54 protein-coding genes, 1 tRNA gene, 3 rRNA genes and 1 pseudogene (1 of these 59 cut by a window edge) are annotated in these 56,067 nt (G+C 66.4%); 31 read left to right on the top strand and 28 right to left on the bottom strand.

Features of this window, described 5'->3' with window-relative positions; all coding sequences use genetic code 11:
- Window positions 1–50: 50 nt before the first annotated feature.
- The 5 genes from G9465_RS05675 to G9465_RS05655 all read right to left on the bottom strand — a co-directional run bounded on the left by G9465_RS05675 (window position 51) and on the right by G9465_RS05655 (window position 5,747).
- Window positions 51–1,088, bottom strand: a complete 1,038-nt coding sequence (locus G9465_RS05675) for a PAS domain S-box protein (RefSeq protein WP_166968236.1) — start codon at window positions 1,086–1,088, stop codon at window positions 51–53.
- 55 nt (window positions 1,089–1,143) lie between these two features.
- Entirely contained in the window at window positions 1,144–2,226 is a 1,083-nt protein-coding gene (locus tag G9465_RS05670; RefSeq protein ID WP_166968235.1) for an aminomethyltransferase family protein, read from the bottom strand.
- A 38-nt stretch (window positions 2,227–2,264) separates the two neighbouring features.
- Window positions 2,265–3,509 (bottom strand): carboxypeptidase-like regulatory domain-containing protein, encoded by a 1,245-nt coding sequence (locus G9465_RS05665; protein ID WP_166968234.1) that lies wholly within the window; start codon window positions 3,507–3,509, stop codon window positions 2,265–2,267.
- A gap of 78 nt (window positions 3,510–3,587) precedes the next feature.
- A complete protein-coding gene (locus G9465_RS05660; RefSeq protein WP_166968233.1) occupies window positions 3,588–4,532 on the bottom strand; it encodes a sugar kinase in 945 nt (314 codons plus the stop codon).
- A gap of 87 nt (window positions 4,533–4,619) precedes the next feature.
- On the bottom strand, window positions 4,620–5,747 hold the full coding sequence (locus tag G9465_RS05655) for an ATP-grasp domain-containing protein (protein WP_166968232.1): 1,128 nt from the start codon (window positions 5,745–5,747) through the stop codon (window positions 4,620–4,622).
- Between the two features lie 231 nt (window positions 5,748–5,978).
- Between G9465_RS05655 and G9465_RS05650 the strand changes: the two genes are divergently transcribed.
- Window positions 5,979–6,917, top strand: a complete 939-nt coding sequence (locus G9465_RS05650) for a glycosyltransferase (protein WP_166968231.1) — start codon at window positions 5,979–5,981, stop codon at window positions 6,915–6,917.
- A 23-nt stretch (window positions 6,918–6,940) separates the two neighbouring features.
- On the opposite strand, the gene mutL is transcribed toward G9465_RS05650, so the two are convergent.
- The gene (gene mutL / locus G9465_RS05645) at window positions 6,941–9,076 is read right to left on the bottom strand and encodes a DNA mismatch repair endonuclease MutL (RefSeq protein ID WP_166968230.1); all 2,136 of its coding nucleotides are present in this window, start codon (window positions 9,074–9,076) and stop codon (window positions 6,941–6,943) included.
- A 129-nt stretch (window positions 9,077–9,205) separates the two neighbouring features.
- Between mutL and G9465_RS05640 the strand changes: the two genes are divergently transcribed.
- On the top strand, window positions 9,206–9,370 hold the full coding sequence (locus tag G9465_RS05640) for a hypothetical protein (RefSeq protein ID WP_166968229.1): 165 nt from the start codon (window positions 9,206–9,208) through the stop codon (window positions 9,368–9,370).
- 75 nt (window positions 9,371–9,445) lie between these two features.
- Window positions 9,446–10,702 (top strand): HAD hydrolase family protein, encoded by a 1,257-nt coding sequence (locus G9465_RS05635; RefSeq protein WP_166968228.1) that lies wholly within the window; start codon window positions 9,446–9,448, stop codon window positions 10,700–10,702.
- A gap of 6 nt (window positions 10,703–10,708) precedes the next feature.
- Here the strand turns inward: G9465_RS05635 and G9465_RS05630 are convergent, their stop codons facing one another.
- Window positions 10,709–11,317, bottom strand: coding sequence for a DUF4397 domain-containing protein (locus tag G9465_RS05630; protein ID WP_166968227.1), 609 nt, complete (start codon window positions 11,315–11,317; stop codon window positions 10,709–10,711).
- Window positions 11,318–11,468: 151 nt separating this feature from the next.
- Between G9465_RS05630 and G9465_RS05625 the strand changes: the two genes are divergently transcribed.
- From G9465_RS05625 to G9465_RS05560, 14 genes are all read left to right on the top strand, one after another.
- The gene (locus G9465_RS05625; RefSeq protein ID WP_166968226.1) at window positions 11,469–11,978 is read left to right on the top strand and encodes a hypothetical protein; all 510 of its coding nucleotides are present in this window, start codon (window positions 11,469–11,471) and stop codon (window positions 11,976–11,978) included.
- An 86-nt stretch (window positions 11,979–12,064) separates the two neighbouring features.
- Window positions 12,065–12,664 carry a class I SAM-dependent methyltransferase gene (locus G9465_RS05620; RefSeq protein ID WP_166968225.1) on the top strand — a complete coding sequence of 200 codons (600 nt, stop codon included), beginning with the start codon at window positions 12,065–12,067 and terminating at the stop codon, window positions 12,662–12,664.
- 61 nt (window positions 12,665–12,725) lie between these two features.
- The gene (locus G9465_RS05615) at window positions 12,726–12,911 is read left to right on the top strand and encodes a hypothetical protein (RefSeq protein WP_166968224.1); all 186 of its coding nucleotides are present in this window, start codon (window positions 12,726–12,728) and stop codon (window positions 12,909–12,911) included.
- Between the two features lie 38 nt (window positions 12,912–12,949).
- On the top strand, window positions 12,950–13,120 hold the full coding sequence (locus G9465_RS05610) for a hypothetical protein (RefSeq protein ID WP_166968223.1): 171 nt from the start codon (window positions 12,950–12,952) through the stop codon (window positions 13,118–13,120).
- Window positions 13,121–13,197: 77 nt separating this feature from the next.
- Window positions 13,198–13,695: a hypothetical protein gene (locus tag G9465_RS05605; protein WP_166968222.1), complete on the top strand. Its 498-nt coding sequence runs from the start codon at window positions 13,198–13,200 to the stop codon at window positions 13,693–13,695.
- 97 nt (window positions 13,696–13,792) lie between these two features.
- Window positions 13,793–14,653, top strand: coding sequence for a ribonucleoside-diphosphate reductase (locus tag G9465_RS05600; protein WP_166968221.1), 861 nt, complete (start codon window positions 13,793–13,795; stop codon window positions 14,651–14,653).
- Window positions 14,654–14,655: 2 nt separating this feature from the next.
- Entirely contained in the window at window positions 14,656–15,633 is a 978-nt protein-coding gene (locus G9465_RS05595) for an NADPH:quinone oxidoreductase family protein (protein WP_166972916.1), read from the top strand.
- Between the two features lie 259 nt (window positions 15,634–15,892).
- Window positions 15,893–16,138, top strand: a complete 246-nt coding sequence (locus tag G9465_RS05590) for an acyl carrier protein (protein ID WP_166968220.1) — start codon at window positions 15,893–15,895, stop codon at window positions 16,136–16,138.
- Window position 16,139: 1 nt separating this feature from the next.
- Entirely contained in the window at window positions 16,140–17,357 is a 1,218-nt protein-coding gene (locus tag G9465_RS05585) for a beta-ketoacyl synthase (protein ID WP_166968219.1), read from the top strand.
- A gap of 1 nt (window position 17,358) precedes the next feature.
- Window positions 17,359–17,820, top strand: coding sequence for a holo-ACP synthase (locus G9465_RS05580; RefSeq protein WP_166968218.1), 462 nt, complete (start codon window positions 17,359–17,361; stop codon window positions 17,818–17,820).
- A 27-nt stretch (window positions 17,821–17,847) separates the two neighbouring features.
- The gene (locus G9465_RS05575; protein ID WP_166968217.1) at window positions 17,848–18,795 is read left to right on the top strand and encodes an ACP S-malonyltransferase; all 948 of its coding nucleotides are present in this window, start codon (window positions 17,848–17,850) and stop codon (window positions 18,793–18,795) included.
- A complete protein-coding gene (locus G9465_RS05570; RefSeq protein ID WP_166968216.1) occupies window positions 18,795–19,538 on the top strand; it encodes a 3-oxoacyl-ACP reductase family protein in 744 nt (247 codons plus the stop codon). The genes G9465_RS05575 and G9465_RS05570 overlap by 1 nt, the downstream gene beginning before the upstream one ends.
- Window positions 19,539–19,712: 174 nt before the next feature.
- Entirely contained in the window at window positions 19,713–20,105 is a 393-nt protein-coding gene (locus G9465_RS05565) for a hypothetical protein (protein WP_166968215.1), read from the top strand.
- Between the two features lie 78 nt (window positions 20,106–20,183).
- On the top strand, window positions 20,184–20,600 hold the full coding sequence (locus tag G9465_RS05560) for a hypothetical protein (protein ID WP_166968214.1): 417 nt from the start codon (window positions 20,184–20,186) through the stop codon (window positions 20,598–20,600).
- 66 nt (window positions 20,601–20,666) lie between these two features.
- Here the strand turns inward: G9465_RS05560 and mutS (G9465_RS05555) are convergent, their stop codons facing one another.
- The 3 genes from mutS (G9465_RS05555) to G9465_RS25545 form a co-directional block, all read right to left on the bottom strand.
- Window positions 20,667–23,366 carry a DNA mismatch repair protein MutS gene (mutS, locus tag G9465_RS05555; RefSeq protein WP_166968213.1) on the bottom strand — a complete coding sequence of 900 codons (2,700 nt, stop codon included), beginning with the start codon at window positions 23,364–23,366 and terminating at the stop codon, window positions 20,667–20,669.
- Window positions 23,367–23,439: 73 nt separating this feature from the next.
- Window positions 23,440–26,463 (bottom strand): multicopper oxidase domain-containing protein, encoded by a 3,024-nt coding sequence (locus tag G9465_RS05550; protein WP_227015768.1) that lies wholly within the window; start codon window positions 26,461–26,463, stop codon window positions 23,440–23,442.
- 134 nt (window positions 26,464–26,597) lie between these two features.
- Window positions 26,598–28,121, bottom strand: a complete 1,524-nt coding sequence (locus G9465_RS25545; RefSeq protein ID WP_227015724.1) for a multicopper oxidase domain-containing protein — start codon at window positions 28,119–28,121, stop codon at window positions 26,598–26,600.
- Window positions 28,122–28,427: 306 nt separating this feature from the next.
- Here G9465_RS25545 and G9465_RS05545 point away from each other — a divergent pair, with 306 nt between their 5' ends.
- From G9465_RS05545 to G9465_RS05535, 3 genes are all read left to right on the top strand, one after another.
- Window positions 28,428–28,856: a low molecular weight phosphatase family protein gene (locus tag G9465_RS05545; protein WP_166968211.1), complete on the top strand. Its 429-nt coding sequence runs from the start codon at window positions 28,428–28,430 to the stop codon at window positions 28,854–28,856.
- Between the two features lie 40 nt (window positions 28,857–28,896).
- Entirely contained in the window at window positions 28,897–31,032 is a 2,136-nt protein-coding gene (locus G9465_RS05540; RefSeq protein WP_166968210.1) for a peptidase, read from the top strand.
- Between the two features lie 64 nt (window positions 31,033–31,096).
- On the top strand, window positions 31,097–32,119 hold the full coding sequence (locus tag G9465_RS05535; protein WP_166968209.1) for an AIR synthase family protein: 1,023 nt from the start codon (window positions 31,097–31,099) through the stop codon (window positions 32,117–32,119).
- Here the strand turns inward: G9465_RS05535 and G9465_RS05530 are convergent, their stop codons facing one another.
- Entirely contained in the window at window positions 32,120–32,284 is a 165-nt protein-coding gene (locus G9465_RS05530) for a hypothetical protein (protein ID WP_166968208.1), read from the bottom strand.
- 171 nt (window positions 32,285–32,455) lie between these two features.
- Here G9465_RS05530 and thiD point away from each other — a divergent pair, with 171 nt between their 5' ends.
- Window positions 32,456–33,808 carry a bifunctional hydroxymethylpyrimidine kinase/phosphomethylpyrimidine kinase gene (gene thiD / locus G9465_RS05525; RefSeq protein ID WP_166968207.1) on the top strand — a complete coding sequence of 451 codons (1,353 nt, stop codon included), beginning with the start codon at window positions 32,456–32,458 and terminating at the stop codon, window positions 33,806–33,808.
- A 71-nt stretch (window positions 33,809–33,879) separates the two neighbouring features.
- Here thiD and G9465_RS05520 read toward each other — a convergent pair whose 3' ends face one another.
- Window positions 33,880–34,125 (bottom strand): PRC-barrel domain containing protein, encoded by a 246-nt coding sequence (locus G9465_RS05520; RefSeq protein WP_166968206.1) that lies wholly within the window; start codon window positions 34,123–34,125, stop codon window positions 33,880–33,882.
- Between the two features lie 100 nt (window positions 34,126–34,225).
- A complete protein-coding gene (locus tag G9465_RS05515; protein ID WP_166968205.1) occupies window positions 34,226–34,681 on the bottom strand; it encodes a ferritin-like domain-containing protein in 456 nt (151 codons plus the stop codon).
- Window positions 34,682–34,879: 198 nt separating this feature from the next.
- Between G9465_RS05515 and G9465_RS05510 the strand changes: the two genes are divergently transcribed.
- Together G9465_RS05510 and G9465_RS05505 are read left to right on the top strand one after the other, a co-directional pair.
- Window positions 34,880–35,590 carry a hypothetical protein gene (locus tag G9465_RS05510; protein ID WP_166968204.1) on the top strand — a complete coding sequence of 237 codons (711 nt, stop codon included), beginning with the start codon at window positions 34,880–34,882 and terminating at the stop codon, window positions 35,588–35,590.
- An 81-nt stretch (window positions 35,591–35,671) separates the two neighbouring features.
- Window positions 35,672–36,307 (top strand): DsbA family protein, encoded by a 636-nt coding sequence (locus G9465_RS05505; protein ID WP_166968203.1) that lies wholly within the window; start codon window positions 35,672–35,674, stop codon window positions 36,305–36,307.
- On the opposite strand, the gene ddh is transcribed toward G9465_RS05505, so the two are convergent.
- The 3 genes from ddh to G9465_RS05490 form a co-directional block, all read right to left on the bottom strand.
- Window positions 36,308–37,234: a D-2-hydroxyacid dehydrogenase gene (gene ddh / locus G9465_RS05500; protein WP_166968202.1), complete on the bottom strand. Its 927-nt coding sequence runs from the start codon at window positions 37,232–37,234 to the stop codon at window positions 36,308–36,310.
- Between the two features lie 110 nt (window positions 37,235–37,344).
- Window positions 37,345–38,289, bottom strand: coding sequence for a DUF3179 domain-containing (seleno)protein (locus G9465_RS05495; RefSeq protein ID WP_166968201.1), 945 nt, complete (start codon window positions 38,287–38,289; stop codon window positions 37,345–37,347).
- Between the two features lie 109 nt (window positions 38,290–38,398).
- On the bottom strand, window positions 38,399–38,581 hold the full coding sequence (locus G9465_RS05490) for a hypothetical protein (protein WP_166968200.1): 183 nt from the start codon (window positions 38,579–38,581) through the stop codon (window positions 38,399–38,401).
- A 42-nt stretch (window positions 38,582–38,623) separates the two neighbouring features.
- On the opposite strand from G9465_RS05490, the gene G9465_RS05485 reads away from it, so the two are divergent.
- The gene (locus tag G9465_RS05485) at window positions 38,624–38,914 is read left to right on the top strand and encodes a universal stress protein (RefSeq protein ID WP_166972914.1); all 291 of its coding nucleotides are present in this window, start codon (window positions 38,624–38,626) and stop codon (window positions 38,912–38,914) included.
- On the opposite strand, the gene G9465_RS05480 is transcribed toward G9465_RS05485, so the two are convergent.
- On the bottom strand, window positions 38,911–39,666 hold the full coding sequence (locus tag G9465_RS05480) for a hypothetical protein (RefSeq protein ID WP_166968199.1): 756 nt from the start codon (window positions 39,664–39,666) through the stop codon (window positions 38,911–38,913). The genes G9465_RS05485 and G9465_RS05480 overlap by 4 nt on opposite strands.
- A 38-nt stretch (window positions 39,667–39,704) precedes the next feature.
- Window positions 39,705–40,037: a thioredoxin family protein gene (locus tag G9465_RS05475; protein ID WP_166968198.1), complete on the bottom strand. Its 333-nt coding sequence runs from the start codon at window positions 40,035–40,037 to the stop codon at window positions 39,705–39,707.
- 89 nt (window positions 40,038–40,126) lie between these two features.
- Between G9465_RS05475 and mutS (G9465_RS05470) the strand changes: the two genes are divergently transcribed.
- On the top strand, window positions 40,127–42,841 hold the full coding sequence (gene mutS / locus G9465_RS05470; RefSeq protein WP_166968197.1) for a DNA mismatch repair protein MutS: 2,715 nt from the start codon (window positions 40,127–40,129) through the stop codon (window positions 42,839–42,841).
- Window positions 42,842–42,914: 73 nt separating this feature from the next.
- Entirely contained in the window at window positions 42,915–43,178 is a 264-nt protein-coding gene (locus G9465_RS05465) for a HalOD1 output domain-containing protein (protein ID WP_166968196.1), read from the top strand.
- Here G9465_RS05465 and nucS read toward each other — a convergent pair.
- Window positions 43,175–43,903 (bottom strand): endonuclease NucS, encoded by a 729-nt coding sequence (gene nucS, locus G9465_RS05460; protein WP_166968195.1) that lies wholly within the window; start codon window positions 43,901–43,903, stop codon window positions 43,175–43,177. The two genes, G9465_RS05465 and nucS, sit on opposite strands and share 4 nt — an antisense overlap.
- A gap of 9 nt (window positions 43,904–43,912) precedes the next feature.
- The gene (locus G9465_RS05455) at window positions 43,913–44,344 is read right to left on the bottom strand and encodes a hypothetical protein (protein ID WP_166968194.1); all 432 of its coding nucleotides are present in this window, start codon (window positions 44,342–44,344) and stop codon (window positions 43,913–43,915) included.
- A 164-nt stretch (window positions 44,345–44,508) separates the two neighbouring features.
- Between G9465_RS05455 and G9465_RS05450 the strand changes: the two genes are divergently transcribed.
- From G9465_RS05450 to G9465_RS05435, 4 genes are all read left to right on the top strand, one after another.
- Window positions 44,509–44,796, top strand: coding sequence for a zinc ribbon domain-containing protein (locus tag G9465_RS05450; RefSeq protein ID WP_166968193.1), 288 nt, complete (start codon window positions 44,509–44,511; stop codon window positions 44,794–44,796).
- Between the two features lie 300 nt (window positions 44,797–45,096).
- Window positions 45,097–45,936, top strand: a complete 840-nt coding sequence (locus G9465_RS05445) for an aldo/keto reductase (RefSeq protein WP_166968192.1) — start codon at window positions 45,097–45,099, stop codon at window positions 45,934–45,936.
- Window positions 45,937–45,945: 9 nt separating this feature from the next.
- Window positions 45,946–46,131: a hypothetical protein gene (locus G9465_RS05440; protein ID WP_166968191.1), complete on the top strand. Its 186-nt coding sequence runs from the start codon at window positions 45,946–45,948 to the stop codon at window positions 46,129–46,131.
- 94 nt (window positions 46,132–46,225) lie between these two features.
- Window positions 46,226–46,363 carry a hypothetical protein gene (locus G9465_RS05435; protein ID WP_166968190.1) on the top strand — a complete coding sequence of 46 codons (138 nt, stop codon included), beginning with the start codon at window positions 46,226–46,228 and terminating at the stop codon, window positions 46,361–46,363.
- A gap of 181 nt (window positions 46,364–46,544) precedes the next feature.
- Here G9465_RS05435 and rrf read toward each other — a convergent pair.
- From rrf to G9465_RS25540, 5 genes and pseudogenes are all read right to left on the bottom strand, one after another.
- Window positions 46,545–46,666, bottom strand: a 5S ribosomal RNA gene (gene rrf / locus G9465_RS05430).
- A gap of 127 nt (window positions 46,667–46,793) precedes the next feature.
- Window positions 46,794–49,718, bottom strand: a 23S ribosomal RNA gene (locus G9465_RS05425).
- A 373-nt stretch (window positions 49,719–50,091) separates the two neighbouring features.
- Window positions 50,092–51,560, bottom strand: a 16S ribosomal RNA gene (locus tag G9465_RS05420).
- The 16S, 23S and 5S rRNA genes sit together here, the layout of an rRNA operon.
- Window positions 51,561–51,962: 402 nt before the next feature.
- Window positions 51,963–52,235, bottom strand: a pseudogene (locus tag G9465_RS26250) (type II toxin-antitoxin system RelE/ParE family toxin).
- Window positions 52,236–52,339: 104 nt separating this feature from the next.
- Window positions 52,340–52,531 carry a ribbon-helix-helix domain-containing protein gene (locus tag G9465_RS25540; protein ID WP_166966283.1) on the bottom strand — a complete coding sequence of 64 codons (192 nt, stop codon included), beginning with the start codon at window positions 52,529–52,531 and terminating at the stop codon, window positions 52,340–52,342.
- Window positions 52,532–53,571: 1,040 nt separating this feature from the next.
- On the opposite strand from G9465_RS25540, the gene G9465_RS05405 reads away from it, so the two are divergent.
- The gene (locus G9465_RS05405) at window positions 53,572–54,237 is read left to right on the top strand and encodes a helix-turn-helix domain-containing protein (RefSeq protein WP_166968189.1); all 666 of its coding nucleotides are present in this window, start codon (window positions 53,572–53,574) and stop codon (window positions 54,235–54,237) included.
- Between the two features lie 367 nt (window positions 54,238–54,604).
- On the opposite strand, the gene G9465_RS05400 is transcribed toward G9465_RS05405, so the two are convergent.
- From G9465_RS05400 to tuf, 3 genes are all read right to left on the bottom strand, one after another.
- Window positions 54,605–54,676: transfer RNA gene (locus G9465_RS05400), tRNA-Ala, on the bottom strand.
- Between the two features lie 139 nt (window positions 54,677–54,815).
- A complete protein-coding gene (gene rpsJ, locus G9465_RS05395) occupies window positions 54,816–55,127 on the bottom strand; it encodes a 30S ribosomal protein S10 (protein WP_135305362.1) in 312 nt (103 codons plus the stop codon).
- A gap of 3 nt (window positions 55,128–55,130) precedes the next feature.
- On the bottom strand, window positions 55,131–56,067 hold the 3' portion of the coding sequence (gene tuf, locus G9465_RS05390) for a translation elongation factor EF-1 subunit alpha (protein WP_166968188.1). The gene runs 329 nt beyond the window's last position; only the last 937 of its 1,266 coding nucleotides appear in the window; its start codon lies beyond the right edge, outside the window; the stop codon is at window positions 55,131–55,133.

The following is a 56,067-nucleotide window of genomic DNA, read 5'->3' as shown; positions in this document are numbered from 1 at the left end:
TGACCGTCGAGTACTACGGGCGAACCGGAGTTCGCGGAAGACGACGTGGGCTACTCGTGACCCGACTCGGGCCGTTGCAACCGGACGGCTGCGACCGTCCCGCCGTCGTCGGGCGATTCGAGTGAGAGGTCGCCGCCGCAACTGTCGAGTACCCACGTCACGAGCCACAGTCCGAGTCCCTGTCCGTGTTCCAGTGGTGACTCTGTCTTCTGTTGGATGGCGCGTCGCTCGGTCTCCGGGATACCCGGTCCGTCGTCGACGACGCGGAGGACGACTTCGTCGTCGGACTCTCGAATCGAGACGGTGACGGTCGGTCGGTCACTGCCGTGTTCGAGCGCGTTCTGGACCAGTTCCTGCACGACGAGTCGAACCGCACTGGTCGCCAGTACGGGGACCGGCGACGTGCTCTCGACGGTCACCGTCGCTTCCGGGAAGTCAGTCGTCTGCTCCTCGACGACATCGTCGACGACGGCGGCGAGGTCGTGAGTCGAGAGGTCCTCGGCGGAACGGACGCCAGTGCTGAGTTCTCTGACACCCTCCGAGATCGATTGGATGCGCTCCGCGGCCGCACAGATGTGTGCCGCCTGTCGTTCGAGGGCCTCGTCGTCGACCTGTTCGCGGAGGTACTCCGACCGACCCGTGATGACGGTGAGTTCGTTCCGGAGATTGTGACGGAGTATCCGTTCGAGTACCGCCAGTTGCTGTTCGCTCCGCCGTAGTTCGGTGATGTCCCGGACGATACCGACGGTCCCCCGGTATCCTTCGGCCGCCGGAAGCATCGCGATGGTCACCTCCGCGATACGCCGCGTCCCGTCGCCGGGGGTCACCTGAATCTCCACGGTTTCGGCGTCCCGTTCACCGTGCACGAGAGAGCGAATGACTTCGACACAGCGTTCGATGGCACGGTCGGTGAGCAACAGCGCAACCGAGCGACCGATGAGTTCCGACCGGGAATAGGTCACGTGGTCGACGAGGGCGTCGTTGACGTACTCGAAACATCCCTGCTCGTCGAGCGTGTACATCGGGTCACCGGCCGCTTCGACGATAGTTTCGAAGGGCGTCGGGGCTTCACCGCCGGTGTCCGACATGGATAGTGGTTGAGCGGACCCCGTGTTAACTATTGCTCCGCTCGAGAACCGGCGTTCAGTACTGTGGGAGGCGAGCCGAGACTGCCGACCCCTCGACGAACGGCAGGTCGGTCTGCATCGCCTCGACGCCCTCGCCATCGACGCGGACCGTCAGGGCCGCGTCTGGCAGGTCCCAGTCGACCGCCGCCATCGCGATGGGTGCCTCGCGCATCGGACTGTTGGTGGCGCGGGTGACCTCGCCGACGTGTTCGTCCCCGGCGAAGACGGCGGCACCGGCGTCGGGCAGTTCGTCGACGGCGAGGCCGACCAGCCGGGACGGGGGATGGCCACGGTTCTCGATGCGGGAGACGACTTCCTGCCCGACGTAACACCCTTTATCGAAGTCTAAGGCGTTGCGCAGACCGAGTTCGTTCGGGACGTGCCCCTCGATTTCGGTGTCGAACAGCGGCGACCCGGCCTCCATGGTGAGCGTCTCCCACGTCCGGTAGCCAAAGGGGACGGCGTTCAGCCCGCGGTTGACGAGCGTATCGAACACCGGTTCGGCGTCGTCGGCCGCACACACCACGTCGTAGCTCTCCTCGCCGGCGAGGTTGTCGGTGCGGATGACCGAGACGCCCACGTCGCCGAGTTCGCCCCGGTTGAACGAGAGGGGTGCCTCGGGCGAGGCGGCCTGATGGAGGACGCTCGCAATCTTCTCGGTGGCCTTCGGGCCGTGGACGCCGAAGGTGGCGAAGTCGTCGGTCGCGACCCGGACGTCGACGTCCTGGATGAACGTCTTCTCTTGCCACTCCTCGGCCAGCGCTGTAGCTTCCTGTGGCGGGGTAAAGACGAGCAAGCGCTCGCCAGCGTTGTAGACGTACATATCCGTCTCGACGCGTCCCTGCGGGTCGAGTAAGAGCGCGTAACAGCCCTGCCCGTCTGTGTCGGGGACGCGGTTCGAGACGGCGTTGTCGACGTACTCGACCCGGTCCGCGCCGGTGACGACGAGGACGCCGTAGCCGAACTCACAGACCCCGACGACGTTCCGAACCGCGCGGTGGGTTCGCTCGGGACGGCCGTAGGTGTCGACGACGCGGCGGCCGCCGACCTCACGGAACGTCGCCTCGTGGGCAGCGTGTACCTCCTCGAGGACAGTCATTGCTCACGGATGGGTGCCTCGCGCCCAAAAGGGTCCCGCTACCGCCGCCGGAGCGCCAGCACCACGAGCAAGGCGAGTGCGACGACGACCGTCACCGGCGTGAATCCGTCCCCGCTCTCGCCGACCAGTCCGCCGCCGCCGTCGGTCGGCGTCTCGGTGTCCGTCGGCGTCGCCGTCTCGGTAGCCGTCTCGGTCGACGTGTCCGTCGCGTCCGGGTCGATACCCTCGACGCTGGCCGTCGCCGAGAGGTCGCCCGTCGTCGCGGTGAAGGTCACGTTCCCCGCGGCGTCAACCGGGACCGTCGCGACGCCTGCGTCGTCGGTCGTGCCGACAGTCTCCCCGTTCCGCGTGACGGTCGCGTTCACCACGGGGTCGCCGTACTCGTCGGTCGCTTCGAGACGGACCGTCTCGCCGACGACGACCCGTTCGTTGGCGGGCGCGAGTTCGATCCGGGGCGTCCGCCGGATGGCCACGTCGACCGACGTGGGCGACTCGCGGACCCGAACCTGCCGTCGACTGGTTTCGTAGCCCTCTTTGGTCACTTCGAACGTGTACTGGCCGTTGACCGGGACGCTGATGGTCGCCTCGCCGTCCGAGAGCGTCTGGACGGTGCCGACCGACGGGACGGCGACGGAGGCGTTTCGAAGCGGTCGGGAGCTCCGGAAGTGGTCGTCGGTGACGGTGACGGTGACAAGCACCGACCCCTCTGCGACCGTCAGCGTCGCCGCAGTCTCACCGGTGACTGCCAGTCGCGTGGAGTTCCGGAAGTAGCCGTCCTTCGACGTGAGGACGCGGTACTCGCCCGCCTCGACTGTGGGCGTCTCGACCACGCCGTCGGCGTCCGTGCGCTGGTCCGTGACGAACTGGCCCGACCGATAGAGTTGGACCCGTGCGTTCTCGACCGGGGCCCCCTCGGTGTCACGCACTGTCAGCGTCGCACTGGCGCTCTTCGAGACCGGCACCTCGACCGACCGGGCGGTCGCGTCGGCGACGAGGTACGGCGAGTTGCGGATGTACCTGTCGTCGTCTACGTGAATCCGCACGTCGGCATCCCCGGGAACGTCGAGGAGCGCCTGTCCGTTGGCCCGCGTCGTCTCGTTGACCGGGCCGCCCGCTCCGTCGTTCCACGTGGCGTAGACGTCGACGTCGCTCAGTGGGTCGCCGTTCTGGTCGACGATGGTGACCGTAAGCGTCACCCGGTCACTCTGCGCGGCACCGACGCCGACGGGAGCGACCACGGCGAGGACGACGGCGAGGACGAGTGCCGAGCGAAACGAGGACATACGCGGTGGTAAGGGAGCCCGCGTTAACAGTATAGTCGGCTTATTCCGGTCAGAAAGAGGTTTCCCGCCAGTCTCCGGTCACCGACCGCGATCGGACTGTGACTCGACGAGGCGTTCGACTTCGGCCTGTTCGAGCGGTGTGAGCGGCCCGGGCATCGTCCGGGTCAGCGCCGCCGCGGCGCTCCCGTATGCGAGTGCGTCGTCGGTCGGCGCACCGTCGGCGAGTCGCTGGAGGACGGCCCCGACCAGCGCGGCGTGTTGCCCGGAGCTATCGACGGCGGCCGTCTCGAAGGCGTCCTGTTCGTGGACGACGGTGTCGTGGTAGGCGACGACGCCGTGTTCGCTGCGCGTGAGGATGACCCGAGAGAAGTCGTACTCGGCCGCGAGGGTATGGACGAGTTCGCGGGGCCGCCCCGTCTTGTCGAAGACGGCCTTCGCCTGATCCTCGCTCGCGAACAGCAAGTCCACCGCGTCGAACAGATCCGAGAGCGTGTCGTGGGCGGTCTCGGCGCTCCAGAGCCCCGGGTGGTAATCGAGGTCTAACGCCCGCATCCCCGGCGCGGCGCGGAGGAGCGCCCCGGCCGTCTCCGCCGCCGTCGCCGAGAGGGCGGCCATCGACCCGGCGGTGAACACGACGTCGGCGTTCTGAATCCGTCCCATCGGTATCTCGCCGGGCGTGAGCGTCGCCATCGCGGTATCGCCGCGGTCCTGCAACAGTCTGCTCTGTCGCGGCGCAGCGGCGTCCTCGTAGAAGGTCAGGCCCTGCCGTCCGTCGTCGTCGTCGGCCCACACCACGTCCGTCTCCAGTCCGTGCTCGTGGAGTTCGGCGACGACGCGGCGGCCCAGCGGCGTGTCCGGCAGTTTCGAGAGCCAGACGGCGTCGCCGCCGAGTCTGCTCGCCGTCGCCGCGACGGTGCTCGCGGTGCCGTCGGCCCGCATCCGTACCTCGCGGGCCGTCTCGAAGCGCTGTCCGTCCGGCGGGACAAAGCGGAGCGCCGTCTCGCCGAAAGTAACCAGTGACATACCCAGCGTATCGAGAGACTGGGGCTTAGTTCAACCGGCCGACTCGGCGTACGATTCAGCCCGTCGGCCGTGCCGGGCCACCGGCGGTCAGTTGACCGGGCCGTCGACGCTGACGACGGCCGACGCCATCGCACGAGCGCCCTCGGCGACGTGAGGGAGCGGGTCCGTGAGTTGGAGGTTCGACTGGGTCGACCGCGAGAGCAGGTCGGCGGCGACCGCCGGAGCGCTCCGCGGACGTTTCACGGCGTGCAGGAGGTCGCCGGAGAGCGGCCAGTGGTACCGGGCCGGCGTGAATTCGAACGCCGGCATCGTCCCCTCGGAGAGGTACTCCAGCAGCGCGAGCGGGAAGTTCATCCCCGAGGCGACCCCCAGCCCCATCGACCCCCAGAACTTCGGGTTACATTCGAGCAGTCGAGGGTTTCCGTCGGCGTCGTTCTTGAACTCCAGCATCACGACGCCGCTCCAGTCGAGTGCCGACAGCAGGGGGTCGGCGTACGCGTACAGTTCCGGGTCCGAGAGGGACTCGGCACAGACGCTCTTGCCACCCGACGGCGGCGACTCGCGGATACGCCGGTGGGCGTAGTGGCCGCGACACTCCCCGTCGACGTAGAGACCGAAGAAGCCCCGGCCCCGACCGTTCAGGTAGGCCTGATAGACGGGGTCAGAGTCGTGAGTCTCCATGTAGGTCAGGTACGTGGACCGGAGTTCCGCCGGGGACCCGACGTACCGGAGGAAACGCGGCTCCGTCTCGCTCCCCGTCTTGAACACGCCCGACGGGCCGACAGTCTCGACAGCGCGTGTGACGTCCGACGACGACCGGATACGGACCGACGTGGGCGTCGGGATGTCGAACTCGCCGGCCAGCGAGTGCAGGTCGTGCTTGTCGATGGCCCGACGGAACGACGGTTTCGGCGGGAGAATCGGGTCGAGTGGGGCGGGAATCGTCTCTCGGTGTTCCGAGACGATTTCCGTCGTGCGTCCGCTGACCGGAAGGACGTACTCGTAGCCGTACTCCTCGACGACAGCGGCGAGTTGGGTCGCGTAGTCGTCGGCGTCGTCGGCCTCGATGCGGTGGTCCCGAGCGGTGTACCGGGAGGCGGCCGTCAGCGAGAACGGAAACTGTGCGACCACCCCGACTTCGTCGGCGACGGACTGGACGGCCCTGACCACCGTCAGCGACTTCTTCTCGAAGCCGTCGGTAACCAACACGTCCATACGACTATCTCTCTCACAGTATCGTGATTGTAATTACAAACTTACGTCGGGTAACCGGTTTCGGACCGCTCTGTGGACGCGACTGGCGCGTCGACCGGCCGAATCGGACCGGACACCGCACCGGTTCGCAAGCCGGCGGTATCGAACCTGCCCAATAAGGGCACTACTACCACGACACGGCCGACAATGGGGACACCATTACTTTGCGCCGCCGACGGGAGGACGCCACCGATGCGGTTCCTCCACCTCGTGACGCACCGTTCGCCCTTCTTCGACCGACGTATCGAGCGTCTCCGCGAGCGAGGACACGCCTGCGACGTCGTACCCGTTCCGGGCCGTGACAGCGACGACCGGGCCGAGCGCAAGGCGGCGCGTCGCTCCGTCCACCACTATCTCCGGTTCTACGGCCGGGTGCTCTCTGCGGTCCGGGACGACTACGACCTCGTCCACGCCCACTACGGCCTCACGGCACCGTTCGCGCTGGCCCAGCCACGTCGACCCGTCGTCCTCACCCTCTGGGGGTCGGACCTCATGGGGGAGTTTGGGTGGGTCAGCGAGCGCTGTGCCCGACTGGTCGACGAGACGGTCGTCATGAGCAACGAGATGGCGGCCGGCCTCGACGGCGACGCGACCGTCGTCCCGCACGGGGTGGACCTCGACCTGTTCCGGCCGATGGACCGGACGGCGGCCCGCCGCGAGGTGGGGTGGGACCCCGACGCCGCACACGTCCTGTTCCCGTACACGCCCGACCGGGACGTGAAGAACTACCCGCTGGCCGAACGCGTCGTCGACGGCGTTCGCTCACGCCTCGACCGTGAGGTCCGCCTCCACGCCGTCTACGAAGTGGAACAGGCGGCCGTCCCGACCTACATGAACGCGGCCGACGCGTTGCTGTTGACCTCGCGCCGTGAGGGGTCGCCGAACACCGTCAAGGAGGCGCTCGCGTGTAACCTCCCGGTGGTCGCCACCGACGTCGGCGACGTGCGGGAACGGCTGGACGGGGTGACGCCGTCGGCGGTCTGTGCCGACGAGGGCGAACTCGCCGACGCACTCGCGCGCGTCCTCGACCGGAGGGAACGGTCGAACGGCCGGTCGGCCGTCCGGTCGTTGGGCGTCGACCAGATGACAGCGCGGCTGGAGAGCGTGTATCGACGGGCGCTGGACGAGTGAGACGGAGTCACGCCCCCACGTCGTCACTCGCGCCGGCCGCCGTGGCCGGGGTAGTCCCGCTCGAATCGGTCTTCGAGTTCGCTCCGGTCGAGTTCGATGACGGTCGGCCGGCCGTGCGGGCACGCGTAGGGGTTGTCACAGTCGTCCAGCGCCGCCAGCAGGTCCCGGACCGACCCCTCCGTGAGTGACGTGTTGCCGGTAACCGACGGGTAACACGCGAGGTCACCGAGGAGTTCGTCGGCCGCTTCCTCCACCGTCGTCGCCGCCTCGCTCTCGCCGCCGACGAACGCGCCCAGCACGTCCCGAACGATGTCCGGCCCGGCGGCGTCGGCGATGACGCCCGGCAGCGTGCGGACCTCGACGGTTCGCTCGCCGGTCCGGGCGGTGTGGAAACCCAGACTCGCCAGCGCGTCGCTTCGTTCCTCGAACACGGCAGCCTCGCGGGCGGTGAGTTCGAGGTCGACCGGGTCCGCCAGCGCCTGCGTCGTCGTCTCACCGGCGAACTCGGCCTGCAGGCGCTCGTAGTTCACGCGCTCGTCGGCCGCGTGCTGGTCTATCAGGACGAGGCCGTCGTCGGTCTCGGCGACGACGTACGTCTCGTGTAACTGCCCCAGCACCCGCATCGACGGGAGCGTATCGTGGTTCGCCTCGGGTTTCTCGCCGAGTCGGGCCTGTTCGTGGCCGCCGGAGAACTTCCGGGCGGGCGGTACGTCTTCGGTCGGCGAACCGTCGGGCGTTCCGGACCCGCCGGCCGCCTCACCTGTCGAACGGGATCGGTCGTCGGACGGCGGCGTCGCCGTACCCGTCTCGCCGCCGCTCGTCTCGGCACGCTCGTCGGCGGTCGAGCCGTCGTCCCCGGCCGTTCGACCCGAAGCGGTGGTGTCGCCGGCCGTCGAGGTGGTGCCGTCACGCTCCGTCGCCCCCGCGTCGGCGGGCGTACTGGCCGTGTCGCCCGCCGCTGTCGTTTCGGTCGGCCGGTCCTCGGTCCCGTCACTAGACGGTGTCGCCGAGGTGGACGCGTCGGCACTGCTCGACCGCGACGGCGATATCTCCGTCTGCTCGGGCTGTGAGCGGCCGCGCGGGGCCGACGAGCGGAGCAGTCCCTCCCGCAGCAGGGCGTCCTCGACGGCGGTACGGACCTGCTCGCGGACCCCCTCGTCGTCGGCGAACCGGACCTCCATCTTCCGCGGGTGGACGTTGACGTCCACGTCGCCCGCCGGCACGTCCAGAAAGAGGACGGCGAAGGGGTAGCGGTCCGGCGCTATCTGGGTGCCGTAGGCGTCGACGACGGCGTCGTGGGCCGTCTTCGCGCGCACGTAGCGGCCGTTGACGTACGTCGAGAGGTACTCCCGGCCGGCGCGGTTGGTCTCGGGGTGGGAGACGAGGCCGGAGACGCCGTCGAGTGGCCCGTCCGGCAGGTCGTCGCCGCTCTGCGGGTCGCTTTGCTCCCCGCTTCGCCGGTTCCCGGGGCTGGCGCCCGCGCGGACCGCTATCATCGATTGCGCCACCTCCCGCCCGTAGACGGACAGCACCGTCTCGCGGAGGTCCCCCTGTCCGGTCGTGGCGAACGTCTCGCGGCCGTCGTGTTCCAGCGTGACGGCCACGTCGGGGTTCGCCAGCGCGTAACTCGTCGCGATGGTGTTGACGTGGGCGAACTCCGTCGAGGCCTGCTTGAGGTACTTCCGGCGGGCGGGGACGTTGTAGAACAGGTCGTCGACTTCGATGGTCGTCCCCTCCGGACACCCGGCGGGGTTCACCGCGGTCACCTCACCGCCCTCGACGACGAGTTCGGTGCCGACGTCGCCCCCGCGTGGCCGCGTCGTGATAGTCAGGCGCGAGACGGCCCCGATGGCGTGGAGGGCCTCGCCGCGGAAGCCCAGCGTCCCGACCCCGCCCTCCAAGTCGGCGATGTCCCGAATCTTCGAGGTGGTGTGTTGTTCGACGGCGCGCTGGACGCTCTCGCGGTCCATCCCGACGCCGTCGTCGGTCACGCGGATGCCCTCGGTACCGCCGCGTTCGACGGCCACCGTGACGCGGTTCGCGCCGGCGTCGATTGCGTTCTCGACGAGTTCCTTGACCACGGAGGCGGGTCGTTCGACCACCTCGCCGGCCGCGATACGTTCGACGGTGCGCTCGTCGAGTTGCTGAATGTCGGTCATGGCGTCCCCCGCATTGTCGTTGCCCTGCGGTAACGGACGGGGCGACTTGAGACTGTCTCCAGCGAGTGTCGGCCTGTATATGGAAATAGTTAACATTCCACAGTACCCATCCTCGTCCGGTGAGCCCCTATGTGCCACCACAGAGGATACAGCCCGGATTGGAGCCGTGACCGCGCTGACGAGAGGACCGGCCCGGACGAGGAGCCGTCAGAAGAAGCGGAGATACCGTCGTTCCTCAACGACGAGGAGACAGACGTCGAGGTGCTGACCGACGGCGGCGACGAAGAGGCATAGCACACACCGTTTTTCCAAGACAGCGAACCGTACAGTCAAGTGGGCGGGCAGCGACAGGCCGGTCAACAGAGACAGATGGAACAGTACGACCAGCTCTACCGCCTGTACGAGACTGCAGACACCGAGACGCTGCGGGCCTATCAGGAGTTCGTGGACCTCTTGCCACCGCTCAGCTCCCCCGTTGCACTGGACCAGTGGGACGACGCTCGCGACGAACTGGACGAACGGAAGACGAACATCGCCGAAGAGTTCCCCGCCACCGGGGAGACGTACGCCGACTTGGCCGCCCGGCTGACCCGCGAGGAGGCCTTTACCGCGCTCGACCTCTTCTCGAAGTACGACCGGTCGGTGAACGTCCTCGTCTTAGACGTCGACGAGACGCTCCGGTCGGCCGGCGACACGGACAACGAGATTCCACGCGACACCTTGTACCTCCTCACCGAGTTTCAGGAGCGCGGCATCCCCATCGTCGTCTGTACGGGCCAGACCTTAGAGAACGTCAAGGGGTTCATGATTCAGGGACTCGGTAACGAAGTGGTCTCCTCGGGGTCGCTGTCTATCGTCTACGAGTCCGGGAACGGCGTCTTCACGCCGAAACACGGCGCACAGACCAAGCAGTTGCTGTACGAACGACTCGACGACGAGGTGGTCGACGTCTTCGACGCCGTCCGCGGACGCGTTCTCTCGGAAGCCCCGGACGACGTGAGCCACGGGACGCACCTGCAGGGCAACGAGTTCAACGTCACGCTCAAGCCAAACGCCGAGGTGGGCAGCGACGCCGCCGTCGAGATCATCGACGAGGCGCTCTGTTACCTCTGTGGACTGGTCGGTGAGTGCGTCGCTGAAGCCGTCGGCGTCGACGTGACGGACCCCGCCGCGCTCGCTCGCACGTACTTCTCGCGGGACCCGGAGATTCAGGCGGTCTTCGAGACGGCGGGGCTCTCGACCGACGCCGACCTCGACGACGCGCCGTCGGCGTTGCTGGACCTCTTCGAACGCATCGACCTCGGCTACTACGAGGGCGACGCCGCCGAACTCGTCAGTCTGGAACTCGATAAGTCCGCCGGCGTCGAACAGGCCTTCGAGGTGCTGGGCATCGACGACCCGTTCGCACTGGTGATGGGCGACAGCAAGAGCGACCTGCGGGTGATGGAGTGGGTCGCCGAGAACGACGCGGGTATCGCCGCCGCCCCGGACCACGCCTCGAAAGCGGTCTTAGACCACGTCCGGGCCCACGACGACCTCGTCTACGAGGCCGGCGAGGCGAGTTCGGTACTCAACATCGTCTACGGGCTGGACCTCATCGCACGGCTGAACGAACGCCGGTCCTGAACCCGCTCACTCCTCGGGCGCGACCAGTTCGTCCGCGTCCGCCTCGACGACGGCGGCGAACGTCCCGGCTTCTAACTGCCCGAGGGCGATGGCTGAGTACGCAGTGCCGCCGTCAAAGGTGATGTCGTCGAGTTCGAATTCGACCCGGCCGCGGTCCGTCGGCCGGAACGAGAGGTCGTAGGTGCCGGCCTCGACCGGGCGGTACTCACTGGCCTCGCGGAAGTCGACGGCGTCGACCACCGACGACGTCTCGCCGACGTCGAGCGAGATACTCGGCGCGTCCGGCGACGTGTGGACGAGTCGGACGTGTGCCACGTTCGGGGGAATATCGCTGCTGTCGTCACGCAACGCGGTGGCTTCGATGTCGGTTATCAGCCCCGTCGCCAGCACCGTGTACGCGGCGTCCGGCGACAGCGAGACGGTCGTCTCGACGACGGTGGCGACACTCCCCGCGGGCGCGATGGCAACCTCGTGATCGCCGGGGCCGACGGTCGCGTAGTCGCTCAGTGTCGCGTACTCGACCTCCGCGAACCGCGTCGTGCCGTCGACGCTGACGTCGACGTTCGACGCGTCCGGACAGCAGTGTCCGATGCGCAGGAGCGTACTGTCTGCCATTGTATCCTCACCGGCTGGGCCGACGCTATCGGTGAGTTTCGTTATGAGGCTGATAGGTCCGCGGTAAGGCTGGGAAACCGAACACACCCCGTACCTACCATGTCACACGCTACCACAGAACAGTTAGACGGCTCGCCGCCGTAGCCCGACCATGAGCCTCGAACAGGTGTTCGGGCAGGTTCCGGACCCCACGTCTCACTCGTTTCCGGAGTACACGCTCAGTCAGGGCGACCCGGTACGGCCGGTGGCGGTCACCGACGAGGAACTGTCGGTGCTGCTCTCACTGTACGAGCAGTTCGCTGCCGTAGACCCCAGCGGCGTCGAGTCGAACCCGTTCCTCCGGGCGACGAGTAGCTTCCTCGAACAGACGTTCGGGACGACGCTCAAACGGCCAGACGAACAGTTACACGACGACATCGCCGCGATGCTCAACGACTTCTCGGACGACCTCGGCGGGCAGTCCATGGGCGTCGTCGACGCCACGCCGGCCCACCACCGGACGCTGTATTTCTTCCTGACTAGTTGCAAGGCCTACCACGTCGCACCGCACCTCCGGTTTGACCCCGACGCGGACGCCGTCCAAACGCTGTACGACGTCTACGAGCGCGTGAGCGAACAGGAGTTCTACCTCAAGCGCCCGAAGTCCGTACTGGAGAGCTAGCGCTCGACGGTCGGGCGAGACACGAAGAGCGGTCCGTCGTCGGCAGTCCCCGGGGCGCTGATACCGCTTGCGTCCCAAGCGGCGGTATGGACCCCGAGGAAATACGGCGGGCTTGGGACGGCGTCGCCGACACGTACGCACAGCGGCGGGACCCGGGCGGGTCCGACGCCGCGCTCGTCGACGACCTGCTGGCCGAACTGCCGCCGAACCCGACCGTACTGGACGTCGGCTGTGGCGACGGCGCGCGCACGCTGGCGAACCTCCCGCAGGGAAGCGTCGGCCTCGACTTCTCCCGCCGGGGGTTGGAGTTGGCGGCCGAGACGGTCCCAGCGGCGCGACTGGTACAGGGAGACATGACCGCGCTCCCGATTGCCGACGACAGCGTCGACGGTATCACCGCCTACCACGCCGTCTTCCACGTGCCGCGCGAGCGCCACCCCCAGGTGTATCGGGAGTTCGCCCGCGTCCTCCGGCCGGGCGGTCTCGTCCTGATGACACTCCCCAGCGGCCGGTTCGAGACCGTTCGCCGGGGCTGGATGGGCGGGTCGATGTTCTTCTCCGCCCCCGGCCGGCAGGCGACACTGGACCAGTTGCGCGAGGCGGGGTTCGACGAGGTGTGGACCGAGACGGCCGACGACCCGCTGGGCACGTCGACGGCGTTCGCGTTCGCTCGACTCGGGACCTGACGGCGCTCGCGGGGGTCGGGTCCGGACAAGGCATTTACCCGAGGCGTTTGATGCGACGGCCATGGTCCACTGCCCCGACTGCGAGACGACCCTCGCCGACGAGAGCGACGTGGAGTTCGTGGAGATGGACGCCACCACCGGCTTCCTCGCGGCCTCCAAGCGGTTCTACGTCGCCAACTGCGCCGAATGCGGCAACACGCTCGGCAGCGGCGTCGCCGGCGCGAAAGGCGGTGGCGGGGCCGTCTAGGAAGAAGACATTTATCGCCACCCTGCGAGTGGGTGCCCATGGTCCACTGCCCTGAATGCGACGCGACCCTCGAAGCGAAAGACGACGTGGAGTTCGTCGAGATGGACGCCACCACCGGCTTCTTCGCCGCCTCCAAACGGTTCTACCTCGTCGCCTGCACCGAGTGTGGCGCGGCCATCGGCAGCGGCGTCGCCGGCGCGAAGGCCTGAATCGGGCGTCGTCCCCGCCGGCCGTGATGCCCCGAACCAGCGGTGCGTATTTTTAGTCGAACGCCCTACACGACAGTATGGCTCTCGACGTCTCGGTTCCGGACCCTCCGTCACTCCACGGTCCACAGCCACGCGGTGAGTACCAAGCCATCGACGACCCGGAGGAGGAAGTCGAGGACGATTACCGACGCGAGGAGGTCGAACGCATTCTCGCCGACGGCGCGTGGCACGACGCCTTCGAGGAGTGGACGACACAGACCGGCCTGACAGCGGCCGACTTCGAGGTCGTCGTCGAACACGACCTCGTAGAGGCGTTCGACTTCTACTGGAACCCCGCCACCGACGAGGTGGGCTACCGGGCACCGGCCCTGCCCGACGAGGCCCGCGGGGAACTCGACGCCGAGGACGTGGACGAGATAGAGTCGGAGCTGGACGCGCTCGGCCGCGTCGTCTCGGAGATGCTGGAGAACGACTACCTCCTGCGGGACGACGAGACGTTCGGCTTCTTCGATGACGATGCGCCCGAGGAGACGTTCGACTACGACGACCGGGAGCAGTCGGGCGACAGTCCGTAGCGGCGACGACCGGCGTCGCGGTCCGGCGGGCCGACGCCCACACCGACGGGCGACGGGAACGGGCACGTTTTTTCGCCCGTCGGTCGAACCCCGGCCCATGACAACAGCGGAACAGTCGACCCCGGAGCGGTACTTCCGACACGCGGTCGAACACCACTGGAGTCCCTACGACATCGACTGCTCGGCCGACCGGGCGACGCTCGACGGCCTCGGACGGCGCGCGTTCACCCAGTTGCGTGCGACCGTCGCGATGTTCGGCGCTGGCGAGGAGCGAGTCACCGAGGACCTCCTCCCGTTGGCGGGGACCGTCGACGGGGGCGCGGACCAGCGGTTCGTCGCCAGCCACATCTACGAAGAGGCAAAGCACGCCGCCTTCTTCGACCGCTACTGGACCGACGTGGTCCGACCGGCCGAGGAGGCGCGGGGACTCGACCCGACGGACCCGACCGCCGACCGGTGGTTCACGCCGGCCTACGAGACGGTGTTCGACCGGACGACGGCGGCGATGGAACGCCTGCAGACCGACGACACGCCCGAAAGCCGCGCCCGGGCGTACTGTCACTACCACCTGACCGTCGAGGGGGTCTTCGGCCAGACCGGGTTCCACGCGGTCGAAGCGACCTTCGGCCCGGACACCGACGGGCCGTCGCTTCCGGGTCTCGTCTCCGGGTTCGCGTCCGTACGACGGGACGAGGGGCGGCACGTCGGCTACGGTGTAACGCGACTCGGTGACCTTCTGGAGCGCGGCGCGGTCGACCCCTCGCTCGTCAGGGAGACGGTCGCGAGTCTCGCGGACCCCGTCGACGCCGTCGTCGCGGAGATGGGATGGAAACACCTCCCCGGCCCCGACGCCGACGACCTCACCGCGTTCGTGGCCGAACAGCGGGAGAACCGCCTCGACCAGTTGCTGGACGAGGAGGCGACGGCGGACGCCGGGGACGCGGGGTCCGCTCCATGACCATCCGAGCCGTCGAAGTCACCGAGTACGGCGACAGCGGCGTGCTGACGCCGAGGGAGCGACCGGAGCCCGAACCCGCGCCCGGCGAAGTCGGCATCGCGGTCGAGGCCGCGGGCGTCAACTTCGCGGACGTCGAGCAACGGCGGGGGAACTACCCCGAGGGACCGACGCCCCCCTTCGTCCCCGGCCTCGAAGTGGCCGGCACCGTCACGTCGGTCGAACGGGCGGGCGACACCGACCTCTCGGTCGGCGACCGCGTCGCGGCGCTCACGTCGAGCGGTGGCTACGCGGCGTTCGCGACGGCCCCGGTCGAGACGACGTTCCCGATTCCCGACTCGCTCTCGATGCCGGCGGCGACGGCCCTCCCCGTACAGGGACTGACCGCGCACAACGTTCTCCACGAGTGGGGCGACCTCTCGGCCGGCGAGCGAGTGTTGGTCCACGCCGGGGCCGGCGGCGTCGGATCGCTGGCCGTCCAACTGGCCGACGCGGCGGGCGCGACGGTGTTTGCGACCGCCAGTACCGCCGCCAAGCGGGACCTCGCGTCGACGCTCGGGGCCGGCGTCACTATCGACTACACGACGACGGACGTCGCCGACGCGGTACTGGCCGAGACCGACGGTCGGGGCGTGGACCTCGTCGTCGACGGCGTCGGTGGCGAGGCCTTCGCCGCGTCCGTCGAAGCGCTCGCACCGGCGGGCCGGGTCGTCTCGTTCGGGATGGCGAGCGGGTCCGTCCCCACGGTGGCGACGCCGCGCCTGTTCTTCGAGAACCAGTCGGTCGTCGGCTACCACCTCGACCACGCACTCGAACACGTCCCCGACCGCGTCCTCGGGGCGGTCCCCTCGCTGCTCGACCACCTCTCGACGGGACAGGTCGAGGTCGTCGCCGACGAGCGCGTGCCGCTGGAACGGGCCGCGACGGCACACGAGGCGCTGACGAACCGCGAGACGGTCGGGAAGGTCGTCCTCGAACCCTGACGACGGCGCCGGCAGGACGTCGTCTGGCCGTGTCAGTTTGCGAGAGACAGCGAGCCCCTGCTGGCTGGACTCGGGGCGTGTTGTGGCCCGTTCGTCGTCCGTCGTTGCGCAGCCAGCCGCCCCGTTCAGTCCAACCCAGCCCGGTTGAGACGCCGACTGTGGGTGGCTTTCCGGCTGTTCACAGCTCCGAACGCGGAGCGAAACACCACCTGTCGCCGGAACCGAGACGGTTTTGAGGAGGGGTCAGGAATGGCCACATATGTCTGACACCCAGGAGATACGCGGGCGCGTACAGGGAATCGTCGCCGACCGACTGCGAGCGGACCCCGACGCAGTCGACCCCGAGACGCCGTTCGGCGGTGAGACGCTCGACGCCGAGTCGCTTGACATGGTCGAGATAGCCGAAGCCATCGAGGCAGACGTGGGCGTCCACGTCCCCGACGAGGCCCTCGAAGACGCCTCGACCGTGGGCGACCTGACCGATTACGTCGCCGACCGGGCCTGAGATGGGCCGGGACGTCGTCGTCACGGGACTGGGACTGGTGACGGCGCTCGGGGAGACGGTCGAGGCGACGTGGCAGGGCCTCTGCGACGGGACCAGCGGCGCGGGGCCGATAACCCGGTTCGACCCGGAAGCCGCTGGCATCCGCTCGAACGTGGCCTGCGAAGTGCCGGTCGACCCCGCGACCGTCCCGCCGGACGACCGGGTCGACGACCGCGTGATGGGGCGGTACGCACAGTTCGCCGTCGCCGCGGCCGCTGAGGCGGTCGCCGACGCCGGCTACGACCCCACCGACCCGGACTGGACCCCGGAACGTGTCGGAACCAGCATCGGGACGGGGCTGGCGGGCCTCGCCGAGATCGAGTCTGCCGCCGGGGAGCGGCCCTCGCCCTCCTTTCTCGTGAGCGCGCTGACGAACCTCGCGGCCGGGCACGTCAGCATGTGCGTCGACGCGCGCGGCCCGAACCGGGCACCGGGGACCGCGTGCTCGGCGGGGACCCACGCCATCGCCGCCGCAGTCGAGGACGTCCGACACGGGCGGGCCGACGTGGTCGTGGCCGGCGGGACCGACGCCGCGATATCGCCGCTCGGGGTCGGCAGTTTCGACTCGATGCGGGCGCTCAGCGGGCGCGACGACGACCCCGCGGCGGCGAGTCGGCCGTTCGACGCCGACCGGGACGGACTGGTCCTCGGCGAGGGGAGCGGCGGCGTCGTCCTCGAATCCCGCGACCACGCCCGAGAGCGCGACGCGACGCCCTACGCCGCAGTCACGGGCATCGGTCGGACGGGCGACGCCCACCACGTCACGCGCCCGGCCGAAGACGGGACGGGACTCCGTCGCTGTATCGAGCGAGCGCTGTCGGACGCGGGTCACGACCCGGCGAGCGTCGGCCACGTGAACGCACACGCGACGAGCACGCCCGTCGGCGACGCCCGGGAGGCCGCCGCGCTCCGGTCGGTGTTCGACGACCCGCCGCCGGTGACGAGCGTGAAGGGCCACCTCGGGCACGCGCTGGGCGCCGCAGGCGCCATCGAAGCGGCCGTCGTCGCGCGAAGCGTCGCCGAGGGGACGATTCCCCCGACGCTGAACTACGAGACGCCGGACCCCGAGTGTGCCCTCCCCGTCGTCACGGACCCGCGCGAGACGGCGACAGACGTCGCCGTGAGCACGTCGGCGGGGTTCGGCGGGACCAACGGTGCGCTCGTGTTCGAGCGTGTCTGAGATGAGAGACGGGGACGTTCCCGAACAGCACGACGCGGCCGGACCCACCGTCCTCCACGGCGTCGACGTGGTGTCCATCGCCCGCATCGCCGACCTGCTCTCGGAGTTCGGCGACTCCGTTCGCGGGCGGGCGTTCACCGACGCAGAGCGGGCCTACTGCGAGGCACGGGCCGACCCGCCACAGCACTACGCGGCGCGCTGGGCGGCCAAAGAGGCGTTCACGAAGACGCTCGCGGACCCCTCGCCGGGCGTCCCGACGGCCGCCGTCGAGGTGAAACGGCGCGACGACGGGCCACACCTCTCGCTTGCCCCCGTCGCGCAGGCGGCACTCGACGCGACGTTGGCGGAGCGGGACTGTTCGTTCGAATCGGCGGATATCGCCGTCAGCCTCAGTCACGACCAGTCGGCGGGCTACGCCGTCGGGTCTGTGACCGTCGTGGCGACAGCGAGCCGACACGACTAAGCGGCCGCTTCGACTCGCTCCGATACGATGGACAGCGACGAGTCACCGACGACGCTCGACCGGACCGCGTTCGTCTTTCCCGGGCAGGGCAGTCAGCGACCCGGGATGGGCCGGGCATTCTACGACGCGTGGCCGGCGATGCGGTCGACGTTCGACGAAGTCGACGCGGCGGTCGACGCCGACCTCCGGGACCTGTGTTTCGACGGCACCGCCGAGGCGATTCGGCACCCGAGCGTCACGCAACCGCTGTTGCTCGCGACCGGTATCGCGACCTACGAGGGCATCACGGCGCGGTTCGGCGTCGAACCGGCGGCCGTCGCCGGCCACAGTCTCGGACACTTCACCGCGCTGGCGGCGGCGGGTGCGATAGCCCCCGAAGCCACAGTTGCGCTCACCCGCGAGCGCGGCCGGTGCATGGAAGCGGCGGCCGACGCCGACGGCCCGGGGACGATGGTGGCGGTCCTGCTGGCCGACCCGGACGAGGTCACCGACGTCTGTGCGACGCGCGAGGACGTGGGAGTCGCGCTGTACAACGCACCCCGACAGACCGTCGTCAGCGGCACCCGCGAGGCCGTCGCAGCGGTTCGGGAGACGCTCGACGGGCGGACGCGCGCCCGGTTCCGCGAACTCGACGTCGGCGCGGCGTTTCACTCGCCGGTGATGGCGTCGGCGGTCGACTGCGTCGAGGACGCGATGGCGGCGGTGACGCTGACGGAGGCCGAGATTCCGGTCGTCTCGGACGTCTCCGGCGAGACGTACACCGACCCGGCCGTCGCACGCCGGGACCTGACGACACAGGTGACGTCGCCGGTCGACTGGGTCACCGTCGTGGAGACGCTCCAAGCACAGGGCATCGAGCGGTTCGTCGAGTTCCCGCCGGCCGGGGTCCTCGCCTCGCTCGTCGACCGCATCGCGCCCGAGGCCGACTGCGTCGCGCTGGAGACGCCCGCCGACGCCCGGGAGGCGTTCGCGTGATGGACTTCGAGGGAGAGGTTGCGGTCGTCACCGGCGGCACGCGCGGCATCGGCCGCGCGGTGGCCGAGCGACTGGCCGCGGGCGGTGCGACGGTCGTCGCGACCTACCACGCGGACGACGCCGACGCCGAGGCGACCGAACGCTCCCTAGCGGACTACGACGCCGAAACGGCCGTCGAGCGGTTCGACGTCGCCGACCACGACGCGGTGGCCGCGGCCTTCGAGACGGTCACGGAGCGGTACGGCACGCCGACGATACTCGTCAACAACGCTGGGACGGCCGCCAACGGACTGCTCGTCCGGATGGACCCCGAGCAGTGGCGCCGCGTCCTCGACGTGAACCTCTCCGGGACGTTCTACTGCACCCGAGAAGCGGCCAGAGGGATGCTGCGGAGCGGCGAGGGCGGGCGCGTCGTCAACGTCGCCAGCGTCGCGGCCCAGCGAGGGTGGGCGGGACAGGCCAACTACGCGGCGAGCAAGGCCGGCATCCTCGGGTTCACCCGCGCGGCGGCGCGCGAACTCGGCGGGAAGGGCGTCCGCGTCAACGCCGTCGCGCCGGGCTACACCGACACAGACCTGCTGGCGGAGACGAGCGGGTACGCGGAGTCGGTCGCCGAGGACACCGCGAGCGGCCGTCTCGCCACGCCCGAGGAGGTCGCGGCCGTCGTCGCGTTCCTCGCCAGCGAGGCAGCGTCCTACGTCAACGGCGAGGTCGTTCGGGTCGACGACGGACTGGCGCTGTGAGGTGACCGCCCGCATTCGCGGGTCGCTCAGACATCCGGCGGAGCGACGACGACTCGACTGCCACGGAAACGACTGATGTCGCAGGATAACCCTCACTCGAAAACCGGATACAGCCATCCATCATCCAGTTGTATTCGTAGATTATAATTACCAGTGAGGCAATCGGTCGTTACAATGGGCGGAGACAACGGGAACGACGATATACCGGGGATAGTAGAGTACCAACGACGACGACACCTGCTCTACTGTCTCTGTCTGTCTTCGACACCACTGCCGCTGGCCGGCGTCGCCGACCAGCTAACGGTCTGGGAGACGGGCGACTCTCCCGACGACCGACCGGACGGACGACTCCGAATCTACATGTCCCTCTATCACGACCATCTCCCGCCACTGGTTGAGGCTGACGTCGTCGACTATCGGCAGGAGGCGGACACGGTCGACTGGGCAACGGACCCTCCGCGAAACCGCGTCGAGGCCGTTCTCGAACGGCACCTGACGGCCGACATCGAGGACCTCTTGCAGGCCGAGACCGAGACGTTCGACGACGGGAGCGACGAGACACCGTAGAGCGCCCCGAGTGCAACGGCGGGACGTGAGGGCAAGTCACCGCAAGAGTGAGACGTGAACCCACGCTAGCGGTCACACATGGGTCCACGGCACAGCGACGCCGGTGGGAACGGACCCACACGACCGGTGCGAGCAGGCGTGGTCGTAGCGGCGGCCATCACGCTGCTCGGCGTCGGGACGCTCGGTGCGCTGGCGTACGCGGACCTCACGACGACGGTCACGAGAGCGGCCTACGAGGACTACCACGCGGGATGTGCGGACCTCGCCGGGCAGACCCGCCTCGTCGATGGCGGCCTCGGGATACGCGAGATAACGCTGAACGAAACGCACGTCAGGTGGTGTGAGAACACGACCTACGAGGAGTACCGACAGCAGCGCCGCCAGTCGCTCCGCACCGCACCCATCGGGGTGGTACAGTGGGTCTGGTTCGGCGGGATGGGTCTGCTGTTGACCGGCGGTGGCGCGCTCCTCCTTCGGCGTGAACTGGCGTCGTAGCGGTCGACGGCGACACACGGAGCGGCCGAGAACTGCTCGTCGAGAGGGGCGGCGTCAGAGACTATCTCACGCCTCGTCTAGCTCGTCCTGCCACTGCTGGACGGTCGCCATCAGTTCGACCGGCGGCGTCTCGTTGACGTCGAGGCCCGACAGCGCCGAGAGCACGTCCTCGGCGTCCTCGCCGAACCGGTCAGTGAGGTGGTCGTCGTCCACTGCGTCGGCCGCCCCGCCGTCGGCGCTCGTCGGTTCGCCGCCATCGCCGCCGCCGAACGTCCCCGACGAGAGGTCGAAGACGGCCTGTGTCGTCCCGGCACCGCCGCTCCCGCGTGCCTCGATGGCCTTCTCCTCGCGCAGGCGGTCCAGCACCTCCTGCGAGCGGTCGACCACCGGGCCGGGGACGCCGGCCATGTCGGCGACGTGAATCCCGTAGCTCCGGTCGGTCGGGCCGTCCCTGACTGTCCGGAGGAACGTCACGCCGTCCTCGCCCGCCGACTCCGGTTCGCCCGCGACGGCGACGTGGACGTTCTCGACGCGTTCGAGGTGGTCCGCGAGCGTCGTCAGTTCGTGGTAGTGCGTGGCAAAGAGCGTCTTCGCGCGCACCTCGTTGTGGAGGTACTCCGTCGCGGCCCACGCAATCGAAATCCCGTCGAACGTCGCCGTCCCGCGGCCGACTTCGTCCAGAATCACGAGCGAGTCCTCGGTGGCCGAGTGGAGGATGTTGCTCAATTCCTGCATCTCGACCATGAACGTCGAGCGGCCCTGTGCGAGTTCGTCGAGTGCGCCGACGCGGGTGTAGATGCCGTCCACGAGGCCGACGGTGGCGTCCCGCGCGGGGACGAAACTCCCCGCCTGCGCGAGCAGGGTGATGAGCGCGGCCTGTCGCATGTACGTCGACTTGCCGCTCATGTTGGGGCCGGTGACGACGAGGAACTGCCGGTCGCGGTCCAGATAGAGGTCGTTGGGGACGAACTCGGTGGTCTGCTCGACGACGGGGTGGCGACCCGCCTCGATGGACAGTTCCTCGCCGTCGGTCACGTCCGGCCGCGTCCAGTCGTTCTCGACGGCGTGGACCGCTAGCGACGCCAGCGCGTCGATTTCGGCGAGCGTGCGCCCCACGTCCTGCATGAGCGTCGCGTGCTCGGCCACCTGTTCGCGCAACTCCTCGAACAGGTCGTACTCCATCTCGTGACGGCGCTCCTCCAGTCGCAGGACCGCCCGCTCCTTCTCGTCGAGTTCGGGGATGGTGTAGCGCTTGGAGTTCTTCAGCGTCTTTATCTCCTCGTACGCCTCGGGGACGCGGTCCGTCTCGGACTTCCCCACCTGAATGTAGTAGCCGTCGGTCTTGTTGCGGTCGACCGAGAGGTGGGTGATGCCGGTGCGCTCTTTCTCGCGGTCGGGGAGCGTCTCCAGCCACTCCAGCGCGCTCTCGTGGTCGTCGATAATCTCGTCCAGACTGTCGTCGTAGCCGCGGCGGAACAGGCCGCCCTGCGTGACCGTCCCCGGCGGGTCCTCCACGAGGGCCGCGTCCAGTTCCGTAGCCAGTTCGGCGGCGGCCTCGCGGTCAGCGCCCGAGAGCGCGTTGGCCAGCGGCGACTCGGCCAGCCGCTCGGTCTGCTCGACGGCGTCGGCCACCTTCGGGAGGAGTGCCAGCGTCTCCTGTGCGGCCCGGAGGTCACGGGCGTCGGCGCTCCCGGAGGTGGCACGGGAGGCCAGTCGTTCGAGGTCGTAGGCGTCCGAGAGCGTCTCCCGAATCGTCTCGCGGGCCATCGCCTCGCGGGTCAGCGCCGCCACCGAGGACTGTCGGCGGTGGAGTTCGCCGCGGTCCCGTCGCGGTCGCTGGAGCCACCGCCGGAGGAGTCGCCCGCCCGCGGCCGTCGCGGTGTGGTCGACGGTGTCGAACAGGGACCCAGATTTCCCGCCCTGCATCGTCTCGGTGAGTTCGAGGTTCCGCTGGGTGGTCGCGTCCAGCGCGACGTGTTCGCGGGCGCCGTAGGCCTGCAGGCGCGTGACGGCTGCGAGCGTCCCGACGCCGGTCTCCTCGACGTACGAGAGGACGGCGCCGGCGGCGGCGACGGCCGCGTCGTCGTCGGCGATGCCCACGCTCGACAGCGTCTCGGCGCCGAACTGCTCGCGCACCCGGTGGCGGGCGCGGCCGGGCGCGAACGACTCCGAAGCGTGCAGCGAGACGGCGGCGTCCGAGCGCTCCGAGAGGGCGTCCAGAAAGTCGTCGTCGTTCCGCAGGTCGGGGCCGGGCAGGACCTCCGCGGGCGCGAACGTGTACAGTTCGGTGAGGACGGCGCCGGGGTCGGCGTCGTCGAGTTGGGTCACCTGAAACCGGCCGGTCGTCACGTCGGCGAAGGCCAGTCCGTAGCTGTCGCCGTCCCGGCCGGACTGGCGGACCACGGCGGCGAGGTATTGGGCGGCGGCGTCGCCGGTTTCGAGGTGCGTGCCCGGCGTCACCACGCGCGTTATCTCGCGGGCGTGGCCGTCGGCCGTCTCGTGCTGGTCGGCGACGGCGACGCGGTACCCCCGTTCGACCAGCGCGGAGACGTACGGCGTCAAGTCGTCGACGGGGACGCCGGCCATCGGGTACGACGAGCCGTGGGAGGACTTCTGGCTCACCTTCAGGTCCAGTTCCTCGGCGACCAGTTCGGCGTCCTCGGCGAAGAACTCGTAGAAGTCGCCGCACTGCATCGTCAGAATGTCGGCGTCGGTCTCCTCTTTGAGCGAGAGGAACTCCCCGACGATACCCGTCGCCTCTGTCATGGCCAATGCTCTGTCCGTCCCCGGCGTAAGGATTGCGGGAGCGGTCCGCGGGAGTTAGCTGCCGTCGACCGAGTTAGCTGTCGGTCTCGTTGCCGCTCTGCGCGTCGGTCGCGGTTTCGTCGCCGGCCGAAGTCGCGTTCCCGTTGCCGTTCCCGTTCGTATCGCCGTCCATCTGCGTCGCGGCGTCGGCGAACGCGGCGATAGACCGCACCCGCGTGTTGGTCGTTTGGCGGACGAACTCGGCCACGTCGGACCGCGGCGGCGAGTCGACGAGGTCACGGAACGGCTGACCGCCCGGGACGACGAACTCCGCACCCGAATCCGTCTCGGCGACGATGTCGCTGGCGCTCTCGCCCTGTCGCGGCCGGAGGCGGATGCTGGACCCGACTCGCTCGCCCGTCGTCGTCCCGAGCAACTGGAGCGTCGCGTCGGCGAGGCTCGTGACTTCGCTTGGGTTCGTCTCGGTGAACACGTACACCGCCCCGGCGTTCATCGCGCCGATTTCGCTCTCTGGAACGCCGACGACCACGTCCTGCTGGCCGGTGCCGGTCACGTCGCCCACCTGCACGACGTAGCCGGGTCGCCCGGGTAGCGGGACGTTCCCCGCCCGGTCGGGCAACGGCTGAATGGCCTCGTCGGGGAACCGGTCGGGTTGCTGGCGGACCCGGAAGAGTCCCCACAGCCCCGCTTCGAGGCGGCGGCGCTGTTTCGTCTCCTGGTAGATGTAGTCGCCGTTGCCGCTGCCGCTCCCTAACCCACCAGCCCCACCGAGCAGGCTGAACGTCTCGGCCTTTCCGGGGCTGAGTTGGCCGTCGACGCCGATGACCGGCGACTGGTCGACCCCTTGGAACCGCTCCCACTGGTGGTCCGCGAGGTGGAAGGCGACCGCTCGTGCCTTGTCGGCCCCGCTGCCGACCCGGAACCTGACCGGGTCGTCGGTGAGCGCCTTCAGCACCGGCGTGTTCGGGTCGCCGTGGACGCGCGAACTGTAGACGAGGTGTTGGGCGTCGTTGCGTTCGAACCGGCGGACGAACGGTTCCGCCCGGTAGTTGACGCCGCCGTACCCCTGGTCCTCGGTGTCGCCGAGTTGGTTACAGGGGTCGTCCGGATTCTCGATGTCCGGGCCGGGCGGGACCACGCAGTCGTCGGGGTCGTCGCGGTTCAACACGAACTGGCCATCGGCGAAGATAAGCGCGTTCTCGCGGAAGTCCGGCGTCCCGTCGGCGGTCTGTATCATCGACTCGGCGGAGGTGACCGACGCTTCAGCCGTCCGGGCGTCGAGCGTGACCGAGTCGCGCGGTTCGACGACCAGCTGGCCGAACGCGCCGTGGTGTCGAGTGCTGCGGACGTCGGCCATGTCCCACAACAGCGACGTCCCCACCTCACCGCCGGCGAACCAGCGGTAGGTGATTGTCTCGTCCCGGTCGACGGTCGTGTCGTAGTTGAACCCGACCGTCGACCCGTTGGAGCCGTTGACGTCGTAGTCGACCAACAGCGGGTGTAGCGAGATGCGACTGGAGCGGTCCCACGGTTGCGAGACGCGCATCTTCGGGTGCGGGTGGTCGTCGTTAGGCTCCTCGGGCAGGTCGTTCGTGAGGTTGATCTCGATGCAGTCGCCCTCGTTGGCGTGGAGCGTCAGCGGTTCGACCGGGCGCTCGCCGTTCCTGATTTCCTCGACGTGCCGGTCCAGCGCGAAGACGACGCCGTACTCGTCGCGGTCGCCGTAGTCGTTGTAGGGAATCTCCACCTGGAACGCCGTCACGTTGAACGACCGCACCGGGGCGTCGTCGGGACAGGGGTCGCCGGGGTCGTCGGGCGCCGGCGGAATCTCCCCGACGTTCCCGTTCTGTCGGGCGTCCCGGTCCGGCGGGAGCGCCCGGTCGTCGTCATCGGCGTAGCGGAGTTTGGCTCGCTGGCCCTCCTCGGTCCAGTCGAAGTCGGCGAAGGGCGCCGGATGGCCCATGTCTTCGAGGTCGGCCTCCGAGACGGACTCGGTCGGGGCCGCCCGGCCGGGGAGCGTCTGAAGGTGGCCCACCTCGGCGTCCCAGACGCGGGTTAGTCCCCACATCCCGGTCCACATGTCGTCGATGGTGTTCGAGCCGTACCGGTAGTCCCGAACCGGCAGACCGTCCGGGTTCGTGATGTGATCGAAGCCGGGGCCGGTCTCCGACGACGAGACCTTGAACGTGAACGCCTCCGAGGTGCCGATGACCTGCGAGACGGAGTCCTGCTGTGCGAACCCTTCCGGGTCGAACTGGAGGCCATGGAGGCCGAAGTTGTGCTGTTCCTCGTATGACCCCTGGAACAGTCGGAGTCGGAGCGGGTCGCCCGCGTACGCCTCCAAGACCGGTGTCTCGGGGTCGCCGTGGGCTTTCGAACTGTGGACGTACGCCGGGTCCTCGTCGTCGCGGTGGTAGAAGGGGGAGTTCCGGTAGTTGATGGCCATCGTCCCGGCGTTCTGGTTGTGCTCTCGGTCGGGATTGACGAACTCGCCCGTATCCGGGTCCACCAGCTGCGCAAAGTCGTGGTAGTGGAGCGCTTGCTCGCGGAAAGCCTCACTCTCCGGCGGGTCGATGATGGCCTGTGCGCCGCTGTAGAGTGGGTCGCCCGAGTACGGGTCCAGCCACTCCGACCCCTTCGGTTCGACGATGAGACCGCAGAACAGGCCGTGCATGCCCTCCGAGACGCCGATGATGTGGTCGTGGAAGAAGATGGCGCCCTCCTCGTCGGCGTACCAGCGATACTGCATCGTGTCACCGGGGTCGGTCGACTGCTCGTAGTTGAACCCCGTCGTGACCGACTCCGACCCCAACTGGTCGAATCCAACGAAGTGCGGGTGGACCGAGGACGGGAAACCCTCCTCGAGTTCGTTCTGCAGGCGGATCTCCACGCAGTCGCCGACGTTGGCCCGGACGAACAGCGGTTCGGGGTTCAACTCTCCGTTCCGGAGCAGTTCGGCGTCCCCGATATCGATAGTGTTCCGAACGGTCCCGTCGGGGTCCTTGAGGCGGACCTGGTCGAGGACGTAGACCAACGCCTCCGGGTCGTAGTCGCCCGAATCGTTGTAGACGATACGTTCCTGATTGCCCGGTCGCATCACCGCGATAGTGTACTCGACGATTCGGTCCGGTTCGGGACGGGTACACGGGTCGGCGTACGGCGCGCCGGGAACGATGTCCTCGGCCGGGCCGAACACCTGCTCTTCGACGTCGGTCGGTTGCCGTGGGTTGTTCACCGACGAGAGCGGCGGTTTCGGGGGCAGATTGCCGATGGGGCTCTCGTCCGGGTCGAGGTCGTACGCCTCGCGGATAGCGTCGGCGACGAACTCCGGGTACCCCGGCGTGTCGTCGTCCGGTCCGATGAGGCCACTGGAGTTCGGGAGCGGCACCAGGTCGGGTTGCACCTCGTCGTGGATGCGCATGATTGACCACATCCCCTCGGCGTAGTGGGGGAACAGGTGACAGTGGAAGAGGACGTCGCCCGTCGACTGGTGGACGTAGCCCGCACCGACCTCGAACGCGTCCTCGAAACTGGTGCCCGGGCGAAGTGTCCCGGGGCCGTGACCGGCGACGAGGTACGCGTCGAACGTGTCCCGAGGCCGATTGTCTGGGCGTCGATGGTGTCGGACGCCGTCCGGGGCACTTCTTTCCAGCGGTGCTGGTGGAGGTGGTGGACGTGATTCTCCTCCAGCGAGGCCCCGACGAAGGTGTACTTCACCGGGTCGCCCTTGTACGTCTCGAAGACGTTGTCGCCCCCACCGGGGTCCCCGTTGGTCCAGGAGTTGTAGAACTCGTCGTCGCGTTGGCCGAGCGGGTCCGCCCGGTAGTTGATGGCGTGTACCGTCTGTGGGACGTCGCTGTCGGGCCAGAAGACCTCGGGTTCCATCCCCTCGGGCGTGTGGTAGAACGGGACGAACTCCCGGTAGGTCGTTCCGAGCCCGTTGGGGTCGTCGATGACGGCCCGCGTCCCGCTCCGGAGTTCCCCGCCGGTTTCGGGGTCGGTCCACGTCGCTCCTTCGGGTTCGACGACAATGGCCCCGAACAGCCCACGCGAGAGGAGGTTCGCCTCCTGAGGTGGTTCGTCGGCGCTGTCGACGGCCTGGTTCGCCCCGTCGTAGAAGAAGTGCGTCCCCGTGTGGGTCGCCTCCCAGCGGTACTGGACGGTTTCGCCCGGTGGCGCGGTCGTGTCGGGGTTCAGGCCGACGGCCATCCCGTCGGAGGTCTGTACGTCGTAGGGGAGCGCCGTCTGGTGCATCGAGGCGTGCCGGTCGAGATGGTTCACGAAGCGAATCTGTATCGTGCCCCCCTCGTTGGCCCGGATGACCAACGGTTCGATGACGGAGGTGTCGACCTCGTCTTCGTCGTCGTCCGGCGGTCCCTGTCCACGTCCCTGTCCGGCGTTCGAGTCGGTCTGCGTCGTCGCCGTCTCGTCGTCGACCAGCGAGAACCCGTCGTCGGGGGCAACGCCCGACGCCGCCCGCACGGCGTCGAGGTTCTCCTCCAGAACGTACATCACGCCGTTCGGTTGGTGGAGACCGTACTGGTTGTAGAAGATGTCCACCTCGACGGCGTGGACGGTGAACCGGCGGGTCCGACCGTCGTTCGGTCGGTTCTGTGAGCGAGCGGTCTGTGGCTCGGCCTCGTCGTCGAACAGCGTCGTCGAGAGGGGAAGTACTCCGATTCCCTGAACGAACGTCCGGCGCTCGACCGGAGCCACGTCGGTCGAGGTGTCAGTGTCGTCTGAATCCGAAGACATTCGTCTTCGCACCCATACGCCACATGTTTGGTAACGACCCCGTTTCCAGTTGTAAAGAGCTACTAACACGTTGAGCGGAGACACGGTGTGTGAGACACCAGACAGCCGATGTGATGCGGGACGATGCCACGCCGAGAGTGGCGCCGGGTGGTAGACGGAAACCGCAGCGAACGGTTCGCAAATAGTGCTCAGTAGCGGTATATAGACCGTACTGCACCGAAACCGCCATTTACGCGTCCTCGAAACAACCCGTTACAGACCGGACGACTGGTCCCGAACGACGGGCACCTTCCGGTCCATACAATCATGACCGACACGTTCCGCGTCGCCTTCGTCTGCGTACAGAACGCCGGCCGTTCCCAGATGTCGACGGCCTTCGCCGAGCGAGAAGTCGAGAAGCGCGGCCTCGACGACCACGTCGAGGTCGTCACCGGCGGCACCCACCCCGCCGACCACGTCCACCCGGAGGTCGTCGAAATCATGCGGGAACTGGATATCGACCTCTCGGACCGAACCCCGCGCGAAGTCTCGACCGAGGAGTTGGAGGCCTGCGACCTCGTCGTCACGATGGGATGTTCGACCCTCTCGCTGGACGCCGACGTCGAGGTCCGCGACTGGGCACTGGACGACCCCGACGGGCAGGACGCCGAGGCCGTCCGGGCGATTCGTGACGATATCCAGACACGGGTCGCCGACGTGTTCGACGACATCGAAGCCCAGTTAGAGACCGCCTGAGCGGCCAGCTATATCAACGGGGAGACGGTACAGAGAGACAATGCGCGTGGCGCAGCGTGGCGGGGTGGCCGTCGCCGTCGCACTCTTGCTCGTTCTCACGTCGGTCGCGCCAGCGGCCGGGACCGGCGAGGCGTCCCAGCAGATACGTCCGCCGGACAGCGCCGCCGTCGAGTACCCGGAGCGGCGTCCCGCGAGCGTCTCGCAACCGACCGCGGGAGCGGCGGCCACCATGACACAGGTCGCCGACGAGGACGCCATCCGCCAGACCCAGACCTACGCGCTGACCCCGGACACCCCCGGCGAGGTGGCGGTCGAACTGACCTACGAGATACCCGACCGCGTGGTCTCTCTGGAGACGAAGATCCCGGCCAACGCGACGGGCGTCGACACCGACGGCTTCGACCGCGTCAACGAGACCACCTTCGAGTGGGACGGCACGACCGACGCGGCGACCATCGACTACCGCATCGAACCCAACCGGACCATCGAGCAGAGCGGACCCGAAGGCGCCGACGGCCAGTACATCGCGGTCGACGCCGGCGAGTGGGCGCTCATCAGCCGGTCCCAGACGCCGACGCGGTGGCGGTACACCGGGACCGACCCCGTCGTCTTCCGGCAGAACGTGACGACGGCCGAGGCGGGCGCCGCTGGCGAGCAACTGGTGTATCTCGGCCCGGTCGCCACCTTCGAGCGAACCGACAACGGGCAGACGTTCCGCCTCGCGGTGCCCGAGCGAGCCCAACTGATGTCCCCGCCGACCGAGATACTCGACTCGCTCGTAAACGCCTCCGACGCCCTGCAGGTCGGCGACCGCGACGAGGACGTGTTCGTCGTCGCCGCCCCGACCGACGGCGTCGACTGGGGCGTCCGGGGACTGGAGACCGGTGGCTCGGACTTCTGGGTGCGCGACACCGAGCGACTGGATACGCCGGACAACGTCTGGCTTCACGAGTACGTCCACAGTCGACAGGCGTTCACGACGACCCGCGAGACGCGCTGGCTGACCGAGGGGACCGCGGTGTACTACGCGGCGCTCCTGACGCTCGAACAGGACCGCATCGACTTCGCGGCGTTCCGCGACGCCTTAGACGACGGCCAGCGTGCCGTCTACGCCGACGTGGTGCTTTCCGACCCCTCGACGTGGGACCGCAACGCCAACTACGTCAAGGGCCCGCTGGTGGCCGGTCGCGTCGACGAGAAGATACGCCGCCAGACCGACAAGGAGTCGACGTTTCAGGCGACGTTCAGGCGGCTGAACGGACTGAACCGGCCGGTGACACAGGAGACGCTCCTGAGCGCGGTCGAACGGGCCGGCGGCGACCGCACGCGGGCGGAGACGGCCGACTACACGGAGACGACGGGTAGCGTGACGATGTGGAACCAGACGGTCCACGCCCGCGTGTTCGGGCAGTTGCCCGCCAGAATCGGCTACGCCCTCCCCAACGCGACCGCCGACAGCGGGTACCACGTCAGCGGCCCCTACCGGACCACGTCTCTCACGAACACCACGCCGATACTGCTCGCGACCGGTGAGACGCTGACCGTCGACGCGATAGTGCGCAATGCCGGCGGCACCGAGGGCACCTACAACGCGACGCTCGACCGCAACGGGACGACCGTGGCGAGCGAGGACGGGCGCATCGGCCCCGGCAACGAGACGGTCGTGCCGCTCTCGCACACGTTCACCACGCCCGGACAGTACGTGATGAGCGTCGACGGCGACAACGTCACGGTCGTCGTCGAACGGCCGGCCGAGGCCCGCGTCACCGGCGTCGAAGTCAGTTCCCGCACGGCCACACAGGGAGGGTCCGTCGTCGTCACTGCGACGGTGGTCAACGACGCGCGGGTGCCCGCCGACGGGACGGTGGTGTTCACGCGTGACGACGAGACGGTGGCGACCCGCGAGGTGTCGCTCCCGCCCGAGAACACGACCCGCGTGGCGAATGGCGTCTCCCTCCCGATGCCGGGCGACGTGTTCCTCTCCGCGAACGGGGCCCCGCCAGTCGCGGTGACGGTCACGCCGGCCAACGAATCGACCGCGCCGGCCGTGACCACGACGGCGACGGAGACGCCGACCACTAACACGACCGGCGAGTCCGGCCCCGGCTTTACCGTCGTGGGGTCGCTGGTGGCGTTCCTGCTGGCACTCGCGGCCGCCGTCAGTCGCCGTCTGTAGCGACCGTACAGTCGGGATTCCGTCGATAGCCACCCCTTAGTACCACCGCGTAGTAGCCAGCGTCATGCCAGAGCTAGGTAAAGTCGACCGCGACTTTTTCGGCGAGTACATCTACCCGAACCTCGGTGCGGACCGCGAGGACGTGACGCTCGGTCCGCAACACGGCGTCGACTTCGGCGTCGTCGACGTGGGCGAGAAAGCCGTCGCGATGGCGACCGACCCCGTGTTCGTGATGCCCTCGCTCGGGTTCGAGCGCGCGGCGTGGTTCGCCTTCCACATCCTCATGAGCGACGTCGCTGTCTCCGGCCTGCCGCCGACGCACCTCTCCGTCGACTTCAACCTCCCGCCGGAGATCACGAACGAGGAGTTCCAGACGGTCTGGGAGACGTTCGACGCGGAGGCCCGCGAGTTGGGCGTCTCTGTCGTCACCGGCCACACCGGCCGCTACGCGGGATGTAACTACCCGATGGTCGGCGGGGCGACCGCGATTTCGGTCGGCGAGTTCGACCAGTTGGTCCGCCCGGACGGCGCGCAGGTCGGCGACCGTATCGTCGTCACGAAGGGACCGGCCATCGAGGCGACGGGCCTGCTCTCTATCCAGTTCGAGTCGCTGATGGAAGCCGAGATGGACGCCGACGACATCGCCGACGCCACCGACCGCTTCTACGACATGAGCCCGGTGAAAGACGCGCTGACCGCGGCCGCGGCCGGACCGGTGAACGCCATGCACGACGCCACCGAGTGTGGCATCTACGGCGGCCTCTACGAGATGGCCCGCGCCGCCGACGTCGGCGTGGAACTGGAGACCGAGAAGGTCCCGATCCAGCCGGGCGTGCTCGAAGTCTGCGACTTCTTCGGCATCGACCCGTGGATTTCCATCAGCGAGGGGACCCTGCTGGCGGCCGTCGACCCCGACGGCGTCGACGACGTACTGGACGCACTCGACGCGGAGGGCATCCCGGCGGCCGACGCCGGCGTCGTCACTGCGGGAAGCGGGTTAGTGGTCGACGGTGAACCCACGGACCACCCCGGGGTCGACCCCTTCTGGGGGACCTTCGAGGAGTACATGGGGAAACTGCAGGAGTAGTTACGCGCTTGTTCGCTCCGACGAGGTGCCTACTTCGACGGCATAGCTGGACTGAAGCCACGCTTCGGGGTTCTCGGTGTCATAGACGACGACGTCGCCGCCGCCGGTCGTGAAACTGCCGTACTGCTCGTCGTTTTCGCCGGAGTCGTTCGGAGCCGGTTCCATTGTCGTACACCGGGTGTGGGAGGTTCTCATACATAAGCGTTTCTCGGGTGTGATATGAAGTATTATTAGCATACTAGGACAGCGTACGGGGTGTCGGTTTCGTCGGCTCGCTGTCACGCGCGGACCTGCCAGACCAGCATCGCTTTGGGGCCACCGGTCCAGCCCTCGAACATGACACGCACGGACGCACCGGTCACGCCGCCGGTCGTACTCACTATCGCGGGGAGCGACTCGGGCGGCGGGGCTGGCATCCAGGCGGACCTGAAGACCATCGAGGCCGGCGGGGCCTTCGGCACCAGCGCCATCACGAGCGTCACCGCACAGAACACGACCGGCGTGCGGGGGAGCCACCTCCTGCCGACCGAGGACATCGAGGCCCAGATTCGGGCGGTCCGGGAGGACTTCGACGTGGCCGCGATCAAGACGGGGATGCTCGCGGTGAGTGACGTAATCGACCTCGTGGTCGACGAGACGCCCCTGCCGAACCTCGTCGTCGACCCGGTGATGGTCGCCACGTCGGGGGACCGCCTGCTGGAACCCGAGGCCGAGGCGGCCTACGAGGACCTCATCGCGGAGGCGGCGCTGGTCACGCCCAACGCCGACGAGGCCGAGGTGCTGACCGACCGGACCATCGACGACCCCGGCGACGCCGAGGCGGCCGGCCGGGACATCGTCGAACTGGGGGCCGACGCCGCCCTCGTCAAGGGCGGGCACGTCCCCGGCGACGAGGTGGTCGACGTGTTGGTGACCGACGACTCGGTGACGACGTTCCGCCACGACCGGGTCGACACCGAGGCCACTCACGGGTCGGGGTGTACGCTCTCCTCGGCCATCGCCACCAGACTGGCCCACGGCGACGACCTCGGCGACGCCGTCGCGGCCGGCATCGACCTGCTCGCTCGGGCGGTGCGGTACAACCTCGACGTGGGCGAGGGCCCCGGCGCGGTCCACCACATGGTCGAGACGCGCAACGAGGCCGCCCGCAACGACACCAGCGAGGCCGTCGAGCGGGCCGTTTCCGCGCTCGTCGACCGCGACGTCTCGCCGCTGGTCCCCGAGGTGGGGATGACCGTCGCCGGCGCGACGCCCTACGCCGAGACGCCGGACGAGGTGGCCGCCGTCGAGGGCCGCATCACCCGGACGATGGACGGCGTCCGGCCGAATCGGGGCGTGCGTTTCGGCGCAGGGAGCACCGTCGCACAGGTCCTGCTTGCCGCTCGCGAACACGACCCCGCCCTGCGATACGCCGTGAACTGCCGCCTGACCGACGCCGTGGAAGCGGCCCTCGACGACCTCGCTGGCTCCGTCTCGGGGTACGACCCGAGCGAGCGACCGAGCGACGTCGCCGCCACGCCAGCGACGGCGTGGGGCGTCGGGCAGGCGTTCGAGGCGAGCGAGGGCTCGCCCGTCGCCGTCGTCGACCGGGGCGAGGTCGGCGTCGCCGGGAGCGTCACCCTGCTCGCGGTCGACAGCGAGACGTTAGTAGAGCGAGTCGAGACGCTACTGGACGCCGTGGAAACATAATCGAGGCCCGTGAGGGCGTGAAAAACGGTCGAACGGACCACGCCACCTCTCGGGGCGTCTGTGAGAGCTACCTACAGGTTAGGCTTGAGTCGAACCTCGTTGTCGGTGATGGTGTCGACTTTCGAGGGGTCGAGTTTGTAGTTGTCCTCGTCGACGTCCTCCCAGCCGAGTCGCGACATGATCTTGTCTGTGATTCCCGGGTCGGGGTCGACGAAGGCATCGCCGCCGCGGAATCCAGATATCATGCCTACGGCCTCGCCTTCCGCGTTGACGACTCGTTTCCCCTCGTCTCGTTCGGTCAGGTTGTTTCGTGCCATTGCACTACCCTGTGCCGAGACAGCGGGTATTGTTATACTGAGAGAACTGCGCGGGCGAGACGAACCACCCGCCCTTACCGTGTCCTAAGGCGGCGTTAGCTCAGTCGTTGCGGTACTCTTTGCGGAACCCGCGGAACTCCGTCCGGTGGGCCTCCTCGTCGGCCAGTAGGGTGACCGCGAGGTCCTCCGTCACGGGGTCGTCGGCCGCCTCGGCGGCGTCGATGAGGTCGTGATAGGTGTCGATAGCGTCGTTCTCGGCGTCGAGGACCCCCTCGATGACCGACAGCACGTCCGTCGAGTCGGCCGGTGGCTGGAGGGAGTCCTGCCGCGCGACGAACTCGCCGGAGCCGGGCGGTTGCGCGTCGAGTTGCTTGAGTCGCTGGCCGAGTCGCTCGGCGTGGCCCAGTTCCTCCTGTATGTCCTGCTTGAGGCTCTCCTTTATCTCTTCGGCGCGGACGCCATCGAGGACGATGGCGTTCGTCTGGTAGTTCATTACCGTCTCAATCTCGTCGCTGTACGCCTGCCGGAGGAGTTCGATGACGCGGTCGTCTGCCATGCAGGCGGCTTCGAGCGGGACGCATATACAAGGCAGGGCCGGTACAGTCGACGTTCACGTTACGTACCGACCGGTGATGCGTCTGCCCACCGAGACACGGCCGGATTGCTGTCAGTACGCACGACAGTGGCGGAACGTTAATGTATCTGTTCGGCCTGATACTTCAGTATTACCGCAGTGCAGTCAAGCGACGAGCCGATGAGCGACCCCCGCCTCCGTGAGGAGTGTCTCGAACGTGTACCCGGTAGCGACGCCGACGGGGACGTCGTCCTCGTCGGGACGCTCCACGACCACCCGGCCAGCGCACACCGCGTGCAATCGGTGGTCGAACGCGAGTCTCCGGCGGTACTGGCGCTCGAACTCCCGCCGCTTGCGGTGCCGTTGTTCGAACACCACGCGACCGACACGATGACACCGCCCACCTTCGGCGGGGAGATGAGCGCCGCGATACAGGCGGCCGACGGGGCGGAAGTCGTCGGTGTCGACGGCCCGTCACTGGCGTTTCTGGGTCGCGTCGTGGCCACCCTCCACCGGGAGCGCGCCTCGCTGACGACGGTCAGAAGCACGGCCCGATCGGTCCTCTCACTCACGAAGACGGCACTCACCCGCCGGGTGGCTGCCGCGTTCACCGCGCTGACGGCGTTGCAGATGACCGTCGACGTCCCGACGGTGTACGACGCCGGGTGGAGCGACGACGCCGAGCGACAGGCCGCCGACGAGCGAGCGCTGATGGAGACGGCCGAGGCGATGCGCTCGGCGTTCGACCCGCCGCCTGCGGCCGACGTCCGCACGACGGCCCGCGAGCGTCACATGGCCGACCGACTGACGACGCTCCGGGCGCGTGGAGACGTGGTCGCCGTCGTCGGACAGGGCCACGTAGACGCCGTCGCCGCACACCTCAGGGACTGATCGACGGGCGACACTACGGTTGTGCGCCGCTCGGACACGACCGGGTCCCGCTCTTACCGAGCGAGGGGGTATCTCGTCGGTATGAGCGAGACACAGGGAAGCGAGCGTATCACGGTGTACTCGGACTACGTCTGCCCGTTCTGTTACCTCGGGCGCGAGTCGCTGAACCAGTACCAGTCGACGCGGGAGTCGGAACTGGAGATAGACTGGCACCCGTTCGACCTGCGGAGCCAGAAGCGCAACCCCGACGGCACCATCGACCACTCCGTCGACGACGGGAAAGACGACGAGTACTACGAGCAGGCCAAGCAGGGCGTCCGCCGTCTCCAAGAGAAGTACGACGTGGAGATGGACCTCGACATCGCCACCGACATCGACTCCCTGCCGGCGCAGGTCGTCTCCTACTACGTCAAGGAGCACTACGACTACGAGACGTGGCTCGACTTCGACGTGGCCGTCTTCGAGGCGCTCTGGCAGGAGGGCCGCGACATCGGCGACGAGGACGTGCTGGTGGAACTGGCCGAGGAGGCCGGCGTCGACGCCGACGAGGTGCGCTCGGCGCTCGACGACGACAGTCTCCGGGCGACGGTCCGCGAGCAGTTCACCGCCGCACAACAACAGGGCGTCACGGGCGTCCCGACGTTCGCCTACGACGGCTACGCCGCTCGCGGGGCGGTACCGCCGGAGCAACTCGAACGACTGGTCGAAGGGACGTAGTCAGGCGACGCGGTTCCGGAGTGACTCGCCGCGCATCGCCCGCTCGGCGTTCTCGCGGACGAGACCGGCGATGTCCTCGTGGTAGTGGTTCGTAAAGGCCGCACAGTGCGGTGACATGACGACGTTCTCGTAGCCCCACAGCGGGTGGTTCTCGGGGAGCGGTTCCTCCCAGTAGGCGTCGATGGCGGCCCCCGCGATACGGCCGTCGTCGAGCGCCGACAGCAGGGCGTCCTCGACGACCACGTCCCCGCGAGCGACGTTGACGAGGTAGGCGTCCGCGGGCATCGCGTCGAGGACGGCGGCGTCGACCAGTCCCTCCGTGGTGTCGGTCAGCGGGACGGCGAGGACGACGAACCGGGCATCGGCGACGGCCGCGCCCAGTTCGTCGGGCGTGTACACCCGCTCGACGCCGTCGGCGGGGTCGCCAGAGCGCCGGACGCCGACCACGTCCATCCCCAGCGCGTCGGCCCGCCGCGCGACCCCCTGTCCGATGGTCCCGAGGCCGACGACGCAGACGCGCTCGCCGGTCAGGGTGAACGGTACCTCGTAGCCCTCGTGGCCCCAAACGCGCTCGCGTTGCTGGTCCCGGTAGACGTGGAGGCGGCGGGCGAACATGGTGAGGTACCCGACCACCGTCTCGGGCACCGTATCGCCGTGGATACCGGTGCTGTTCGTGAGAACGGTGTCGCTCGCCTCGTAGGCCGCCGTGTCGAACTCGTCGTATCCCGCCCGAACGCCGTGGACCCACGCCGCGTCGAGGAACGCCTCGCGGGGCGAGAAGGTGACGACGCAGTCGCCGGGGCCGTACGTCTCGCCGTCCGTAGTCCGTTCGACAGGCACCGACAGCGACGACAGCGACTCGACCAACGCCGGAATGGGGAACGCCTGTCCGGCCGACTCGTGGACCGCGATGCGCTCGATGTCCATACCGGCTTCTCGGGGAGTATCGTGTTAGTGGTTTCGCGCCCAGCGAGCGTCGTCTCCGGAGAGTCGCTCTCCGACTTCGAAACAGCCGTCTAACGACCCAAGAACGGCGGTTATGGTTCGTAGAACGCGTCCGGGCCGTGGTCGTCCTGCCACGCAAACGCGAACAGCGTCCGGGCCGGAAGCCGGGTCAGCGAGCGACCGTCCTCGCTCTCGCCCGTGAGTGGATTCCAAAACGTCTCGTCCGCGCTGAACGTCGTTTCCCCCTCGTGAGTTCGTTCGAACGCGTAGCCGTCGTTCTCGTAGGCGTACAGCGACCCGTCGGCTTCGAAGACGACGACAGCTCGGCCGCCGACCGTGTCGGCGACGGCGCCGCCGGCCGCGCGAACCCGCGGGCGTGGGTAGCCCATCGCGTCGTCGCCGTCGACGACGCCGAGGACGAGCGTCTTCGGGTCGAGGTCGTCACGGTCCCACGCTCGTGGGTCCCCTTCACCGCGCATCCCGTAGCGGCCGAACGCCTCGCGGTCGACGTAGGCCTCGTAGCCGTCCATCTCGTGTCGCTCGCGAAGCTGTGCGTCGGAGGCGTCCGGGCCACCGCGAACTGGCTGGAGGAACTCGCCGTCGGGGTACTCGGCCCGGAACCGTGCGGCGGTCAGAATCGGGGCCGGCCGGGCGTCGAGGCGGGTTCCCTCGAAGGGGCCAGCGATAGCCTCGCCCGAGGGCTGTCGCCACTCGCTGTCGGTCTCGCGGTCGTACATCACGAGGGCGTCGTCGGCGAGTTTCCCCGAGACGCCGAAGGTCAGCGTGCGGCCGTCGAGGGTGCGGTCGTAGACCGCGGCGCTCCAGCAGATGGGGCACCACGTCACGGCGACGGGGTCGCCGTCGGCCTCGGCGTTGACGATTTCGTGGTAGCCGAGGACGCGAACGGGGTAGGCCCGGGGCGGGTCACCGTCTACGACGACTACCTCGTCGTCGGGCGCGCCGAAGTAGTGCGCGCCGAACGTCGGGTCGTCGATGCTCGGGATGGCGTCCCTCGGGAGGACGTCGGTGACTGTCACGGTGGCGTCGCTACGCGGGTCGTGTGGAAAGCCGTTGTGCCGCCGTCGACGCGGTGCGCACACCCGATGCTACGGGCGTAGCGTCGGCAAGAACGGTCGACCGACGCCGCTAGCGACGGTCGGTACGGGCTTCGACGCGCATCTCGACGTAGCGGTCCGACCACGTCTCGACGTGGGTTCGAATGGCCTGCATTACCGTCGCGACGAGTCCGTCCGTCGGGGCGCGGTCGACTGCGTCGTGACTGTCGTCGTACGACTGCTCTGCCTCCGTGGGCCCCTCTGGAAAACTCATTACGTCACACGTTGACACGGTCCGATACAATAAACATTAGAGATTTATCATCACGCACGCGAGCGCAAGCGAGATGATGGTTATTGGCACCTCAGACCGCCGAATTGTCACGAATCATCGCCAGAGAGCGTGCCCGTCGAGACGGCCGTCGTCGAGGGCGTCCCGCGCTCGGAGATTCTGGCGTACGTCGAGGACGAGGGGTCGGACCTCGTCGTGATGGGTACGCACGGTCGAACCGGGCTAGACCACTACCTCATCGGCAGCGTCGCCGAGAAGGTAGTCCGGCGCTCGCCGGTGCCCGTCGTCACGGTCAGGCTCACAGCCGAGGACTAAGCCAGCCCCGCACCGGCCCTCGGACCACCCAACGAGTGAGTGGTCCCGCCCTGTAGCTGCCGGTAGGCCGACGCGACGACGGCGACGGTATACAGCGAGACGGGAGTCTGTACGAGCACTATCGCCAGCAGCGCGAACTCGTACGGGAGCAACAGGGAGGTGACGAGGCCGATGACGCCGCCGAGGAAACCAGACAGTGCCACGACGACGACCATCAGGGCGAACAGGCGCACCCAGTGGCCCTTCGTACGGCGGTAACTCTCCCGTAGCGCGTCGACGAAGTTGCGGTCCTCGACGGCGACGATGGGGAGCATAAACAGGAAGGCAACGTAGGCGACGAGGCCGGGGACGACGAGTATCGACCCGACAGCGACGACGAGACAGTACGTGAGGCCGCCAACGAGGAGGTTCACCATCGCCAGCGGGACGTTCCGGGTGAACGCACCGTCCGGGAACGTCGCTCCGGCTCCGGCGACAAACGTCCGGACGGCGACGACCGAACTGTACAGCGAGACGGCGACCACCGCGAGGTAGCCAGCGCCGAGGACCGGGGCCGCCACGTCCACGGTCAGTGGGAGCATCCGCGCCGCGTCGGCCAGCCCGAGACTGGCATACCACGACGCGAGCGCCGAGTTCACTATCGTCGTAGTGGCTGCCTGGACGACGAGAAACACCGCGAGAAGTACTGCGCCGGTTCGACTAACGAGGTGTGCCGCCGCGTCACTGAGCGCGGCACCGATGCGGAGGGACATCAGTACCCGACTCTGCCGGCGAAATTAAAAGAGTTCCGTCATCCGTCCTCGACGAACTCGACGAGGGCTGCCGTCGGGACGAACCCGTCGGCCCGCCGGTCGACCAACTCACCGTCGACGAACAGCAGGAACGTCGGGGTGCTACGGACGTCGAACGCCGCGACGGCGTCTAAGTCCTCGCGAGGGTTGAACACGAGGACGGTGGCGTCCGTCGCTCGCACCACGTTGTCGAGAATCGGCTCCATCGACTGGCAGATGGCACAGCCCTCGGTGCGGACCATCACCAGTACGCGGTCGCTCTCGGTCAGGTGGTCGTCAAGTTCTTCGCGGGTCCGGATAGTCACCGGCCGGTCATGGTCGGGAGTGGCCATACCGTGGCGTAGGCGCCGGACCCGGGTAAACGTTACAACGCCATAGCGGGACCGCGGGGTATTTCTACGGCCCGGCCCGCCTTGGGAGCATGGACGCTGCGCTTGGCCCACCCGAGCAGATGGCCGAGCTAGACGACAACCTGACGCCGATGATGGCACAGTACTACGAGCTCTGCGAGCAGTACGACGACGCACTCGTGCTCTTTCAGGTCGGCGACTTCTACGAGGCCTTCTGTGCCGCCGCCGAGCGAGTCGCACGGCTCTGTGAGATAACGCTCACCCAGCGGACGGACTCTACCGGAGAGTACCCGATGGCGGGTATCCCCATCGACAACGCCGAGTCCTACATCGAGACGCTGTTGGACGCCGGCTACCGGGTCGCCGTCGCCGACCAAGTGGAGGACCCCGACGAGGTCAGCGGCGTCGTCCAGCGAGCGGTCACCCGCATCGTGACGCCGGGGACGCTCACCGAGTCGGAACTGCTGGGCGGGGCCGACAACAACTACGTCGCGGCGCTGGCCGCCGCCGACGGCTACGGCCTCGCACTCGTCGACGTCTCGACGGGCGACTGCTACGCCACGAGCGTCGCCAGCGAGACGGCCGTCGCCGACGAACTGAGTCGGTTCGGCCCCGCCGAAGCCATCGTCGGCCCGAACGTCGACGTGGACGACGACGAGGCGTTCGGCCCGGCCTGTCTCGTCACCGAGTACGACGCCGCCGCCTTCGAGCGCGAACGGGCCGAAGACCGCATCGAGCGGTACTTCGGCCCACCCGAACGGTTGCTGGCCGGCGACGCCGAGCGACGCGCCTGTGGCGCCCTGCTCTCCTACGCCGAGTACACCCGTGGGAGTTCGGGTGCCGTGGGACCGGACGGCGAACCGGTCGACCCCGACGTGGACCCGGAGCGTACCCTCGATTACCTCAACCACCTCACGCGGTACGACCCTCGCGAGTACATGCTGCTGGACGCGGTGGCCGTCGAGAGCCTCGAACTGTTCGAGCGCCGGTCCGTGCGGGGCCACGAGAACCTCACGCTCGTCGACACGCTGGACGAGACGGCGTGTGCGCTCGGGCGGCGCGAGTTGACCGACTGGCTCCGCCGACCGCTGCTGGACGTGGACCGCATCGAGGCACGCCACGAGGCCGTCGCCGAACTCCAACGCGACCCCGCGACCCGCGAACGCCTGCACGACCTGCTGGCGGACGTCTACGACCTCGAACGGCTCATCTCGCGAGTCTCGCGGGGGCGGGCGAACGCCCGGGACCTGCGCTCGCTGGCGTCGACGCTGTCGGTGGTGCCCGACGTGCGCGACGCCCTCGACGACGCCGACGCCCGCCTGCTGGCGGACCTCCACGCGACGCTGGACCCGCTGACGGAGACGCGTGAAGAGATCGAGGCCGCGATTCGCCCCGACCCGCCACAGGCGGTCACGGAGGGCGGCGTCGTCCGCGAGGGGTACGACGACGACCTCGACGCCCTGCGCTCGACGGAGCGCTCGGGCAAGGAGTGGATAGACAGCCTCGAAGCCGACGAGCGCGAACGCACCGGCATCGACTCGCTGAAGGTCGGCCACAATGCCGTCCACGGCTACTACATCGAGGTGACCAACGCCAACCTCGACGCCGTTCCGGAGGACTACCAGCGCCGCCAGACGCTGAAGAACAGCGAGCGGTTCTACACCCCCGAACTCAAGGAGCGCGAGGAGGAGATTCTGCGCGCCGAGAGCGAGGCCGACGACTTAGAGTACGACCTGTTCTGTCGGGTCCGGGACGCCGTCGCCGACGAGGCCGAACGCGTACAGGCACTGGCCGACCGCCTCGCTCGACTGGACGTCCTCGTGTCGTTCGCCGAGGTGGCCGCCCGACACGACTACTGTCGGCCGACCGTCGGCGGCGACGGCATCGACATCGAACGGGGTCGCCACCCCGTCGTCGAACGGACGGAGGACGCGTTCGTCCCCAACGACACCCACCTCGGGAGCGGTCCCCTCGGGGACGCCGACGCAGACGAACTCGACCCCTTCTTCGCCGTCCTCACCGGCCCCAACATGAGCGGCAAGTCCACCTACATGCGACAGGTGGCGCTCGTCTGTCTGCTGGCACAGGCGGGCAGTTTCGTCCCCGCGTCGTCGGCCGACCTCCCGGTGCTGGACCGGGTGTTCACCCGCGTCGGCGCCAGCGACGACATCGCGGGCGGGCGCTCGACGTTCATGATAGAGATGACCGAACTCGCCACCATCCTCCGGGAGGCGACGGCGGACTCGCTGGTCCTGCTTGACGAGGTGGGTCGTGGCACTTCGACGGCCGACGGACTGGCCATCGCCCGCGCCGTCACCGAGTACCTCCACGACGAAGTGGGTGCGTACACCCTCTTTGCGACCCACCATCACGACCTGACCGGGGCGGCCGACGACCTCGCCGGCGTCGCCAACCGACACTTCGAGACGAGCCGCGAGGACGGCGACGTGGTGTTCGACCACGAACTCGCACCCGGCCCGGCGGCGGCTTCCTACGGCGTCGAAGTCGCCGAGATGGCCGGCGTCCCCGAGAGCGTCGTCGAGCGGTCCCGGTCCGTCATCGCGGACGACGAACCGGCAAACCCGGACTCGACGCCGACAGCGACCCGCCCGTCGACGAACGGCCACGAGACGACAGACGAAGGCGCGGAGACGGCCGAGGTGGTTCGGACGAAGTCGGTCGACGGCCTCGAACGGGCCCTCCGCGAGGTCGACGTCGCGACGATGACGCCCGTCGAGGCGCTGAACGTGCTTGCAGACCTCAAGAACAGCGTCGAGCGAGGATGACAGTTGGTTAGAGAATACAATTCACTAACTAGTTAGGTAGGCACGTTTTATTCTTTGGCAGTTAGTGACAAGTATGCACACAGCACCAGACGCCTCGTCGACCACCCCGGACCTCTCGACGACGCTCGAGAAGACGGATTCGGTCGCCGAAACCGTCGTTCGAGCGGTCGCGGCGGTCGAAGACGACCCTATCGAGGCGTTGCCCCCGCTGACGACGGCCGTAGACCCGGACGCACTAACCGCGCTGTTCGGGAGCGAGACGGTCGGCCACGTCTCCTTTACCTACTACGGTCACACCGTCGTCGTCTCGTCGTCCGACGACATCGCCGTCTACTAGGGCGGTTCCAGCGAGACGAACTCCAACCCCTTCTCGGCCAGTAACTGCCGTGCGCGGTCGGTCACTGACGGCGCGACGAGGATACCCCTGACCTCGGTGTCCGCATGTAGGTCCCGGCACAGCGCTTCGACGTACCGGTCGAGTTGGCCGACGGCGTCGGGGCCGACGCGACGCCGCTTCAGTTCTACGACGACCGTCCGGCCGGCCGCGTCCTCGCCGTAGACGTCGACGGCGCCGGCGGGCGTCTCCCGTTCGGTCGCGAGCGGCGTGAACCCGGACTCGACGAGGTCCGGTGCGTCGAGAATCCGCTCTTTCAGGTCGGCCTCGGTGCCGGTGACGGCCAGTTCCTCCGGGTCGCTCACGTCGAAGGCCGCCGCGTGCGCGACCGTCTCGAAGACGATTTCGAGTTCCTCCTCCGGCGTCGTCCGTTCGGACCGGACGGCGAACGCTCCGTCCGCGACCGTGACGCTGTGATCACACCCCGGCGGTTGCCAGTTGACCGGTTGCTGGCCCTCGTCGGTGTGGACCAGTGCGGCCCCGTCTGGCTTCAGCGTCACGTGGCGGTCGCCGGGGCCGAGCGAACTGGCCGCTCGCCCTTCGTACTCGACAGTGCAGGGGCCGAACAACGTCACCATCGCCCCCCGATCTATCGCCCGCTCGACGAGGTCACAGACGGTGTCGGGGGCCGGATAGCTGAGTGTCTCGACGGCGCTGTCGGCGGTCACGGCTGCCGGTTAGCGGGCGCCTCGTAAAAAGGGCGCGTCGTCGGGCAGGTGGACTGCGTCAGTCCGCTCGCGAAGGGCGGCCAGCAGTTCGGCCCGGACCGTCTCGGCGGCGCCGCTGTGGACGGCCTCACAGGCCCGAGATTTCTCCTCGACCCACCACGCTCGCAGGGCCGCCGGGTCGTCGGTGCGTGCGAGGGCGACGTCCCCGGGATCCGCGAGCCTCGGGTCCAACCAGCAGACGCAGTACCGGCGGACCGAGCCGTCACAGACGAGCACCTGCTCGACCGTCGCATCGAGCAGCTCTCGGACGGTAGCCGCCGACCACGCACTGCCGAGCGGACGCGACTGTGCGAACGGGTCGGCGTCGACGCCCCAGTGTGCGACCCGGCAGTCAAAGCGGCCGTCCTCACGGACGACGAGGACGAGGGTCCGACGACCCATCAGCGACCACCGGTCTCCAGCGTGGACATACGGCGGGTGGGTCCCTCACCCTACTTCAACGCTCGCGCTACGCCCCGGCCCGCATTCACCGCACGGCACCCGGAGACGACGGGGCATGTGAACTATGCACAACCCTCAAGTATAACGTCACCGTATAATCACGTATGATGGGGAGCGAATGGCTGTACGGTGCCATCGCCCTGCTCGTCGGCCTGCACGTACTGACGATGCTGTACGCCTACCGGCGACAGAGCGACCCCGCTTCCGGCGCCACGCAGTCCGACCCCGAAACGATGCCGCCGGCCCCCAGTGACGACGCAATCGAGACCATCGACTGTGCCCACTGTGGGGCGACCAACGAGTGCGGGTACCAGTTCTGCCGCGAGTGCGTCGCCGACCTCTCCAGCGGTGCGCCACAGCGACAGTCGGTCGAACACAGCCAACCCTACTGACGGGCGGCCACGACCCGAGACGGTGCTCTTGTCCCGAACCCAGAACGGCATCCGCCCAGTCGGATTTCTCGGTCGCTCGCGACCCCCCGAGCGGGGACACCACTTCGGCGGCTGACGGACGAAGTGGGCGACAGCCCCGCCGTCCGCTGGTTGGTCGGGGCAGACGAGTCCGGTTCGAGTGGTGGCGTTCTGCATACCACGGCACCACCGTTTCGAGCGAGCCCAAACTCGAGCCGCGGGTGCGGGGTGGAACCGAACGTGGTCCAAACGGTTTTAGCGTCGGCGGGCCTCCGACCGACCATGTCCATCCCAACGACGACACTCCCCAGTGGCGACGAACTCCCGACGGTCGGCGTCGGTACGTGGAACCTCGACGACGACACCGTCGGCGACTCCGTACGAGCGGGTTTAGACGCCGGCTACGCGCACGTCGACACCGCCGAGGGATACCACAACGAGGCCGCTATCGGCGAGGCGCTGGCCGACTACGACCGCGAGGACGTCTTCCTCACTTCGAAGGTCCTGCCGAAACACCTCGACTACGAGTCCGTCATCGCGTCCTGCGAGGCGTCGCTAGAGCGCCTCGGAACGGACTACCTCGACCTGTACCTGATTCACTGGCCCAACCCGACCATTTCTCTCCGGGAGACGCTGAACGCGATGGCTACACTGCACGATCAGGGAAAGATACGGAACGTCGGCGTCTCTAACTTCAGCGCCTACCAGCTCAGCGCCGCCCACCACGTCAGCGACGTCCCTATCGCCGTCAACCAGATCGAGTACCACCCGTGGAACACACAGGACGACGTCGTACAGTACTGCCGTGAGACCAACACCGTCGTCGAGGCGGCCGCACCGCTGGGCCGAACAGAAGTGTTCGCCGACGAGACGATTCGAGCCATCGCCGAGTCCTACGACCGCTCGCCGGCACAGATTATCCTGAAGTGGGCCGTCGAGAACGACGTCGTCCCGCTTCCGAAGTCCTCCTCACCCGACCACGTCCGGGCGAACCGCGACCTGTTCGACTGGGACCTCGCCGCGGAGGACCACCAGCGCATCGACGACATCGACCACCACCAGCCAGTGTATGACTTCCCCGCCCGCGACTGGTCCGGCGACACCTACGGCATCTCACAGTAACCCGGTCCGATGGCGAGACCACCGGCGCCCGGTCGCTGGGACGCCGCGGCCGCCGCGAGCGTCGCCGCTCTTCTCGTCGTCGCGTACGTCCTCATCCCCGACGCGACGGTCCAGTACAGCGCGTGGCTCCTCGTCTTCTGTATTTGGATGGCCTGGTTCGTCGCCTTCGGCGCCCGCTGGCTCTACAGCGAGTGATAATCAGCTATCACGGGAAACCACAAGACGTGAAGCTTTTACTCGGTTCCGTGTCAGCGAGAATTTATTTACTCCCGGTCGCTATACACACCCGATGCCTCGCATCGAAGTCTCGGAGAACCTGTACCGGCAACTCGAGGACGAAGCCGACGGCGAAACAATCGACGACACCCTCTGGAAAATGGTCGGTACCTACCGCCGCAAGCACAACCCCGAATCAGACCGACGATAGCGCCGCCCGCTACTGATTCTGCCGCAGTTCGTCCGACGAGCGGTCGCTGTGTCGCGGGCACGACGCCCTGTGACGACTCAGTGACGCACATCGCCGTCGACAGCGCTGCCGCTCTCTATACATGCAAAAAGCCCCGCAGAGAGACATCTCTCCGCGAGGCTTGAATGAGTATGAATATGAATGGTGGCGGCGAACCAGATTTCCCAGAGGCTCGCGCACTCCAGTACTCCCTGGAACGCTGGCGGGCTTATCTTCCGTGTTCGGGATGGGTACGGGAGGCAACCCGCCGCTATGGCCGCCTAACGCCGAGTCGCGGAATCGAACCGCGAAACTACCAGTCTCGGTCGAATAACCTTGCGTACGTGCGATCCAGTTTGCGCCTGGACTCGTTCAGTCAGCTCGATGGCTGAACTGCGAGTCACAGTGCGTATGAATGATGGCTTCAGGCTGTTAGTTCTCGTGGGCTCAACACTTCGTTACCTCAGTGCGTACACCCCGAGTCTATCTACCCTGTCTTCTACAGGGCCTTCAGCGGTGTCTCTTTTCCAGGTGGGTTTCGAGCTTAGATGCGTTCAGCTCTTACCCCGTGCCGCGTGGCTACCCGGCAGCGCTCTCTCGAACGACCGGTACACCAGTGGCGGCCAATCGTAGTTCCTCTCGTACTATACGATCGTTCCCGTCAGACACCATTACACACCCAATAGATAGCAGCCGACCTGTCTCACGACGGTCTAAACCCAGCTCACGACCTCCTTTAATAGGCGAACAACCTCACCCTTGCCCGCTTCTGCACGGGCAGGATGGAGGGAACCGACATCGAGGTAGCAAGCCACTCGGTCGATATGTGCTCTTGCGAGTGACGACTCTGTTATCCCTAGGGTAGCTTTTCTGTCATCAATTGCCCGCATCAAGCAGGCTAATTGGTTCGCTAGACCACGCTTTCGCGTCAGCGTTCCTCGTTGGGAAGAACACTGTCAAGCTATCTTTTGCTCTTGCACTCTTCGCCGGGTCTCTGTCCCGGCTGAGATAGCCTTAGGGCGCGCTCGATATCTTTTCGAGCGCGTACCGCCCCAGTCAAACTGCCCGGCTACCGGTGTCCTCCTCCCGGAGTGAGAGTCGCAGTCACCGACGGGTAGTATTTCACTGATGGCTCGGTGGCCTGCTAGCGCAGGTACCTGTGTAATGCCTCCTACCTATGCTGCACATCGGCGACCACGTCTCAGCGACAGCCTGCAGTAAAGCTCCATAGGGTCTTCGCTTCCCTTGGGTGTCTCCAGACTCCGCACTGGAATGTACAGTTCACCGGGCCCAACGTTGGGACAGTGATGCTCTGGTTAATCCATTCATGCAAGCCGCTACTGATGCGGCAAGGTACTACGCTACCTTAAGAGGGTCATAGTTACCCCCGCCGTTGACAGGTCCTTCGTCCTCTTGTACGAGGTGTTCAGATACCTGCACTGGGCAGGATTCAGTGACTGTACGAGTCCTTGCGGATTTGCAGTCACCTATGTTGTTACTAGACAGTCCGAGCATCCGAGTCACTGCGACCTGCTCCGTTCCGGAGCAGGCATCCCTTATCGCGAACTTACGGGACTAACTTGCCGAATTCCCTAACGTCGGTTGCTCCCGACAGGCCTTGGCTTTCGCCGCCATGGACACCTGTGTCGGTTCTCGGTACGGACATCATACTCGTCTTTTCACGGGCCCCAGGTTGAATCACGTTTCCCTATTCCGCCGTTCGTCCGCTTCGTGCCATTACGGCTTCCACGGAGTTGGACGGTTCGACCGGGCGAAAGCCCGGCGTGATCGACCCCAGGGCGTCGACTTTCACTGTATGATGGCACGGGAATATTAACCCGTTTCCCATTTTGTCTCAGTCGAGTTGCGGTGAGACTTAGGACCGGCTAACCCTCAGCTGATCAGCAGTGCTGAGGAACCCTTATCCATTAGGCCGTCGGGGTTCTCACCCGACTATCGCTGCTACTATGGCCAGGATTTTCGTCACTCATCGGTCCACAGGAGTTCTCACCCCTGCTTCCACCCAATGAGAGCGCCAACCTACTCGATTGCCCGGTCAAGGGCACGGATAGGTCTCGGTGGTGGATTTGAGTCCCGATCATTTTGGGCGCCTCAAACCTCGGCCGGTAAGCTGTTACGCTTTTCTTAGAGGGTAGCTGCTTCTAAGCTCACCTCCCGGCTGTCTAGGGCTCGAGACCACCTTCAGAGGATTACACTTAATCCACACTTGGGGACCTTAACCTATCTCTGGGTTGTTCCCCTCCTGGTGCACAGGCTTACCCCGCACACCGGAATCCCCGCGTCAAACGGCGTTCGTAGGTTTGGAGTTTGACAGGTGTGCCGACTCCTCTCGGAGGCGGTCACACCAATCGGTCGCTCTACCCCACGAACTACCTCGGCGGAGGTCATGCTTCGACATGTTTCGGTTGGAACCAGCTGTTGCCGGACTCGATGGGCCTTTCACCCCTACACATAGATCACGAGAGGGTATTGTAGGACACCAACTCTAACAGGCTTCCACGTGCCTTTCGGCACGCTTCACCTTGTCCATGCGTAGATCGTCCGGATTCGGGTCGTGTCCGTGTGGCTCCCCGCCCTTGAAGACGGCGGCCCTCGCGCAAAGCGCTGCGGCCATGTCGGTTTCCCTGTGCCTCCCCGATGCTCGGGTTAGACTTGCCATACAGACACACTCCCTGGCTCGTTTTTCAAAACGTACGACGGAACATCGGCTTCCCGTGAGTCTTACTGGAGACTCGCGTCTCGGTCATTCGTCACGGGACCTTGTATGCCCCGTCGCTCCATCGCCAACTGAGTTCAAGCTCTATTTCGCCTCCCTTCTGAGGGTACTTTGCAGCGTTCGTTCACACTACTTGTGCACTATCGGTCTCGAGGAGTGTTTAGCCTTCGCAGTCGATGCCTGCGTTGTTCGCGAGGGATATCCAACCCCCGCTACTCCGGAACTGACGCACGCCGTACTGGTCTCAATTACGGGGTTGTCACCCTGTTTCACGCCCTGTTCCAAGGGACTTCATTGAGACGGTCGAGCGATGAGAGTCAGTCCAAACACCACATTGCCCGTGAGGGCTTCGGTTTGGGCTGTATCGCGTTCACTCGCGGTTACTGACGATATCACGTTGCGTTTTCTTTTCCTCCCGATACTGAGATGTTTCAGTTCTCGGGGTTCCTCATTGCGCGAAGCAATTGTGAAGAGATTCTCATTCGGAAATCCTGAGTTCTTAGCCTCCGTGCGGCTCCCTCAGGCTTTTCGCAGCTTGGCACGTCCTTCTTCAGCTCTCGAGCCGAGCTATCCACCAGCTGGCATAGTAGCCAACGTCGTTGTGACTCGCTAAACTGAACGAGTCCAGTGGACGCCTGGATCGCACGTACACACGGTTTCATACTCGCCCCAAGGTGGTAGATGGTGGGCGAATCGACCCTTCCCAGCCTCGGTTTCACCCGGGCTGGTGCATCTGTCGTCGTACCGTGTTCGAGCGCCGGCCCACACTTAAGGGGACGGGTTTCGAACGCGGCACGAAGTACGGACCTGTCGGGAGTTGCACCCGACATCCCAGAGTGGGACTCCGTCTCGGAGCGGTCTTGTGAGCCCAAGGGCCCATACAGTCGTCAGTGTTACGCGCTGACAGTGCGGGTGACTTGTGGTCACCAGTCAGTGTAAGGTGGGTCAGGGCAGAGCCCTGATCCCGGTCTGTAGGAGGTGATCCAGCCGCAGATTCCTCTACGGCTACCTTGTTACGACTTAAGCCCCTTGCGGAGCCCAGATTCAACCAGCGCATGCTGGCTTCATCCGGACCCCACTCGGGTGCTTTGACGGGCGGTGTGTGCAAGGAGCAGGGACGTATTCACCGCGCGCTTATGACACGCGATTACTACCGAATCCAGCTTCATGCGGGCGAGTTTCAGCCCGCAATCCGAACTACGACCACGTTTGGAGATTAGCTCCACCTCTCGGTGTGGCATCCCACTGTCGTGGCCATTGTAGCCCGCGTGTTGCCCGGTCCATTCGGGCATACTGACCTACCGTTGCCCGTTCCTTCCTCCGCTTTAGCAGCGGCAGTCCTCCTAGTGTACCCAACTACCTCGAGGGTATTGCTGGCAACTAGAAGTGCGGGTCTCGCTCGTTGCCTGACTTAACAGGACGCCTCACGGTACGAGCTGACGGCGGCCATGCACCTCCTCTCAGTAACTCGGGTAAGTTCGTCAAACTGACCGTCGTTATTACTGTCGGGACCGGTGAGATGTCCGGCGTTGAGTCCAATTAAACCGCAGGCTCCTCCGGTTGTGGTGCTCCCCCGCCAATTCCTTTAAGTTTCATCCTTGCGGACGTACTTCCCAGGCGGCTCGCTTATCGTCTTCACTACGGCACATCACGCACTCATGGTGCGTGACATACCTAGCGAGCATTGTTTACAGCCAGGACTACCCGGGTATCTAATCCGGTTCGAGACCCTGGCTTTCGTCCCTCACTGTCGGGTCCGGTCTCTCGACGTGCTTTCGCCATTGGTGGTCCGTCCAGGATTACAGGATTTCACTCCTACCCCGGACGTACCCGTCAAGTCTCTCGGCCCCAAGCCGTGTAGTTTCCACCGGACGCCGACGCGTTGAGCGCGTCGATTTCCCAATGGACTTACACAGCAAGCTACGGACGCTTTAGGCCCAATAATATCGGCCATCACTTGGACTGCCGGTATTACCGCGGCGGCTGGCACCGGTCTTGCCCAGTCCTTGTTCCTGAACCACCTTACGGTTCAGAAAAGCGAGGACTATATGCCCTCGCACTCGGAGTCCCCCTATCGCACTCTCGTGCAGTGTAAAGGTTTCGCGCCTGCTGCGCCCCGTAGGGCCCGGTATCTTGTCTCAGATACCGTCTCCAGGCTCTTGCTGTCACAACCTGTACCGATTATGGGCATGGTGGGCCGTTACCCCACCATCTACCTAATCGGCCGCAGCCACATCCTACAGCGCCGGAACGTTTCTCACTCTCGACACTCCAGTCTGAGAGTGATATCCGCTATTGGCCTCAGTTTCCCGAGGTTATCGCGGTCTGTAGGGTAGTTTGGCCACGTGTTACTGAGCTATACGCCACGAATCTAAGTTCGTGCGACTAGCATGGCTAAATCGGACTCCGATAGCAATGGCCTCCGGCAGGATCAACCGGAATGTGCTGATATACATCAGCGGCGGAAGTGGTTGCACTCCGTCGGAAGCGTAACCCATCGACTCCTACGTCGATGGTGACTACTGTATGGGTCCGTGGGCTCACATCAGATTCCATCTTGACGGCGGACCGCAGGGGTGGAATCCTCATGGGGTCGAAGGGTGCTCGCGTCGAGCACCCTTCTACGAGCGACCGGTCGCCGCGTCGACGACCGGCCGTGTCGACCCGGGCGGCCCGGGGCGACCTTCGCATCATATCCGATGGGAGGGGTACATATAAATGACTCGTCTCAAGCCCGCCCTGTGCTGCCACCACATAGCCCCCACGTGACGGGGTTACATACTCATTTGAGAAGCAACTGAGGAACGGTGTGGAATATAAACCCAGAGACAGCAGGGACCGCATCTAGCTGCCGAGTATCTGAGCGTCGGAAACCCGGGACATCGACCCGCTCCGGCCGAGCGTACAGGCGAGTCGGTACTGTCCGACGCGGAGTTTCGAGAACGGACCGCCGGTCAGCGGTTCGAGGCAGTCGTCGGGCTCACGCCACTCCGAGTCGACGATCTCGTCTGATTCGAGACGGTCCTACACGTGTGGGTCGAGCGAGTCGAACTGGTCGGCCGCGCGGGTCGTGAACTTCCACGTCCACTCGTCATCGGCACTTTCGTCTCGGCCCATCATCTCGACGACCGCCTCGCGTGACACCAACTCGTCGTCACTCGCAGTTCGTGTTCGCTGGCGGTGACCTACTTTCACCCCCTCACGAGAGAATTCTGGGCGTTTCACCCGTCTCGTGCGGCGTACCGACGGAACTCGCTCTGGGAATTGAACCCCTGTTCTTTCCAAGTCGTGTCGATGTCTTCGAGGAACGCCTCGCTGAGACGGAGGTTGATTTGGACTATCCCCGGTCCGTCGTCGCCTGCCGCGGTATCCGTGTCGGAGATAGACAGACGCTTTGCAGACGCATATGCCAAAACCTTGCCGCCAAGCGAGACACGGCGAGCGGACTCGCTATGCAGGTAGTACTCACTAACCCGTGTCCGTCACGGAGCGTAACGAATTCACGACGGCTCGATTACGGCTGTCGTCGTAGAGGGGCGTAACTGGTGTATGGTAGAAGTGGACTCGCCGGGGTTCGATGACGCCGCGTGAAAGAATCGAGTGAATCCTGATGCTGTCGGGTGGTTTCAAGATCGGTCTCACCACCAGCTCCGGGCCATAATTAGTACGACTGGCCCTCAATCTCACCGATCAAGAGTCTATCCGGTATCTGCCAGATACTCCGTGACCGATACAGAGGGTGCGTTCAGCAGTCGGGCGCTGCTCTGTGAGTCAGTGAGACGGTGGCCGGGACAAATAGGAGAGCGGCTCGTCAGAGCTAGTGGTACACTGACTCAGAACGAGGATGGACGCGTATCGAAAATCTCTCGCGGCGTTCGCTGTGACGATAGTCGTCCTTTTTTATTCGCCCCTCGTCGTTCTCACCGCTTCCACCGAGCAACGTGTGGAAGGGGTCAGGAATGCATGAACTCTTCTAAAGTCGCTATAAATAGGTTATACGATTAAGCTACAGAACAATGCGGTCACGGGTCTTCTATTCAGTTGTATGACACAGAGAGACCATAGCGACGATCAAGGCAGAGCTACTGAATCAAAATTCTACCTCCCCGCCGGGTCCACCCCGTCGTTCGTAGCCAGTCGGATCGAGTGTATCTGGGCGACGCTGTTCAGCCATGGCATTGAAACATCGACATAGCTGCGAACGAATGCGTTGAAACAGTCGGCTCAGGTAGATTGTATTAATTTCTGATTGGATCTGACCGACGTACAGAGAAGTGAGTACTTGAACAGTATCTTTGTATCCAGAAATCATGACCAACCGACTCACTTAAGCCGCCACACGGCCACCACTACGACCCCGGTAGCAAGCATTGCAATGTAGATTTTCACCAAGCCTCTCAAAAACAATTGATTGAGAAACTTCACACATTGAACACTACTACCCTACAGAACAATGACCGATATTAAAGCGGTCGTCCGAGTCGAGCATCCTGACATAGTTCTCACAGAGACAGTCACTCACGACCGAAGTTCGAAAGTCAAGTCGGTGTCAGAGGCAGGAACTGACCCAGCATCGGGAAAGTTCTTCTATCACATAGAGTCCTCAGATTTCGTTCAGTTCGAGGACGGATTGCAGAATGATAACACCATTGGCGAATTCGAACGAGTTATTGAAACCAGAGATGAGGAGGCGATCTATAGCTTCGAGTATACGGACGAAGCGAAGATCCTCTCACCAGTTATTTCGACCGCGAATGGTGTCATACTCGAAATGGAGAACGAGGGAAAGGCTTGGATCTTAACAATATGGATACCCGAGCGAACGAATCTGGTCCATCTCTGGGACTATGCACAACAGAATGACATTGATATCGATTTACTGCGCGTGAACGAATACGCTAGTTTAGGTAATACGGACGCTGGGTTGACCGATAGCCAACGAGAAGCACTCCTCGTTGCATTCGAAACAGGGTATTTCGAAGAACCACGGAACGCAACTCTCAGCGAGGTCGCCGTTGATCTGGATATATCTCAACCTGCAGCCAGTGGTCTCCTTCGACGTGGAATCAAGCGACTCATCGTATCGTCCCTGATGGATGACAGTGAACAGCCAGATTGATCAACGGCTACTCGGTGCAGTGTCGACGGTGACACCCTGAGGGCACGACTTGTGTCTCCGTCAGCGTGATAGGGTGCGTGTCGTGACCGAGACGCGCCCTGTATGCAGCAGCATCTGGAAAGCCTATCGGTGCTACTGACGTCACTGAGGCCACGCAACCCGAGATATGGGCGGCAGCATCACGAGACGAATCGTACAGGAGTCAATGACGATTGAGTATCTCGTCCGTCTCCGTGTCGCAGAACGCGAATCACAGCCAGCGATGGCCCCATCACGAATCGTAACGAATGTTATCCGTGTTCAGTGAGTTTACACTTAGCGGACGTTAGAGTGTTTGAAACACTCGAAATGGTGGAGAAGGTAGGAATGGACTCGCCGGGATTTGAACCCGGGGCCTCTTCCTTGCGAAGGAAGCGATCTGCCACTGATCTACGAGCCCGCGTCGTCTGCCACTCGAACGCGGGGTAGTATAAACCCTGCGCGTGAGGGCGAACTTCGATAGCGATTCACACGGTGTGTGGGGTGTGTCCCGGCGTGCGATTCGGGGCGGGTGCCGTACTCGAGGACGACCGGTCGGGTTAGTCCTCGAGGACGATCTCGATGGAGACGTCGTTGGGCACCTGGATGCGCATCAGCTGGCGCAGCGCCCGTTCGTCGGCATCGATGTCGATGAGCCGCTTGTGGACCCGCATCTCCCAGTGTTCCCACGTGGCCGTCCCCTCACCGTCGGGGGACTTCCGGGTGGGAACCTCGAGCGTCTTCGTCGGGAGCGGAACCGGACCGGACAGTTCGACGCCGGTCTTCTCCGCTATCTCCCGCACGTCGGCGCAGATGTCGTCGAGGTCCTCGGGGCTCGTACCCGCGAGCCGAACGCGTGCCTGTTGGGACATGTGTTATCGCTCGTTGACGCTGAGGACCTTCCCAGCGGCGATGGTCTGACCCATGTCGCGGATAGCGAATGAACCGAGCTCCGGAATCTCGGAGGACGGCTCGATGCTGAGCGGCTTCTGGGGTCGGACCGTGACGACTGCGGCGTCGCCGTTCTGGATGAAGTCCGGGTTCTCCTCGGCGACTTCGCCGGAGGACGGGTCGATCTTCTTGTCGATGGACTCGACGGTACAGGCGACCTGTGCGGTGTGGGCGTGGAAGACCGGCGTGTACCCTTCGGTGATGACCGACGGGTGCTGCATCACGACGATCTGGGCCTGGAAGGTCTCGGCGACCGAGGGCGGGTCCTCGGCGGGACCGCAGACGTCACCACGGCGGATGTCGTCCTTGCCGACGCCACGGACGTTGAACCCGACGTTGTCACCGGGCTCGGCCTTCGGGACTTCCTCGTGGTGCATCTCGACGGTCTTGACCTCGCCGGCGACGTCGGACGGCTGGAAGCTGACGTTGTCGCCGGTGTTGAGGATACCCGTCTCGACACGGCCGACCGGGACCGTACCGATGCCGGAGATAGTGTAGACGTCCTGGATCGGCAGGCGGAGCGGCGCGTCCGTCGGCGGCTCCGGAGCCGGCAGGTTGTTGAGGGCGGTCAGCAGGATGTCGCCGTCGTACCAGTCCGTGTTGTCGGACTCCTCGGCGATGTTGTCGCCTTCGAAAGCCGAGATCGGGATGAACGAGGCGTTCTCCGTATCGAAGCGGACCTGGTTGAGGAGGTCCTTGACCTCTTCGACGGTCTGCTTGTAGTCGGACTCGCTGTAGTCGACGAGGTCCATCTTGTTGACGGCGACGATGAGTTCGCCGATGCCCAGCGTACGGGCCAGGAAGACGTGTTCCTGAGTCTGCGGCTGAACGCCGTCGTCAGCGGCGACGACGAGCACGGCG

The organism is Haloarcula sp. JP-L23 (genome assembly GCF_011602445.1).
Lineage (GTDB): Archaea > Halobacteriota > Halobacteria > Halobacteriales > Haloarculaceae > Haloarcula > Haloarcula pellucida.
Note: the sequence above shows the minus strand (reverse complement) of the source record. Positions and strands in the feature narration are given on the sequence as shown.

Bases quoted from the DNA above. Each gene is read 5' to 3' on its own strand.
- G9465_RS05675 (WP_166968236.1), bottom strand. From the start codon at position 1,088: ATGTCGGACACCGGCGGTGAAGCCCCGACGCCCTTCGAAACTATCGTC.
- G9465_RS05670 (WP_166968235.1), bottom strand. From the start codon at position 2,226: ATGACTGTCCTCGAGGAGGTACACGCTGCCCACGAGGCGACGTTCCGT.
- G9465_RS05665 (WP_166968234.1), bottom strand. From the start codon at position 3,509: ATGTCCTCGTTTCGCTCGGCACTCGTCCTCGCCGTCGTCCTCGCCGTG.
- G9465_RS05660 (WP_166968233.1), bottom strand. From the start codon at position 4,532: ATGTCACTGGTTACTTTCGGCGAGACGGCGCTCCGCTTTGTCCCGCCG.
- G9465_RS05655 (WP_166968232.1), bottom strand. From the start codon at position 5,747: ATGGACGTGTTGGTTACCGACGGCTTCGAGAAGAAGTCGCTGACGGTG.
- G9465_RS05650 (WP_166968231.1), top strand. From the start codon at position 5,979: ATGCGGTTCCTCCACCTCGTGACGCACCGTTCGCCCTTCTTCGACCGA.
- mutL (WP_166968230.1), bottom strand. From the start codon at position 9,076: ATGACCGACATTCAGCAACTCGACGAGCGCACCGTCGAACGTATCGCG.
- G9465_RS05640 (WP_166968229.1), top strand. From the start codon at position 9,206: ATGTGCCACCACAGAGGATACAGCCCGGATTGGAGCCGTGACCGCGCT.
- G9465_RS05635 (WP_166968228.1), top strand. From the start codon at position 9,446: ATGGAACAGTACGACCAGCTCTACCGCCTGTACGAGACTGCAGACACC.
- G9465_RS05630 (WP_166968227.1), bottom strand. From the start codon at position 11,317: ATGGCAGACAGTACGCTCCTGCGCATCGGACACTGCTGTCCGGACGCG.
- G9465_RS05625 (WP_166968226.1), top strand. From the start codon at position 11,469: ATGAGCCTCGAACAGGTGTTCGGGCAGGTTCCGGACCCCACGTCTCAC.
- G9465_RS05620 (WP_166968225.1), top strand. From the start codon at position 12,065: ATGGACCCCGAGGAAATACGGCGGGCTTGGGACGGCGTCGCCGACACG.
- G9465_RS05615 (WP_166968224.1), top strand. From the start codon at position 12,726: ATGGTCCACTGCCCCGACTGCGAGACGACCCTCGCCGACGAGAGCGAC.
- G9465_RS05610 (WP_166968223.1), top strand. From the start codon at position 12,950: ATGGTCCACTGCCCTGAATGCGACGCGACCCTCGAAGCGAAAGACGAC.
- G9465_RS05605 (WP_166968222.1), top strand. From the start codon at position 13,198: ATGGCTCTCGACGTCTCGGTTCCGGACCCTCCGTCACTCCACGGTCCA.
- G9465_RS05600 (WP_166968221.1), top strand. From the start codon at position 13,793: ATGACAACAGCGGAACAGTCGACCCCGGAGCGGTACTTCCGACACGCG.
- G9465_RS05590 (WP_166968220.1), top strand. From the start codon at position 15,893: ATGTCTGACACCCAGGAGATACGCGGGCGCGTACAGGGAATCGTCGCC.
- G9465_RS05585 (WP_166968219.1), top strand. From the start codon at position 16,140: ATGGGCCGGGACGTCGTCGTCACGGGACTGGGACTGGTGACGGCGCTC.
- G9465_RS05580 (WP_166968218.1), top strand. From the start codon at position 17,359: ATGAGAGACGGGGACGTTCCCGAACAGCACGACGCGGCCGGACCCACC.
- G9465_RS05575 (WP_166968217.1), top strand. From the start codon at position 17,848: ATGGACAGCGACGAGTCACCGACGACGCTCGACCGGACCGCGTTCGTC.
- G9465_RS05570 (WP_166968216.1), top strand. From the start codon at position 18,795: ATGGACTTCGAGGGAGAGGTTGCGGTCGTCACCGGCGGCACGCGCGGC.
- G9465_RS05565 (WP_166968215.1), top strand. From the start codon at position 19,713: ATGGGCGGAGACAACGGGAACGACGATATACCGGGGATAGTAGAGTAC.
- G9465_RS05560 (WP_166968214.1), top strand. From the start codon at position 20,184: ATGGGTCCACGGCACAGCGACGCCGGTGGGAACGGACCCACACGACCG.
- mutS (WP_166968213.1), bottom strand. From the start codon at position 23,366: ATGACAGAGGCGACGGGTATCGTCGGGGAGTTCCTCTCGCTCAAAGAG.
- G9465_RS05550 (WP_227015768.1), bottom strand. From the start codon at position 26,463: ATGCGACCGGGCAATCAGGAACGTATCGTCTACAACGATTCGGGCGAC.
- G9465_RS25545 (WP_227015724.1), bottom strand. From the start codon at position 28,121: ATGTCTTCGGATTCAGACGACACTGACACCTCGACCGACGTGGCTCCG.
- G9465_RS05545 (WP_166968211.1), top strand. From the start codon at position 28,428: ATGACCGACACGTTCCGCGTCGCCTTCGTCTGCGTACAGAACGCCGGC.
- G9465_RS05540 (WP_166968210.1), top strand. From the start codon at position 28,897: ATGCGCGTGGCGCAGCGTGGCGGGGTGGCCGTCGCCGTCGCACTCTTG.
- G9465_RS05535 (WP_166968209.1), top strand. From the start codon at position 31,097: ATGCCAGAGCTAGGTAAAGTCGACCGCGACTTTTTCGGCGAGTACATC.
- G9465_RS05530 (WP_166968208.1), bottom strand. From the start codon at position 32,284: ATGGAACCGGCTCCGAACGACTCCGGCGAAAACGACGAGCAGTACGGC.
- thiD (WP_166968207.1), top strand. From the start codon at position 32,456: ATGACACGCACGGACGCACCGGTCACGCCGCCGGTCGTACTCACTATC.
- G9465_RS05520 (WP_166968206.1), bottom strand. From the start codon at position 34,125: ATGGCACGAAACAACCTGACCGAACGAGACGAGGGGAAACGAGTCGTC.
- G9465_RS05515 (WP_166968205.1), bottom strand. From the start codon at position 34,681: ATGGCAGACGACCGCGTCATCGAACTCCTCCGGCAGGCGTACAGCGAC.
- G9465_RS05510 (WP_166968204.1), top strand. From the start codon at position 34,880: ATGAGCGACCCCCGCCTCCGTGAGGAGTGTCTCGAACGTGTACCCGGT.
- G9465_RS05505 (WP_166968203.1), top strand. From the start codon at position 35,672: ATGAGCGAGACACAGGGAAGCGAGCGTATCACGGTGTACTCGGACTAC.
- ddh (WP_166968202.1), bottom strand. From the start codon at position 37,234: ATGGACATCGAGCGCATCGCGGTCCACGAGTCGGCCGGACAGGCGTTC.
- G9465_RS05490 (WP_166968200.1), bottom strand. From the start codon at position 38,581: ATGAGTTTTCCAGAGGGGCCCACGGAGGCAGAGCAGTCGTACGACGAC.
- G9465_RS05480 (WP_166968199.1), bottom strand. From the start codon at position 39,666: ATGTCCCTCCGCATCGGTGCCGCGCTCAGTGACGCGGCGGCACACCTC.
- G9465_RS05475 (WP_166968198.1), bottom strand. From the start codon at position 40,037: ATGGCCACTCCCGACCATGACCGGCCGGTGACTATCCGGACCCGCGAA.
- mutS (WP_166968197.1), top strand. From the start codon at position 40,127: ATGGACGCTGCGCTTGGCCCACCCGAGCAGATGGCCGAGCTAGACGAC.
- G9465_RS05465 (WP_166968196.1), top strand. From the start codon at position 42,915: ATGCACACAGCACCAGACGCCTCGTCGACCACCCCGGACCTCTCGACG.
- G9465_RS05455 (WP_166968194.1), bottom strand. From the start codon at position 44,344: ATGGGTCGTCGGACCCTCGTCCTCGTCGTCCGTGAGGACGGCCGCTTT.
- G9465_RS05450 (WP_166968193.1), top strand. From the start codon at position 44,509: ATGATGGGGAGCGAATGGCTGTACGGTGCCATCGCCCTGCTCGTCGGC.
- G9465_RS05445 (WP_166968192.1), top strand. From the start codon at position 45,097: ATGTCCATCCCAACGACGACACTCCCCAGTGGCGACGAACTCCCGACG.
- G9465_RS05440 (WP_166968191.1), top strand. From the start codon at position 45,946: ATGGCGAGACCACCGGCGCCCGGTCGCTGGGACGCCGCGGCCGCCGCG.
- G9465_RS05435 (WP_166968190.1), top strand. From the start codon at position 46,226: ATGCCTCGCATCGAAGTCTCGGAGAACCTGTACCGGCAACTCGAGGAC.
- G9465_RS05405 (WP_166968189.1), top strand. From the start codon at position 53,572: ATGACCGATATTAAAGCGGTCGTCCGAGTCGAGCATCCTGACATAGTT.
- rpsJ (WP_135305362.1), bottom strand. From the start codon at position 55,127: ATGTCCCAACAGGCACGCGTTCGGCTCGCGGGTACGAGCCCCGAGGAC.